Source organism: Microbacterium sp. str. 'China' (genome assembly GCF_002993305.1).
GTDB lineage: Bacteria > Actinomycetota > Actinomycetes > Actinomycetales > Microbacteriaceae > Microbacterium > Microbacterium paraoxydans.
Window position 1 is genome coordinate 338,021 of sequence record NZ_CP027434.1, and the last position, 56,960, is coordinate 394,980.

Here is a 56,960-nt window from a genome sequence, read left to right on the forward strand (position 1 = left end):
CATGACCTCCACGGTAGTCGCGCCGATGTCAACCCCATCGCCCTTCTCGCGCCCAGCAGGCTGAATGGAGGCACACGAACGACGAACAAGTGAGGAGCATCCCCATGGTGCAGATCATCGAGACCATCGACGTCGACGTTCCCGTCCGCACGGCGTACAACCAGTGGACGCAGTTCGAGAGCTTCCCGAAGTTCCTCGACGAGGTCGTCTCCATCACGCAGATCGACGAGACCCACACGCACTGGAAGGTGAACGTGGGGGGCGCGGAGCGTGAGTTCGACGCCGAGATCACCGAGCAGCACCCGGATGAGCGCGTCGCGTGGAACAGCGTCGGCGGCGAGACCGAGCACGCGGGCGTCGTGACGTTCCACAAGCTCGACGACGACACCACGCGGGTGACCGTCCAGCTCGACTGGGCGCCGGAGGGGCTGCTGGAGAAGGTCGGCGCTCTGGTCGGCGCGGGATCCCACGCGGTGAAGAAGGACCTGAAGAACTTCAAGGAGTTCATCGAGGGCCGTGGCGTCGAGACCGGCGCCTGGCGGGGTGACGTGGACGCCTGACGCATCCTCTTCGAGGCCCGGGACCGCTGTCTGCGGCCCCGGGCCTCGTCGCGTGCGGGGCTGCGGACGTCGGACGGGCGTGCTTGCATGGGCGCATGGACACGACGGAGCGTCTCCGGGGCGAAGCTCGAGCCGTGCTGGCGACCGTGATCTGCTTCGTCGGTGGAGGTCTCGCCGGGGCGCTGCTCCTCGCCGGTCCGCCGCGGCCCCTGACAGGGGAGGGAGGCCTCGCGCTGCCCGCCGCGGGAGTCGCCGGCGGCGTGGCGGCGCTGGCCTTCGTCGTCAGCACGCTCCTGCACCGTCGCGATGAGGCAGCCGCGATGCCGCGCTGGCAACGGGTCGTGTCGCGCCTCTCGGCCGCCGCCCTCACCGTCGCGTTCGGGGCCGTGACGGCGATGGGCGTGCTGCTCACCGCGGAGGTGCTCGCGGCGGGCCTGCGCGGTCTCGCGCTCGGAGCGATCGGCGGCGGGCTGCTCACGGGGGTCGCGGCGGCGGTCGGCGGACGACTCGCGTTCGGTGCGGGGATCGGTCTCCGGACCGCCGACCTCGCCGGACTCCTGTTCGGGTTCCTCGTGATCGGCACGCTGTTCGCGATGGTGACCGCCGTCGACCCTCGGTGGTGGGAGGAGAACTTCTCGCAGCTCGGGGTGGGCTGGGCGTTCAACGGCACCCTCGTCGTGGCCGGGCTGCTGGTCGCCACCGTCGGCGCGTACATCGGACGCGACCTGCATCGGCTGCTCGGCGACGACGCGCTGTCCCGGATCGCGACCGTGGTGGTGCTGTGGGCCGCGGCCGGACTCGCGCTCGCCGCGGTGGGTCTCGTCCCGCTCTCCCGGGCGCCCGTGCCGCACGACATCGCCGCCGTCGCGGCGCTGCTCCTGTTCCTCGGGGCGGCCGGGGTGACGACCGCCGCCGTCCCCGGACGGCCCCTGGCCCTCGTCGTGACCTCCGTCGCTGTGGGGATCCTCGTGATCGCGGCGGTGCTGCTGTGGTGGCCCATCGGCTTCTTCCCGGTGACCGCGGTGGAGGCGGTGGTGGTGGGGCTCGGGCTGCTGTGGATGACGACGCTCGTGCGGGTGCTGGCGATCCTCGCGCCGGAGGAGGCGCGTCCCTCCGCGCGGCGCTCGCTCTGGCAGGGCAGGCGGTCGCGCGAGCTCAGGCAGATGCGCGCGCCAAGCGCCTGACGTGGCGCGGAGGCCTGCGTCGGCGTGGGGCGTCGGGAGGGAAAGGGTGCGGAAAATAGGGCATCCGTCCGATGTCGAGGAGCCACCTCAGAGCGGAGTGTAGGGATACACCGAACCGCGAGGAGACATCATGTTCGAGCACCCCTACCTCACCCAGCAGGTCACGGCTTTCGAGCAGGAGCAGATCGAGCGCGCGGTCGCGCGGCGCCGGATGCTCATCGAGCATGCGGACCAGATCGTCCCGCGCCCCGCAGGCCCGCTGCGCCGCCTGCTGCGCCGCCTCGGACGCGGCAGCGGAGCCGCGGCGAACCGGGCGCCGCGCGCGGGAGCGTGCGACCCGGCCGTCGCCCGATGACCGACGTCGGCGTGCTGTCCTTCCCGCTCGGCCATCCGGATGTCCGGGGGGAGTGGCACGATGGGTCCATGGCCCCAGCCCCCGCCGCCGCGATGGTCGGGCGTGACGCCGAGCTCGCCCAATTGCGCCGCCTGTTCGACGGCGTGCGCGAGGGCGTTCCCGCCGCGCTGCTCGTCGAGGGCGAGGCGGGGATCGGCAAGTCACGGCTGGTCCGGGAGTTCGGCGCCGACGTCGCGAACGCCGCCGACGTGCACGTGGGATGGTGCCTCGACCTCGGCTCCTCCCGCGCCCCATTCGGACCGCTCGCCGGCATCCTTCGTTCGATCGTCGAGCGGCTGGGTGAAGAGCGGGCACGAGAGGCGGTCGGCGTGGGCGTCGAGGCGCTCGGCATGCTGCTGCCGGAGCTCGTCGACACCCCTGCCGCCCGTGACCGCACGAGCCCCGAGCGCTTGCGCGACGCGATCGCCTCGCTCATCGAAGCGGCCACGGAACTGGCGCCGCAGGTCATCCTCGTCGAAGACCTGCACTGGGCCGACGACTCGACCCTCGCGATCCTCTCCTTCCTGCTCCGCACGCTCGACCGCGGACGGCTCCTCCTGCTCATCACGTGCCGCACCGACGACGTGCGTCGCGGAGACGCGGTGAGCCGGTTCATCGGCGAGGCCTCGCGAGCCCGGCTGCTCGAACGGATGACCGTGCCGCGCCTCGACGACCATGCGGTCGGCGAGCTCGTCGAGCAGATCACAGGACGCGCGCCCAGCGTGACGGCGCTGGAGCGGCTGCAGGTGCGTGCCGAGGGCGTGCCTTTCTTCGTGGAGGAGATCGCCGGATGCGCCAAAGGTCCGCTGCCGGAGAGTCTGCGCGACCTCCTGCTCGCCCGCTTCGACCGTCTCGGCGACGACGCGCGCCGCGTGGTGCAGGTCCTGTCCGGCGCCGAGCGGCCGATCGCGGACCCGCTCCTCCAGCGCCTCGCCGAGCTTCCGGAGGCGCGGCTCGAGGAGGCGGTCCGTGAAGCGGTGCGCAGCAGCATCATCGTCGTCGATGAGGACGACTACCGATTCCGTCACGCCCTCCTGCGCGAGGCCGTGCACGACGACCTGCTGCCCGGCGAGAGGGCGCGCCTGCACCGGTCCTATGCCGAGGCGCTGGAGCAGGGAGAGGCTGACGACCCGGCGGCGCTGGCCTACCACTGGCAGCTCGCACAGGACGACCGTCGCGCCATCGCCGCCGCCGCGGAGGCCATGCGGCAGGCCAAGGCCCAGTACGCCTTCGCCAGTGCGGCGCGGTTCGGCGAACTCGTCCTCGAGCTCTGGCCGCTCGTGCCGGACGCGGAGGAGGCCACCGGATTCGCGAGGCTCGCGCTCCTCCACGTGCTCGGGTCGGTCCTCCGTAACGCCGGTGACGGCGAGCGGGCGCTGGCGGTCGCCAATGTCGCCCTGAGCGAGGTCGACCCGGCGACGGTCGACCCGCGGCTGCACGCGCGCCTGCTCCGCAACAAGGCGCTGTATCTCGTGAACCTCGGGCGGCTGGGGGCGATCCCGCTGCTGCAGGAGGCTCTCGAACTGGCCGAGCGGGTCGACGACGACGTGTTCCGTGCGGAGCTGCTCAATCAGCTCGCGAGTCGGCGAATGATCGCGGGCGACCGCGAGGACGCGATCCGGCTCGCCGACGAGGCCGAACGTCGGGCGAAGGGCGCCGCGACCACCGATCAGCTCTCGATCGCCGCGAATGTCCGCGGCGCGTCGCTGGCCCACCTCGGCCGGATTGCGGAGGGCGTGCGCGAGTACGAACGGGCGCGTGAGCTGGCCGCCGGATCGACCGCCGAGATGCGGTACCGCGTCAACTACTCCGATCTGCTGACGCTGCTCGGTCGCTATCGGGAGGCGGTCGCCGTTGCGGAGGAGGGCCTGCGCCGGGCCCGCGAGTTGCGCGTCGAGCGGACGTCGGGCTCGATCATGGCGCAGAACATGATCGTGTCCTTGCTCGAACTCGGGGAGATCGGCACGGTCGAGGACATGTTGGCCCGAGACTTCCTGCAGGGCACGCTGCGAGTCTTCCGGATGTACGTCAGCATGACCAGGGTGCGGGTGCTCGCCTGGCGGGGCCGGGCCGCGGAGGCCGCCGAGACCCTGCAGGAGTGGCTGCCGGCGTTCGAGGAGACGGGGGTCTCGGAGCGGCAGATCTGGTACGACCGGATCACGATGACGGTCGCGGTGGCGGAGAGCCGTGGCGACATCCGCGAGGCGCTGGACGCGGTGCGGGAGATGCTGACGGACAAGGGTCCGGTGCTGCTGCACGAGCGCCGACTGCTCCTCGAGGCCGGCGCCCTCGTGTCGGAGCTGCGGGCGAGCGGTGGGGACGACGAGGCGGCGGTCGCGGCGATCAAGACGGCGTGGGCGGCACAGCCGCAGGAACTGCAGGGCGACGCGTGGTCGACGGTGCTCGGCGCACTCCTCGACCCCTCGGCCGCTGCTGTCGACGAGGCTTTGCTCCGCGCGGACGGCGATGACGTGCCGGTGACGTTCCGGGTGGTGCTGCGCCTCGAACGGGCCCGGCTGCACGTGGCGGCGGGTGAGCGCGCGGAGGCGGCGGCCGTGCTCGCCGCGGCGACGGCGATCGCGGAGGATCTCGGTCACGTCCCGCTGCGGAAGGCTCTGGCGCGGTTCGGCGATGCGGCAGGGCTGCGTCCGACCGGGCCCCGCGAGGCCACCGACACGGAGCAGCTGACGGCCCGAGAACGGCAGGTGCTCGCCCTCATCGCGGAGGGCCTGAGCAACCGCCAGATCGGTGAGCGCCTGTTCATCAGCGTGAAGACCGTCAGCGTCCACGTCTCGGCGGTGCTGCGGAAGCTCGGCGTGAGCACGCGCACCGAAGCGGCGCTCGCCCATCGCACGGCCGAAGAAGGGGAGACCCGTCAGTCCGCCGTGGTAGCGTGACCGAGCATGCATGTCGGATCATCGGCATGATGCAGGCCGCGTGAGCGGCCGGTCAACAGAAAGTAGAAAACACATGGCCACTGGCACTGTGAAATGGTTCAACGCAGAGAAGGGCTTCGGCTTCATCGCTCCCGATGACGGCACCGAAGACCTCTTCGCCCACTACTCGGCTATCGCCGGCTCCGGTTTCAAGGAGCTCCGCGAGAACCAGAAGGTCGAATTCGACGCTGAGCGTGGCCCCAAGGGCATGCAGGCGGCGAACATCCGCGCTCTCTGAGCGTGCGCTGACTTCCTGAAGCCGGCCGGATCCGTACGGGTCCGGCCGGCTTTTCGCTGCCCCGGCACTTTCGAATCGCCCACTTTGCGGCATCCGGGCGCCGGATGGGACAAGGTGAGCGATTCGAAACGGGAGTGAGGGCGCCCTAACCTCCGTGTTAGATTAGGCGAGGCTTACCAAAGGCCGGACGCTCTCGCGTCGACACCCCACCTCCCATCCCGAAGGGAACGCCTGTGCGCACCTCTCGACTCCTCGCCCTCGGCGCGGCCGCCGCGCTCGCCGTGACGCTTTCCGCCTGCTCGTCCTCCGCGCCGGAGTCGACCGCGACCACCGGCGGCAACCCGGCCTCCGACGACGCGTTCCCCGTCACCGTCGAGCACGTCTACGGCGAGACGACCATCGACGAGAAGCCCGAGCGCGTGGCGACGATCGCGTGGGCGAACCACGAGGTGCCGCTGGCCCTCGGCATCGTCCCGGTCGGCATGAGCAAGGCCACCTGGGGCGACGACGACGACAACGGCATCCTCCCCTGGGTCGAGGAGAAGCTCGACGAGCTCGGCGGCGAGACCCCGGTGCTCTTCGACGAGACCGACGGCATCGACTACGAGGCCGTGGCCGACACCGCTCCCGACGTGATCCTCGCCGCCTACTCCGGGCTCACGCAGGAGGAGTACGACACGCTCTCCAAGATCGCCCCGGTCGTCGCCTACCCCGATGTCGCGTGGGGCACGTCCGTCGACGACATGGTCGAGATGAACGCCAAGGCCCTGGGGCTCGAGGCCGAGGGCGAGGCCCTGATCGAGGACCTGCACGCCGACGCGGACGCCGCCCTCGCGGCCAACAGCGCGCTGGAGGGCAAGAAGGTGCTCTTCGCCTACTTCGACCCGAGCGACCTGAGCCAGATCGGCTACTACACCGCGGCCGACACGCGCCCCGGCTACCTGCACGACCTCGGCCTGCCGCTCCCCGCCATCGTGGAGGAGAACGAGGACAGCGACCAGTTCTACCTGCAGGTGAGCGCCGAGGAGGCGCAGAAGTTCGACGACGTGGACGTGCTGGTGACCTACGGCGACGACTCCACCCTGGCCACGCTGCAGGCCGACCCGCTGCTGTCGAAGATCCCCGCCATCGCGGAGGGCCGCGTCGCGATCCTCCCGGACGCCACGCCCATCGCCGCATCGGCGAACCCGTCGGCGCTATCGATCCCGTGGGGTCTCGAGGACTACCTGGCCATCCTCGCCGCGCCGCTCGCGAAGTAAGCTCCGCGTCCGCCCCCCAGCGGAGAGTCGTCGTGATCTCAGCACCCGTCCTCGCGTCGGACGCCGCCACCCTGCGGCGTCCGACGGTGGTGCGCACCCTCTGGCTGCTCGCCGGGGTCGGAGTGATCCTCGTGCTCGTCGTGCTCTCGGTGTCGTTCGGGGTGCGCGCGGTCACGCTCGACGACATCCTCGCGGCGCTCTCCGGCCAGACCGACACGATCGCCCAGGCCGCGGTCGTCAAGCGCATCCCGCGCACGGTGCTCGCGCTCCTCGTGGGGGCGGCCCTCGCGCTCGCCGGGGCGACCATGCAGGCCGTCACCCGCAACCCCGTCGCCGACCCCGGCATCCTGGGGGTCTCGAACGGCGCCTCCTTCGCGGTCGTCCTCGGCATCGCGTTCTTCGGGCTGAGCAACCCCTACGGGCAGATGGCCTTCGCGATCGTCGGCGCCGCCGCGGCGGCCGTCTTCGTGTACACCGTCGGGTCGCTCGGCCGCGGCGGAGCCACGCCGCTCAAGCTGGCCCTCGCGGGAGCGGCGACCTCCGCCGCGTTCGCCTCGCTCATCAGCGCGGTCATGCTGCCGCGGGTCGACCTGCTGCAGACGTTCCAGTCGTGGCAGATCGGCGGCGTCGGCGGGGCGGAGTGGCCCCGGATCGCGATCACCGCGCCCGTCCTCGCGGTCGGCGCCCTCATCTGCTTCCTGTGCGCGCGAGGGATGAACTCCCTCGCCCTCGGCGACGACATGGCCAAGGGCCTCGGCGAGCACGTGCTGCGCACCCGGATGCTGTCGGCCCTCGGTGCGGTCATCCTCGCCGGCGCGGCCACGGCGATCGCGGGACCGATCGGGTTCGTCGGGCTCATCGTCCCGCACATGTGCCGGATGCTCGTGGGGACCGACCACCGGTGGCTGCTGCCCTTCTCGGCCCTCGCCGGCGCGGCGCTGCTCACCGCGAGCGACATCGTCGGCCGCGTGATCTCGCCGTCGTCCGAGGAGATCCAGGTCGGCATCATCACCGCGATCATCGGGGCGCCGTTCTTCATCTGGATCGTCCGCCGACAGAAGGTGCGGGAGCTGTGAGCACGACCGAGCACACCCTCGTCCGCGGCGACGAGACCGCCGCCGCCCGCACCGCGCGCATCATCGCCGGCCGCCGGGCACGTCACCGCCGTCATGCCGTGGTCACCCTCGCGCTCGGGGTCGTCGTGATCGTGCTGTTCGTCGTGGCACTCATGGTCGGCAACACGTTCTACCCGCTCGACGAGGTCATCCGCGTGATCCTCGGCGAGACGGTGCCCGGTGCGTCGTTCACCGTCGGCGATCTGCGCCTGCCGCGCGCCGTCCTCGCGATCCTCACGGGCCTCGCGTTCGGCATGGCGGGCGTCACCTTCCAGACCATGCTGCGCAACCCGCTCGCCTCGCCGGACATCATCGGCATCTCGAACGGGGCCGGCGCCGCCGCGGTGTTCGGCATCGTCGTGCTCTCGCTCAACGGCCCTGCCGTCTCGCTCCTCGCTCTCGTCGGTGCGCTCGTGACGGCGCTGGCGATCTACCTCCTCGCCATCAAGGGCGGCTTCGCGGGCACCCGCCTCATCCTCATCGGGATCGGCGTGGCGGCCATGCTGCAGAGCGTCATCTCCTACCTGCTGTCCCGGGCCGCGAACTGGGACATCCAGACCGCGATGCAGTGGCTCACCGGCAGCCTCAACAACGCGTCGTGGGAGCGGGTGCTGCCGATGGCGATCGCCGCCGCGATCCTCGTGCCGCTGCTGCTCTCGCAGGGGCGGGCGCTGGGCACGCTCCAGCTCGGCGACGACTCCGCCGCGGGGCTCGGCGTGCGGGTCACCGCCACGCGCCTCGTCTTCATCCTCGGCGCCGTGGCCCTCCTGGCCTTCGCGACCGCCGCCACCGGGCCGATCGCGTTCGTCGCGTTCATGGCCGGACCCATCGCCGCGCGGCTCACCGGTCCCGGCGCCACGCTGCTGCTGCCCAGCGGTCTCGTCGGCGCGGTGCTCGTGCTCGGCGGCGACCTCATCGCCCAGTTCGCGCTCGGTGCGCGCTACCCGGTCGGCGTCGTCACCGGCGTCGTCGGCGCGCCCTACCTGATCTATCTGCTCATCCGCACCAACCGCACCGGAGGCTCGCTGTGACCGCCGCCCACCGCCTGTCCGCCGAGGGGGTCACCCTCTCCTACGGCGACCGCACCGTGGTCGAGGGCCTCGACCTGCAGATCGCGCCGGGGAAGATCACCACGATCGTCGGCGCCAACGGCTGCGGCAAGTCGACGCTGCTGCGCGCCCTCGCCCGTCTGCTGTCCCCCGGGGACGGAGAGGTCGTGCTCGACGGGAAGTCGATCCACGCCCGGCCCACGAAGGAGGTCGCGCGCATCCTCGGCCTCCTGCCGCAGTCGCCCGTGGCCCCCGAGGGCATCGCCGTCGCGGACCTCGTCGGTCGCGGGCGTCATCCCCATCAGCGGGCGCTGTCGCGGTGGAGCGCGCACGACTACGAGGTCGTCGCCGACGCCCTGGACGCGACCGGCATCAGCGACCTCGCCGACCGCAGCGTGGACGAGCTCTCCGGCGGCCAGCGGCAGCGCGTCTGGATCGCGATGGCCCTCGCGCAGGAGACCGACATCCTGCTGCTGGACGAGCCGACGACGTTCCTCGACGTCGCCCACCAGGTCGAGGTGCTCGACCTCCTCACCGACCTCAGCGTCGCGCGCGGCACCACGATCGTCATGGTGCTGCACGACCTCAACCTCGCGGCGCGCTACGCCGACGAGCTGGTCGCCATGAAGGACGGCCGCGTGCACGCGATCGGCGCCCCCCAGGACGTCGTCACCGCCGAGCTCGTGCAGGAGGTCTTCGGCCTCCCCAATCAGATCACCATCGACCCGGTCTCCGGCAAGCCGATGGTCACCCCCATCGGAAGGCATCATGTCCGCTGAATCCACCACGACCGAGCGCCCGACCTACATCCTCACCCGCGCCGAGGTGCGCTCCGTCGCCCGCGTCTCCCCGTCGTTCGTTCGGGTGACGCTCGGCGGCGAGGAGCTCAGCGAGCTGGGGACGCCGGGGGAGGTGTACGACAGCCGGGTGAAGCTCGTCTTCCCACCCGCGTCCGGCGTGCTCGCGGAGATCGACCGGTCGACGCACGACTGGTGGGGTTCGTACCTGGCCGTCCCGGAGGAGGAGCGCGGCTCGATGCGCACCTACTCCGTCCGGGACCTGCGGGTCGACGGCGACGGCCAGACCGAGGTCGACATCGACTTCGTGCTGCACCTGGAGCCCGGGCTCACCGGTCCGGCCTCTCGGTGGGCGAGCACGGCCGCGGTGGGTCAGGAGCTGTGGCTGGTCGGCCCGCGTCGGGGGGTCGTCGCACACGGCGGCGCGGAGTACGCCCCGGGGGCGGCGACCTCGGTGGTCCTGGTCGGGGATGAGACCGCGGCCCCCGCCATCGCCCGCATCCTGGAGGACGCCCCGCGCGACCTCCGCGGCACGGCGTTCATCGAGGTGCCGTCGCCCGCGGACGTGCTCGCGATCGACGTGCCGGCCGGGGTGGACGTGCACTGGCTGCCGCGCGACGCCGGAGAGCCGCACGGGCTCCGCCTCATCCCCGCGGTGCTCGAGCACCTGGGCGACGACGATGCCGGGGACGAGATCCGCGTCACCGACATCGAGGGGGAGGACCTCCTCTGGGAGACCCCCGAGTACTCGAGCCTGGGGGAGGAGATCGCGCCCGACGCCGCCGCCGGCCGCTACTTCTGGATCGCGGGGGAGAGCGGTGTCGTGACGACGCTGCGTCGGCACCTCGTGAAGGACCTCGGGATCGACCGCGCGCAGGTCGCGTTCATGGGCTACTGGCGCCGCGGCGTCGCGATGCGGGGCTGAGATGACCGAGGCCATCGATCACCGCAGCCTGGCGGGAGAATCCCTCGTCCTCGGCTACGGCCGCACGCGGGTCGTGCACGACGTCTCCCTGCGCCTCGCGCCGGGACGGGTGACCGCGCTCATCGGACCGAACGGCAGCGGCAAGTCGACCGTCCTCCGCGCTCTCGCACGGCTGCACCGCATCGAGGCCGGAACCGTGCGCGTGGGCGGTGCGGAGCCGCGTGACGCCGCCGCCCTCTCCGCCAAGGAGTTCGCGAAGACCGTCGCGATGCTGTCGCAGTCCCGGCCGCACCCCTCCGGGATCGAGGTCTCCGACGTCGTCGCCTACGGCCGGCACCCGCACCGCGGACGGTTCTCCGGCGTGAGCGACGCCGACCGCGCCGCCGTGGCGCGCGCCCTCTCCCTCACCGGCCTGTCCGCGATGGCCGCCCGTCCGGTCGACCAGCTCTCCGGCGGCGAGCTGCAGCGCGTCTGGCTGGCGACCGCGCTCGCCCAGGACACCGGGGTGCTGCTGCTCGACGAGCCGACCAACCACCTCGACCTGCGCTACCAGGTGGAGACCCTCGACCTGGTGCGGGAGCTCGCCGACGACCACGGCACCGCGCTCGGCGTCGTGCTGCACGACCTCGACCACGCCGCCTCGGTCGCCGACGACGTCGTGCTGATGCACCGAGGGCGGGTGCACGCGGCGGGGGCTCCCGCCGAGGTCCTCACCGGCGAGAACCTGTCGCACGTGTACGGCCTGCGCATCGACACCGCCCTCGACGAGGAGACCGGCCTGGTGCGGGTTCGTCCGCGCGGTCGCCACCACGGTCGCCTCCGCGCCCCCTCCGCCCCCTGATCCCGACCCCCTGAAGGAACCACCGATGAAGAAGACCCCCCTCGCCGTGCTCGCCCTCGGCGGCGCCCTCACCCTCGCGCTCGCCGGCTGCGGCACCACGCAGACGCCGTCCGCCGAGGGGTCCGACGCCCCGACCTCGACGAGCGCGGGCTGCACGGACGACACCACGAGCACCTCGACCGGGGCGGTCTCCGTCACCGACGACCTCGGCCGCACGGTGGAGCTCGACAAGCCGGCCGAGCGCATCGCGGTGCTCGAGTGGCAGCAGATCGAGGACGCCCTGTCGCTGTGCGTGACGCCGGTCGCGGTGGCCGACGCCGAGGGCTACAGCACCTGGGTCACCGCCGAGGAGCTGCCGGAGGGCGTCGTGGACGTGGGCACCCGCCAGGAGCCGAATCTGGAGACGCTGTTCGGCACCGATCCCGACCTCGTGATCGTCGAGGTGAGGGCCGCGGACGACCCCATCGTCGCGCAGCTCGAGGCCTACGACGTGCCCGTGCTCGCGACGATCGGCGCCGATGCGAAGGACCCGATCGCCAAGATGCTGAACACCTTCGACCTCATCGCCCAGGTCACCGGCCGCGAGGAGCGGGCCGACGTCGTCACCGAGGAGTTCCAGGAGCACCTCGAGACCGCGAAGGCCGAGCTCGCCGACCGCGACCTCGCGACCACCGACTTCGTGTTCTTCGACGGCTGGGTCGACGGCGGCAACGTGGCGCTGCGTCCGTTCGGCCAGGGCTCGCTCGTCGGCGAGGTGGGCGAGGAACTCGGGCTGACGAACGCCTGGACCGGCGAGGTCGACCCCGTGTACGGCCTCGGTCAGACGGATGTCGAGGGCATGACGACGGTCGGCGACGCGAACCTGTTCTACACCGGCACCGCGGACCCGGACTCGGAGAGCTTCGTCGACGCCCTCGCCGACAACCCCGCCTGGACCTCGCTCCCCGCGGTGGCGGAGGACCGCCTGACCGCGTTCCCGGCCGGTATCTGGACCTTCGGCGGCCCGCGTTCGACCTCGCAGATCATCGACGGTTACCTCGAGGTGCTCTCGAAGTGACCGAGACCCTCCGCCTCGACGACACGACGGCGACCGCGGAGCCCGACGCCCCGTCCGCCGTCTCCGTGGGGGCGGAGGGTCGCACGCCCGGGGTGTGGACGGGCGTCGGCGTGCTCGTCGCTCTCGCCGTCGTGCTGGTCGCGGTCGCCTGCTGGCACCTCACCCAGGGCACGAGCGGCGCGGTGTTCGCCGACGCCGACGTCCTCTGGGGGTCGCGGGTGCCGCGGCTCGCCGCCGGCGTCGCGGTGGGCATCGCCCTCGGGGTCGCCGGCATGCTGCTGCAGTCCCTCGCCCGCAACGCCCTCGCGTCGCCGGACACGCTCGGCGTGACAGCCGGGGCCTACCTCGCCGTGACGGCGCTCGCCGCGTTCGGGATCGCCGTGCCGGTGTGGGCCTCCGGGGCGGTGGCGTTCGCGGGCGGCATCGTCGCCGCGGGCATCGTGCTCGGGCTGGCCGGAGGGGCGGGGTCGTCCACGACGCGCCTCATCCTCGCCGGCACCGCGCTCGCGCTCGCCTTCCAAGCCGCGACCTCGACGCTGCTCATCCTGTTCGACGAGGAGACCAAGGGACTGCTCGCCTGGGGAAGCGGGAGCCTGTCGCAGCTCGGACTCACCGCGTTCCTCCAGGCGGCACCGGTCGTCGTGGTCGTCACGGTGCTCGCGCTCCTGCTCGCACGGCGCCTCGACATCCTGTCGCTGGGGGACGACACCGCCTCGTCGCTCGGCGTGCCGATCCGGTCGACGAGGACCATCGGGATCCTCCTCGCGGTCACTCTCACGGCGGTCGCGGTGACCCTCGCGGGGCCGATGGGCTTCGTCGGGCTGTGTGCGCCGGTGCTCGCGCGGCTGCTGACGCGGGTGGTGCCGAGCCTGAACCGCCATGTGCTGCTGATCCCCGCGGCGGGGCTCCTCGGCGCCCTCGTCGTCATCCTGTCCGACGCCCTCCTGCGCGCGGTGATCGGCGCGGAGGCCGCGATCCTCATCCCGACCGGCGTCGCGACGACGCTGCTCGGTGCGATCGTGCTCGTGCTCATGGCCCGACGCCTCCGCGACGCCGGGCCCACGCGCGAGCCTCCGCGGGTGCGCTTCGGCGTCCGCAGCCGCCTGCGCTTCCGGATCACCCTCGCCCTCGTCGCCCTCGGCGTGGTCGGGGTGCTGCTGCTCGGACTGCTCGCCGGGCACACCTGGCTGCTCACCGGCGACATCGCGCTGTGGCTGCAGGGGCAGGCTCCCGCTCCCATCGCCTTCGCCCTCGACGAGCGGGCGCCGCGGATCGTGGCCGCTGTGGTCGCCGGCGCCGCGCTCGCGCTCTCCGGCGCCGTGATCCAGGGGGTGAGCCGCAACCCGCTCGCCGACCCGGGCATCCTCGGCGTCACCGGCGGCGGCGGGCTCGGCGCGGTGCTGGTGATCACGAGCATCACGTCGTCGACGGGCGGGATGATCGTCGGGGCCGTCGCGGGCTCGCTGCTCGCCTTCGCCCTCGTCTACCTGCTGTCGTGGCGGGGCGGCCTGAACGCGGACCGTTTCCTGCTGATCGGCATCGGGGTGTCGTACTTCACGGTCTCGCTCACGACCGTCCTCCTGCTGCGGTCGAACCCGTGGGACACCCCCAAGATCTACACCTGGCTCTCCGGGACGACCTACGGACGGGTGTGGGAGCAGGTCATCCCGCTGGCGATCGTCCTCGTGATCGCGGTGCCGTTCGTGGTGATGGGTCGCCGGGAGCTCGACGTGCTGTCGCTCGACGAGGACACGCCGCGACTGGTCGGCATCCGGCTGGAGCCCGTCCGGTTGACGCTGCTGCTGGTGGCGGCGATCCTCGCGGCGCTGAGCGTGACGGCGATCGGGGTCATCGGCTTCGTGGGGCTCGTGGCGCCGCACGCCGCGCGGGCGCTGGTGGGCGCACGGCACTCGCGGGTGATCCCGACGGCGGTGCTCCTCGGCGGGCTGCTCGTCGGCATCGCGGACACGATCGGCCGGACGGTGATCGCCCCCGCGCAGCTTCCGGCGGGTCTCGTGGTCGCGCTGATCGGCGCCCCGTACTTCGTCTGGCTGCTCTGGCGCTCCCGCTGACCCGCTTCGAATCGCCCGAATGGCCCCATCTCCGGAGGAAATGGGGCCATTCAGGCGATTCGAACGGGGTTACCGGGCCAGGAACCGCGTCAGCGCGGCGTTGACCTCGTCGGCGTGGGTCCAGAGGAGGCCGTGCGGGGCGCCCTCGACCTCGACGTACTCGGCCTCGGGCACGGCCTGGCGGAAGCGGCGGGCGGTCGCGTCGATCGGCAGGATGTTGTCCTTCGTGCCGTGCAGGATCAGCGTGGGCTTGCCGGCGGCGGCCACGGCCTTCACGTCGTCGCGGAAGTCCTCGATCCAGGTCGGCACCACGGCGTACGCGGCGACCGGGGCGCTGGTGACGGAGAGGTTCCAGTTCGCGTCGACGACCTGCTGGCTGATGCGCGTGCCGAGGTTCTCGTCGAGGTTGTAGAAGTCCGTGTAGAACTGGGTGAACCAGGCGTAGCGGTCGCCCTTGGCGGCGGCCTCGATCCCGTCGAAGACCTCCTGCGGCACGCCCTCGGGGTTGTCGTCGCGCTGCACGAGGAAGGGCTCGAGCGACGCGAGGAAGGCGAGCTTCGCGACGCGCTCGTGACCGTAGCGGCCGACGTAGCGGGCGAGCTCCCCGGTGCCCATGGAGAACCCGACGAGCACGACGTCGCGGAGGTCGAGGGTCTCGAGCACCGTGTTCAGGTCGGCGGCGAAGGTGTCGTAGTCGTAACCGGAGCCGACCTTGGAGGACTGCCCGAAGCCGCGGCGGTCGTAGGTGATGACGCGGTACCCCTGGGCGAGGAGCTCGCGGGTCTGGCGCTCCCAGCTGTGGCCGTTGAGCGGATAGCCGTGGATCAGGACGACGGGCTGGCCGCTGCCCTGGTCTTCGTAGTAGAGCTCGATCGGGGTGGTGTTCTCGGTGCCGACGGTGATGTAACCCATGATGTGTTCCTTTCGGTGCCGGTGAGAACGATCGTTCTCGCCTGATGTGATCAATCTAGAGAACGTTCGTTCTCGTGTCAAGTAGACTTCTGGACATGACCGAAGACGAGGCCCGCGAACGCATCCTCTCCGCCGCGGAGGAGCTGTACTACCGCAAGGGCTACGCGGCGGTCGGCATGGACGAGCTGCGGGCTTCCGCCGGCGTGTCGTTGCGGCGCGTGTACTCGCTGTTCCCGGCGAAGACCGACATCGTCGCGGCGGTGCTCACCCGGAAGCACGCCGAATGGGAGCAGGGGCTCACGGCGGCGGTGGCACAGAGCGGCGACGACCCGCGCGCCCGCCTCCTCGCGGTCTACGGCTACCTCGAGGACTGGTTCTGCAGCGACGGGTTCCGGGGCTGCGCCTTCATCAACGCGTTCGGCGAGCTCGGGGGGACGAGCCCCGAGGTGGCCGCGATCGTCCGCGCGCACAAGGCCTCGTTCCAGCAGTACATGGCGGAGCTCGTCGCGGCCACCGGTGCCCCGGTGGGTCTGGCCGCCCAGCTCTCTCTCCTCGCGGAGGGTGCGCAGAGTACCGCGGCGATCGGCGCCGACCCGGAGGCCGCCGTGCACGCACGCCGCGCCGCCGAGGTCCTGATCGACGCTGCCCTCGCTCCGGCCTGACGCCTCCACTCGCTAACCTGGTTAGCGAAACCGCGAGTCCCTGTCAAGGCCACTGCCTTCTGCTCCCGCCCCGCGTAGGGTTCCGGCATGGAGACCTCGACGAAGGGCATCGCCCGCCAGAGCCTCGTGATCGCCGCGGCCGTGTTCATGCTGATCGCCGCGGCCGTCGGCGCCGGCGCGTTCGGCGGTGACTCCGTCGACGAGCTGCAGAACGGCGCGCTCTCGGCCCAGGGGTCGTACCTCGCCCCCGCCGGACCGGCGTTCTCGATCTGGTCGCTCATCTACCTCGGACTCCTCGCCTACACCGTGTGGCAGGCCCTCCCCGCGCAGCGCCAGGACGAGCGTCAGCAGGCGGTCGGCGGCTGGATCGCCCTCTCCATGGTCCTCAACGGCCTCTGGCTGGTGACCGCGCGGTACCTGACGCTGTGGCTCACCGTGCTCGTGATCGCGCTGCTGCTCGCGACACTCGCGCGCATCATCGTGCTCCTCGGCCGGTTCCCCGCCCGCTCCCTCGCCGACCGCCTGCTCACGGACGGGGCGAACGGTCTGCACTTCGGCTGGGTCACGATCGCGACCGTCGCCAACACCGCCGCCTGGCTCACGCAGACCGTCCCGGAGGTCGGCTCGGATGCCCCCGACGCCTGGGCCGTCGCCGTGCTCGTCGTCGTGCTCGTGATCGGTGCCGCGTCGGCCTGGTTCACGGGCCGCCTCGCTCCGGCGCTCGCAACGGCCTGGGGACTGAGCTGGCTCGCGGTCGGGCGGCTCACCGATGAGCCGGAGAGCGCGGCCACCGCCGTCACCGCGATCATCGTCGCGGTCCTGCTCGTCATCGTCGGCGTCGTGGCGGTCCTCCGGCGGCGTCGCCTCGCCGGCACGCGCGACCGCGCCCCGCTCGGTCGTTAGAGGACCAGCCGGTACCCCATCCCCGACTCGGTGAGCAGGTGGACCGGCGCCGACGGCTCCTGCTCCAGCTTCTTGCGGAGCTGCGACATGTACAGCCGGAGGTAGCCGGAGTCGGACACCTGCGCGCTGCCCCAGATCTCCTTGAGGAGGTCCTGCCGGGTCACCAGCGCGCCCGGGTGCCGCGCGAGGTGCTCCAGCATCCGCCACTCGGTCGGCGTGAGGTGCACACGGGTGCCGGCACGGGTCACGGTCTTCGTCGCGAGGTCGACGACGACATCCCCGAACGCGACCACGGACTCCCCGTTCGCGGCGACCGCGCGGCGGGAGAGCGCCCGGAGCCGGGCCAGCAGTTCATCCACCTGGAAGGGCTTCGTGACGAAGTCGTCCGCCCCCGCGTCCAGCGCCTCGACCTTGTCGGCCGAGCCCGTCCGCCCCGACACGACGATGATGGGCACGCTCGTCCAGCCGCGGAGGGCCTGGATCACCTCGATGCCGTCGAGCCGGGGCATGCCGAGGTCGAGCATGATGAGGTCGGGGTGGGTCTGCGCCGCGGCGGCGACCGCGGCGGCGCCATCGGCGGCCACGACGACCTCGTACCCGTGGGCCGCGAGGGTGATCCGCAGCGCCCGCACCATCTGGGGGTCGTCGTCGGCGATGAGGAGCTTCACTCCGTGCCCTCCGTGTCGGCGGTCCCTGCGGCGAGCGGCAGGGAGATGACCATGGTGAGTCCGCCCCCGGGGGTGTCCTCCGGTGTCAGGCTACCGCCCATGCCCTCGGTGAATCCGCGGGAGAGGGCGAGCCCGAGCCCCAGCCCGGTCGTATTGTCGGTGTCGCCGAAGCGCTGGAACGGCTGGAAGATCGCATCGCGCCGCTCGGGGGCGATCCCCTCGCCGCGGTCGACGATCCGGATCTCCGCCCGATCGCCCAGCCGGCTGCTCGACACGAGCACACGGCTGCCCGCCGGCGCGTGCCGGTGGGCGTTGGCGAGCACGTTCACGAGCACGCGCTGGAGCAGCACCGGGTCGGCGTGCAGCGGCGGGAGGTCGGGATCGAGCGCGAGCTCGACGTCGGCGGGGCCGAGGCCGAGCTCGTCCACCGCGGCGAGCACGGGGCCGGCTGCGTCGATCCGCTGCGCCGAGACGGCGAGCACCCCCGCCTCCACCCGGCTCACGTCGAGGAGGTCGGTGACGAGGGTGGAGAGCGTCGCGAGGCTCTCGTCCGCGGTCTCCAGCAGCTCCGCGCGGTCTTCGGCGGACAGGCCGTGCGCGCCGCGGAGGCCGCCGATCGCCGCGACGGCCGAGGCGAGCGGCCGCCGCAGATCGTGACTGACGGCGGAGAGGAGGGCGCTGCGCACCTGATCGGTCTCGGCGAGAGCCTCCGCCTCCCGTGCCGTGGCTCGCAGATCGGTGTGCTCGATGGCGGCGGCGAGCTGGGCGACGATCGCGTCGAGCAGGCGGCGCTCCGGACCGGCGATCGGCTCGCCGTTGAGCTCCAGCACGGCCCGCGGTCCCCCACCGGACGCGACCCCGACCGGGATGGTCGTGGCGCGGCCGTCCGGCACGGGCTCGCCGTCGCTCGCCAGCACCTCCCCGGACGGGGTGAGCAGCCGCACCCCGCTCAGCCCGAACGCCTCCCGCGTGCGGCTGACGAGGGCGAGCACGGCGTTGTCGCCGCGGAGGACATTCCCGGCGACGGCCGCGAGGAGCTCCGCCTCGGCGGTCGCCCGCTGCGCAGTCCGCGCCCGGCGGGCGGCCTGGTCGACGATGAGGCTCACGAGGATCGCGATGATGACGTAGAGGGTGAGCGCGAGCACGTGCAGGGGGTGCGCGATCGTGATCGTGAACAGCGGGGCGACGAAGAGGAAGTCGAGGGTGATGCCGGAGAGGACCGCCGCGAACACCGCGGGGCGGATGCCGCCGATGAGGGCGACCACCACGACGAGGAGCTGGTAGGCGAGCACCTCGGCCGTGATCGACTCCGGGCTGCGGACCGTGAACATGAGCCAGGAGAGCAGCGGGCCGAACACCAGGGCCACGCCGAACCCCAGCGCCTGACGCCGCCAGCCGAGCGCACCGCCGGTGATGCGGGGGAGGGCGAGCCGGCCGCCCGCCGCGGCGTGGGTCACGATGTGCACGTCGATATCGCCCGAGCGGCGGATGACCTCGGCGCCGATGCCCGGCCCGGTGAGCGCGGCGGCGAGGCGGCCGCGCCGACTGACCCCGATCACGAGCTGCGTGGCGTCGGCACCCTGGGCGAACTCCACCAGCGTCGCGGGGATGTCGTCGCCGACCACCTGATGGTAGCTCCCGCCGAGCGACTCGACGAGGGAGCGCTGCGCGGCCAGGGCGCCGGGGGTCTCGTCGCGCAGCCCGTCCTGGGCGGTCACGTGCACGGCGAGCAGCTCCCCGCCGGCGGACCGGGCGGCGATGCGGGCCCCGCGGCGCAGCAGCGTCTCACCCTCCGGGCCGCCGGTGAGGGCGACGACCACCCGCTCGCGTGCCTGCCACGCTCCGGCGATGCCCTGTTCGGCGCGATAACTGCGGAGCGCGCTGTCGACCTCGTCGGCGAGCCACAGCAGCGCGAGCTCCCGCAGCGCGGTGAGGTTGCCGAGGCGGAAGTAGTGCGAGAGCGCGGCGTCGATGCGCTCCGCGGGGTAGACGAGGCCCGCGGCGAGGCGGTCGCGGAGCGTCTGCGGCGCGAGGTCGACGACCTCGATCTCGTCGGCGGCGCGGACCACCGCGTCCGGGATGGTCTCGCGCTGGGCGATCCCGGTGATCTTCTCCACGACCGCGTTCAGCGACTCGATGTGCTGCACGTTCACGGTGGTGACGACGTCGATACCCGCGTCCAGCAGCTCCTCGACGTCCTGCCAGCGCTTGGGGTTCCGCGAGCCGGGGGCGTTCGTGTGCGCGAACTCGTCCACGAGCGCGATCTCCGGGCCGAGGGCGAGCACCGCGTCGAGGTCGAGCTCGGAGAGGACGACCCCGCGGTGGGCGTCCTCCCGGCGCGGCACCTCGGGCAGCCCGGACGTGAGGGCGGCCGTGGCCGCACGGCCATGGGTCTCGACGATCGCGATGACGACGTCGCGACCCTCGTCACGGAGCCTCCGGCCCTCGACGAGCATCTCGAAGGTCTTCCCGACGCCCGGCGCGGCGCCGAGGAGGACGCGCAGTCGCCCGCGGCGGTTCCGGTCCGTCGCGGGGCGCAGCGGCCGCTCTGCGCTCATGCACCCTCCCGGTCGTCGAGTGCGAGATTCAGCTCCGCGACGTTGATGCGCTCCTCGCCGAGGAACCCCAGGTCCCGCCCTTGAATCCTAGACTCCACCAGCGCCCGGACGTCGTCCTCCGGCAGGTCGCGGGCGGCGGCCACCCGCGGCACCTGGAGCATTGCGTACGCGACGCTGATGTGCGGGTCGAGACCGGAGCCGGACGCGGTCACGGCATCCGCGGGCACCGCGGACGGATCGACCCCCTCCCTCGCGGCGATCTCGGCCTTCCGCGCGGCGATCTCGGCGACGAGGTCGGGATTCTCCGGCCCGAGGTTGCTGCCGCCCGACGAGGCCCCGTCGTACCCGTCGCCGGCCGCGGAGGGGCGGGACTGGAAGTACTCCGGCAGGGCCTCGCCCTCGGCATCCGTGAAGGACTGGCCGATGAGCGCGCTGCCCCGGTCGCCGGGGAGCATCGAGCCGTTCGCCTGTGCGGGGAGGAGGAGCTGGCCGATGCCGGTGACGAGCAGCGTGTACCCGACGCCGAGGACGAGGGTGAGGACGAGCATCGCGCGGACGGCGACACCGGCGGTGCGCATCGTGGTGCGGGTGGTGGACGACATGGCGTTCCTTTCGAGCCCGGTCAGAAGCCGGGGAGGAGGCTGACGAGGAGGTCGATGAGCTTGATGCCCACGAACGGGGCGATGACCCCGCCGAGGCCGTAGACGAGCAGGTTCCGCTGCAGGATCTGGGAGGCGCTCGCCGGCCGGTAGGTCACGCCACGGAGCGCGAGCGGGATGAGGAACACGATCACGATGGCGTTGAAGATGATCGCGCTCGTGACCGCCGAGGCCGGCGAGTGCAGCTGCATGATGTTCAGCGCCGCGAGTCCGGGGAACACGCCCATGAACATCGCCGGGATGATCGCGAAGTACTTCGCGATGTCGTTCGCGAGCGAGAACGTCGTCAGCGCGCCGCGGGTGATGAGCAGCTGCTTGCCGATGCGGACGATGTCGATGAGCTTGGTCGGGTCGGAATCGAGGTCGACCATGTTGCCCGCCTCCTTGGCCGCCGAGGTGCCCGTGTTCATCGCGACGCCGACGTCGGCCTGGGCGAGTGCCGGGGCGTCGTTCGTGCCGTCCCCGGTCATCGCGACGAGGCGCCCGCCCTCCTGCTCGCGGCGGATGAGGTCGAGCTTGTCCTCCGGGGTGGCCTCGGCGATGTAGTCGTCGACGCCGGCCTCGGCCGCGATGGCCTTCGCGGTGAGCGGGTTGTCTCCGGTGATCATGACCGTGCGGATGCCCATGCCGCGCAGTTCGTCGAACCGCTCTCGGAGGCCGTCCTTGACGATGTCCTTGAGGTGCACGACCCCGAGGATCCGATGGGTCCCTGAGCTTGTCGAAGGGCCTGAGTCCGGCTGGGTCCCTGAGCCTGTCGAAGGGCCTGAGCCGGACTGGGTCCCTGAGCTTGTCGAAGGGCCCTGCACCGCCACGACGAGGGGCGTGCCGCCGCCCGAGGCGACGTCGTCGGTGAGGGTCGTGAGCTCGTCATCGGGGGTCTGCCCCAGCCAGGCCGCCACGGCCGAGGCCGCGCCCTTGCGGATCTGCGTGCCGTCGGCGAGGTCGAGACCGCTCATGCGCGTCTGCGCCGTGAACGGGACGACGACGGCGTCCGCCGGGGCCTGGACCCGGATCCCGCGGGCGGCGGCGAGCTCGACGATCGATGCGCCCTCCGGCGTCGGATCGGCGAGGGAGGAGAGGGCGGCGGTGCGCAGCACCTCCGCGGCGTCCGCCCCGGTGAGCGGCAGCACGGCGTGGGCGCGGCGGTTGCCGTGGGTGATGGTGCCGGTCTTGTCGAGGAGCAGCGTGGTCACGTCGCCCGCGGCCTCCACCGCCCGCCCCGACATCGCCAGCACGTTGCGCTGCACGAGCCGGTCCATGCCCGCGATGCCGATGGCGGAGAGGAGCGCGCCGATCGTGGTCGGGATGAGGCAGACGAGCAGGGCGATGAGGACGGGGATGCTCACCGGCGACGCCGCGTACGAGGCGATCGGGTTCAGCGCGAGGACCACGACGACGAACACGATCGACAGGCTCGCGAGGAGGATGTTCAGGGCGATCTCGTTCGGGGTGCGCTGTCGGCTCGCCCCTTCGACGAGGGCGATCATGCGGTCGACGAACGTCTCGCCGGGCTTCGACGTGATGCGCACGACGATCCGGTCCGACAGCACCCGCGTGCCGCCGGTGACGGCACTGCGGTCGCCGCCGGACTCGCGGACGACGGGGGCGCTCTCGCCGGTGATGGCTGACTCGTCGACCGTCGCGATGCCCGCGACGATGTCGCCGTCGCCCGGGATGAGCTCGCCCGCGCTGACGATCACGAGGTCGTCGCGCTGCAGCTCCGCCGACGACACCGTCTCCGTCGGCGCTTCGACAAGCTCAGCGACCCACTCCGCGCCCCCCTGGGTCCGCGAGCCGAGGCCTTGGGTCCCTGAGCCGAGGCCCCGGGTCCCCGAGCCGAGGCCCCGGGTCCCTGAGCCGAGGCCCCGGGTCCCTGAGCTTGTCGAAGGGCCCACCACCCGTCGCGCCATCGTTTGGGTGCGGGTGTTCCGCAGGCTCGCGGCCTGAGCCTTGCCGCGCCCCTCGGCCACCGACTCCGCGACGTTCGCGAAGAACACGGTCAGCCAGAGCCAGATCGCGATGCCCCAGGTGAACGCCGCCGGGACGGGGGTGCCGCCGGACGGGGCGGGCCCGCCGAGGAAGGGCTCCGCGATCGCGAGGACGGTCGTGAACGCGGCGCCGACCCACACGAGGAGCATCACCGGATTGCGCACGAGCGTCGCGGGGTTGAGCTTCCGGAGGGCGCCGGGGAGCGCCTGCGCGAGCTGCGCCCCGCCGAAGGAGCGCGGCGGGCGGGCCGCGACGGCGGGGGCGTCCTGCTGTTCGGGAGGGGTGGTCAGGAGGGTCATGGTCAGAGTCCTTCGGCGAGCGGTCCCAGTGCGAGCACGGGGAAGTAGGTGAGGGCCGTCACGACGACGGTCACGGTGAGGAGCAGGCCGACGAACTGCGGCCGGTGGGTGGGGAGCGTGCCGGTCGTGGCCGGCACCCGCTCCTGTGCGGCGAACGATCCCGCGAGGGCCAGCACGAGCACGATCGGGAGGAAGCGCCCGAGCAGCATCGCGGCGCCCAGGGCGGTGTTGAACCACGGGGTGTTCGCCGTGAGGCCGGCGAACGCGGAGCCGTTGTTGTTCGCGGCGGAGGTGAACGCGTAGAGCACCTCGCTCATGCCGTGCACGCCCGGGTTGAGGATGCTCGTGGACTCCACGTCCTCGCGGATACCGGGGATCGCGAAGCTCAGGGCCGTGCCGCCGAGGACGAGCACCGGGACCACGAGGATGTAGAGGCTCGCGACGGTCATCTCCCGCGGTCCGATGCGCTTCCCGAGCCACTCCGGGGTGCGGCCGACGAGCAGCCCGCCGACGAAGACCGCGACGATCGCGAGCACGAGCATCCCGTACAGACCGGAGCCGACGCCGCCCGGAGCGACCTCGCCGAGCATCATGTTCAGCATCGGCATCATGCCGCCGAGCGCGGTGTACGAGTCGTGCATCGAGTTCACGGCCCCGGTCGAGGTGAGGGTGCTCGCGCTGCCGAAGAGGGTCGAGCCGAGGATGCCGAAGCGCTGCTCCTTGCCTTCCATCGCCGCCCCGGCGAGTTCGGGCGCGGCGCCGCGTCCCGCCAGCTCCAGGGCCGAGAGTGCGGCGAGCGAGGCGAGGAACAGGGTGCCCATGACCGCGACGATCGCGTACCCCTGCCGGTGGTCGCCGACCATTCGGCCGAACGTGCGGGGGAGGGCGAACGGGATCACCAGGATCAGCAGCACCTCGAGGAGGTTGGTCCACCCGGTGGGGTTCTCGAAGGGGTGGGCGGAGTTGGCGTTGAAGAACCCGCCGCCGTTGGTGCCGAGCAGCTTGATGGCCTCCTGTGACGCGACCGGACCGCCGGGGATCGTCTGCGTGCCGCCCGAGACCGTGGCGACATCGGTGAAGCCGTTCACGTTCTGGATCACGCCGCCCGCGAGCAGGGCCACTGCGCCGATCAGGGCGAGCGGGAGGAGCAGCCGCCCCAGACCACGGGTGAGGTCGACCCAGAAGTTGCCGATCGTCGCGGAGCCACGGCGCGCGAGCCCGCGGATGAGGGCGATGGCGATGGTGAGGCCGACGGCGGCGGAGACGAAGTTCTGCACCGTGAGGCCCGCGAGCTGCACCGTGTAGCCCACGGTCTGCTCGGGCGAGTACGACTGCCAGTTGGTGTTCGCGACGAAGGACGCGGCGGTGTTGAACGCGAGTCCCTCCGGCACGGCGGGCAGGCCGAGCGACGCGGGGAGGAAGGCCTGGAGCCGCTGCAGCCCGTAGACGAGCAGGAGGCCGACGAGCGAGAACAGCAGCACGCTGCGGGCGTAGGCGCGCCAGGTCTGCTCGGAGCGGGGGTCGACGCCGATCACCCGGTAGAGCCCGCGCTCGATGCGCAGGTCGCGTCCGGAGGTGTAGACGTGCGCGATGTAGTCGCCGAGGGGGCGGTAGAGGAGCACGAGCACGACCACGACGGCCGTGATCTGGAGGACGCCGTACAGGACCGTCGCGTCCATCAGAAGCGCTCCGGGGCGACGAGCGCCACGACCAGGTAGACGACCGCGGCGACGGCGAGGACCGCGGCGAGGATCTCGAAGACGATCATGCGCGGTCCACCGCCTTGGCGATGAGGGACACGAGGGCGAACAGCGCCAGGGTCAGCGCGAGGTAGATGATGTCGAGCACGTCCTCGATCCAACTGCGCCGCCCGGCCGCATCCGTCGATCCTCACGTTTCCCCTACGCCCGTCCCCTCGGATGCATGCGGGTTGCTCACGGAGACGGCCTTCGAATCGCGCACCTGGTCCCAAACCCGCCGCCGATGCAGCCAGGTGCGCGATTCGAAAGGGGGCGCCGGCCCTATGCTCACGAGGTGGGGATCAGAAGGATGCGGATCGGGACGGGGACGGGGATCGTCGCCGGGCTCGTGGTGGCCGCGCTCGGGTGCGTGCTCACGGGGTTCCTGCCGCGCACGGACGCCGGTGCGCTCGGGGAACGGATCGCGCCCGTGCTGGGGTTCGTCGTCGCGATCACGATCGTCGCCGAGCTCGCCCGTGACGCGGCGGTGTTCGACGTCGTCTCGCAGCGCCTCGCGCGCTGGGGTCGCGGCCGCGTGGTGGTGCTGTGGGCGCTGGTGGTCGTGCTCGCCGTGGTGAGCACCGTGTTCCTCTCGCTCGACACGACCGCCGTGATCGTCACACCGGTCGTCGTCGTGCTGGCGCAGAGCATCGGCGTCTCCCCGCTGCCGTTCGCCCTGGCCACCGTCTGGCTCGCCAACACCGCGTCCCTCGCGCTCCCGGTCTCGAACCTCACGAACCTGCTCGCCGCGCCCGCGATGGGGGAAGGGCCCGGGGCGTTCATCGCGCTGAGCTGGGCGCCCACGCTCGTGGGGATCCTGGTGCCGGTCGCGATCCTCACGGTCCTGCATCGGCGCACGGTCTTCGGTACGTATGAGATGCCCGAGCCCCGACGCCCCGCCGACCCGACGCTGTTCTGGAGCGCCACCGGCGTCCTCGTCGTGCTGATGCCGCTGCTCGCGCTCACCCACGACGTGTGGATCCCCGCTACGGTCGCGGCTCTCGCGTTGATCGCGCTGTTCGCCGTCCGTCGTCGCCACGCCCTGCGATTGTCCCTCGTCCCGTGGCAGGCGCTCGCGCTCGCCGCGTCGCTGTTCGTCCTGGTCGAGTCCGCGCACGCGCAGGGGCTGCTCGACTTCCTGACCTCACCGACCGCGAGGGGCGACTCTCTCGGCGACCTGTTCCCGCCGCGCGGCGCTGGGAGCCGTGAGCGCGAACGCGATCAACAACCTCCCGGCCTACCTCGTGCTCGAACCCGCTGCAGGGGACCCGGTCGCCTTGATGGCCCTGCTGATCGGTGTGAACCTCGGTCCGCTCATCACGCCGTGGGCCTCGCTGGCGACGCTCCTCTGGCACCATCGCGTGACGGCGCTCGGGGTCGAGATCCGCTGGGGCCGCTTCGCGCTCTGGGGGGCCGTCGCCGCGGTGCCCACCGTCGTCCTGGCCACGCTCGTCCTCTGACCCCGTTTCGAATCGCGCGCTTTGCTGCAAATCCGGCCGAGATGGAGCAAAGTGCGCGATTCGAACGGGGGTCAGACGCGACGCATCTCGGCGGCCAGGGCGGGGTGGACCGCGTCGAACCGGGCGGCGATGCGCTCGCGCACCTCGGGGGCCTTGTTCTGGCTGAGCTTGGCACGCGCATCGAACCGGGTGACCCGGAGCCGCAGGCCCACCGTGCCCTTCGCGGCTCGTCGGGTGCCCGCCTCGTCCTCCGCGAGGCTCCGCCCGTGCGGCTGCCCACCCTCGAAGTGGTCGGTGAGCCGGGTGAGCATGGCGTAGTTCTCCTCCGCGGTGAGGATCTCGGGGGTGCCGGAGAGGTGCGCGGTGACATGGTTCCAGGTCGGCACGAGGTCCCCCGGCGCATAGAGGCTCGAGGACACGTAGTCGTGCGGCCCCTGGATGATCACCAGGATCTCGTGTCGACCGAGCTCGTGGAGCTCGTCGTCCGGACGCCCGAAGTGGCTCACGAGCACGATGTCGTCCTCGTCCTCCTCGAGCAGCACCGGGTAGTGCGAGGCGACGAGGCCGGCGGAGGCCGGTGAGACGAACGTCGCCCACGGGTGGGCGCGGATGAGGCGCTTCACCTCGTCGGGGTCGGTCATGAGGTAGCGGGGGGTGTGACGCATGGCGCCTCCTGTCGGGTGGGGGTGGGGGTGGGAGAAGAGCTGCGGGTGCGGACGGCGAGTCCGGCGCACAGGACGACGGCGAGCCCGCCGAGCACCGTGGCCCCACCGACGTCCTCATGGAAGAGGAAGGCGGCCCAGGTGATGCCCATGACGGGCTGGACGAGCTGGATCTGACTCACCTGCGCCATCGGGCCGATGGCGAGGCCGCGGTACCAGGCGAAGAATCCGAGGAACATGCTGACCGCGGCCAGGTAGGCGAACGCGAGCCACGCGGTCGGGGTGGCGATGGGCGTGGCGGCGACCCCGGCGGCCACGGCCACCGCGAGCATCACGGGGGCGGCGAGCACCAGCGCCCACGAGATCGTCTGCCAGGCGCCGAGCTCGCGGGCGAGCAGGCCGCCCTCCGCGTAGCCGACCGCCGCCGCGATGACGGCGCCGAACAGCTGGAGGTCGGCGGGGCGAAGGACGCCGGGGGTGCCGTTCTGCAGGGTCGCGAAGACGAGGGCCGCCGCGGACCCGAGGAGCGCGAAGACCCAGAACGAGGGGGACGGGCGCTCGCGGGTGCGCAGCACGACGGCCACGGCGGTCGCGGCGGGGAGGAGGCCGATCACGACCGCCCCGTGGCTCGCCGGCGTCGTGGTCATCGCGAACGAGGTCAACAGCGGGAAGCCTGCGACCACTCCGAGGGCGACGATCGCGAGTCGTGCCCACTGGACCGGGCTCGGCGGCTGCTGACGCGTGACGAGGAGGGCGACCGCGGCGAGCACGGCGGCGACGACCGCGCGCGCGGAGCCGATGAACAGCGGCGAGAGTCCGCCGCCGAGGGCGATCCGCGTGAACGGGAGCGTGAACGAGAAGGCGACGACGCCCAGCAGCCCCCAACCGGGACCGGCGGCGCGGGATAGCAGTGTTCCGTTCGGACGGATAACGCTACTGTGTTCTTTCATGAGTCAGGATAGCACCGCGCGGATCGTGGCGGGCCTGCGGGCGTGGATCGCCACGGCCGCTCCCGGGGCCCGCCTCCCCTCCAACCGCGCGCTGACGGCGGACTACGCCGCGAGCCCCGTGACCGTGCAGAAGGCGGTGCAGCAGCTCGTCCGCCTCGGGCTCGTCGACGCGCGACCCGGCGTCGGTACCTTCGTCCGCGCGGCGCGCACGGTCCTGCCGGCGAACTACGGCTGGCAGTCCGGAGCCCTGGGGGCGGCCGCCGTGCGCCTGGACGGTCTCTCCTCGGCGCAGCGCCCGACCTCGCCGGACGCGATCGGGTTGCACTCCGGTTATCCGGCTCCGGATCTCCTCCCCGAGCGGCTCGTCCGGCAGGCCCTCGTCCGCGCCTCCCGGACGCCGTCCGCTCTCACCCGCTCGCCCGCGGCCGGCGAGCCGGGGCTGCAGGAGTGGTTCGCGGCGGAGCTGGCAGCGGCGGCCCCGGCGGGGATCACGGTGCCGACCGCCCGCGACGCCGTCGTCATCTCCGGGAGCCAGAGCGGACTGAGCTCGATCTTCCGGGCGGTCGTCGGCGTCGGCCGGCCGCTGCTCATCGAGTCGCCGACCTACTGGGGCGCCCTGCTCGCGGCGGAGCAGGCGGGGGTCGTGCTCGTTCCCGTCCCCTCCGGCCCGCAGGGCCCGGATCCGGACGCGGTCGACAGGGCGCTCGCCGAGACCGGAGCCCGGGCGTTCTACGCGCAGCCCACGTTCGCGAACCCCACCGGAGCGCAGTGGCCGGCGGCGACCGGTGAGGCCGTGCTCGACGCGGTCCGTCGCCACGGAGCCTTCCTCATCGAGGACGACTGGGCGCACGACCTCGGCATCGACGCCGACCCCCGCCCCGTGGCCGCCTCCGACCACGACGGCCATGTGGTGTACCTGCGCTCGCTGACGAAGAGCGTGTCGCCGTCCCTGCGGGTGGCGGCGGTGATCGCCCGCGGTCCGGCCAGGGATCGCATCCTCGCCGATCGCGCGGCGGAGTCGATGTACGTCAGCGGTCTGCTGCAGGCCGCCGCCCTCGACGTGGTGACGCAGCCGGCGTGGCGCACACACCTCCGCGGCTTCCGGGAGCAGCTGCGCTCGCGGCGCGACCTGCTGCTGTCGTGCCTGGCTGCGCAGGCGCCGACCGCGCTGGTGGAGGCCGTGCCGGTCGGCGGGCTGAACCTCTGGCTGCGGCTGCCCGACGGCACCGACGCCGCAGCCGTCGTCCGGGAGTGCGCGGCGCGCGGCCTCGTCATCGCGCCGGGGAGCGAGTGGTTCCCCGCGGAGCCCTCCGGCTCCTACGTGCGGCTCAACTACGCGAGCGCCGACCCGTCCCGCTTCCCCGAGGCCGCGACGATCCTCGGTGCGGTCCTCGCCGGAACCTGACCGCCGCCATCAGGACTCGGACGGCGGCCCGGCGGGGCGGTGCGCCCGGCGTCCGGCCACGACGACCGGCCGCCCCGCCCGCTCCTGACCGGGCAGCGGACGGGAGCGCCGGCCGTAGATGAGTTCGGACGAGTCGAGCAGCCACGGCACCAGGGTGATGGACACCCCGTGCACGAGCATGAGCTGGTTCGCGAGGCGGCGGGCGCGCCGGTTGTGCAGGAAGTTCTCCCACCAGTGCCCCACGATGTACTGCGGCAGGTAGACCGTGACGACGGAGGAGCCGTGCTTCTCGCGGTACTGCCGGATGAACTGCGTCACGGGCTGCGCGAACGAGCGGTACGGCGACTCGACGATCACGAGCGGCACCGGCACGAGGTGGTCGGTCCACTCCTGCTGCAGGCGCGCGGCGTCGTCCTGCGACACGGCCACGTGCACGGCGAGGGTCTTGTCGTGCTTGGCGGCGATCGCGTAGTCGATGGCCTTCATGACCGGCTTCTGCAGGTGGTTCACGAGGACGATGGCGACGTCGCCGGAGGCGCCGAAGCGGGTGGTGTCGTCGATGGCGATCTCGTGCTCGACGTCCCGGTAGTACCGCTTGACGCCGATCATGAGGAACGCGAGCACCGGGATGGCGAAGAACACGAGGTAGGCGCCGTGCGTGAACTTCGTGATCGTCACGATCACGAGCACGAGGACGGTCAGCGTCGCCCCGGCGGAGTTGATGAGCAGCCCCACGCGTGCGGAACGCCGGTCCGCGGCGCCGTCGCCGTTCGGCGGGGCGGGTGCTCGGAGCAGCCGTCGCCAGTGCCGCACCATGCCGATCTGGCCGAGGGAGAACGACACGAACACGCCGATGATGTAGAGCTGGATCAGCGTCGTCAGCCGGGCCTGGAACACCACGAGCACGGCGATCGCGGCGATCCCGAGGAGGATCATGCCGTTGGAGAACACGAGCCGGTCGCCGCGGGTGTTCAGCGACTTCGGGGCGTAGCCGTCGCGGGCGAGCACGGCGCCGAGCAGGGGGAAGCCGTTGAAGGCGGTGTTCGCCGCGAGCAGCAGCACGCAGGCCGTGGCCGCCTGCACGATGAAGAACGGGATGCTGCCGCCGCCGAACGTCGCCGCGGCGATCTGCGCCATGAGGCTCGGCTGCGGGTTCGTGCAGTCGAACCCGATGAGGTCGCAGGGGTTCTCGGCGTAGTGCACGCCGGCGATGAGGGCGAGGGCGGTGAGTCCGGAGAACAGGCAGATCGCGATGGTCCCCATGAGCACGAGGGTCGACTGGGCGTTGCGCACCTTCGGGGCCCGGAACGCCGGGACGCCGTTCGACACGGCTTCGACCCCGGTCAGCGCGGAGCAGCCGCTGGAGAAGGCCCGGAGGATGAGCAGCAGCACGGCCGCCTGGCTGAGGCTCTCGGCCTGCACGGCGAACTCCGCGCTGGACGCGATCGGGGCGTCGCCGAGCGCCGTCCGGACGAGCCCGGTGACGATCATGACGCCGACCGAGCCGATGAACACGTACGTGGGGATCGCGAACACGAGCGACGCCTCCCGCACGCCGCGGAGGTTCACGATGATGATGAGCACGACGAAGCCGACCGCGAGCTCCACGCGGAGCGGGTCGAGCGCCGGCACCGCCGAGATGATGTTGTCCACCCCCGACGCGACCGACACGGCCACCGTGAGCACGTAGTCGACGAGGAGGGCCGCGGCCACGATCACCCCGGGGACCTCGCCGAGGTTCTTCGACGCGACCTCGTAGTCGCCGCCGCCGGAGGGGTACGCCTTGATGAGCTGCCGGTAGCTGAGCACCACCACGAGCAGCAGCACGACGACGGCCGCGGCGACGAGCGGGGTGAACGACAGGAACGTGAGGCCGCCGATGAGCAGGATCATCACGAGCTCCTGCGGGGCGTAGGCCACCGAGCTCAGCGCGTCCGAGGCGAAGATCGGCAGCGCCATGCGCTTGGGCAGGAGCTGCTCGTCGACCTGGGCGCTCGTCAGCGGGTCGCCGAGCAGGATGCGCTTGGCGCGCGGCGGCGCGTCCGGGGTCGGCCTCGTTTGTTCTGACACGTCCGGCGACACTACGCCGACCGGAGGTGCCCTCACGCGATCCTCACGGAATCCCTACGGCCCGGTGGCGCTCCCTCACGGAATCCTCACGGCCTCCCGGTATCCTTGCGTCGGTGGGGGATCAGGTGGTTCTGGGGGTCATCGCCGTGGCGATCGGCCTGGCCGCGGGCGTCGTCCTCTTCGTGCCCTTCGTCGCGATCAGCTACCGCCGCCGCGGACGCCTCTCGCTCGGCCGCACGCTGCTCTGGCTCGCGGCGCTCGTCTATTTCTGGGCCATCTGGACGTACACGCTGCTGCCGCTGCCCGATCCGGACGCCATCCGCTGCGTGGGGGCGATCACCGACCCGATGTCCGTGGTGCGCGATGTGCAGAAAGCGTTCGCGGCGCCGGGCAACCCGCTGCGCCAGCCCGCACTGCTCCAGCTCGTGTTCAACGTGCTGCTGTTCGTCCCGCTCGGGGCGTTCCTCCGCGTGCTGGGCGGCCGCGGCCTGCCGACCGCGCTCCTCGCCGGCTTCGGGCTCTCGCTGTTCGTGGAGACCACGCAGCTCACCGGGGTCTGGGGTCTGTACCCGTGCGCCTACCGCTTCTTCGACGTCGGTGACCTGATGACGAACACGACCGGAGCCGTGCTCGGCTCGGTGCTCGCGCTCGTCGTGCCCCGCTCGCTGCGCGGCCTGCAGGCCCGGGCGGATGCCGACGAGCCGCGCCCTGTCACCCGTGGTCGCCGCGCGCTGGCGATGCTGTGCGACGGACTCGCGAACGGCTTCGTCGTGCTCGCCGGGGGCGTCGCGGTGCAGCTCTGGCTCGAGTACGTCGTGCAGGACCGTCAGGCCGTGCTCGACGGCACCCTCGCCGGCACGGTGAGCACGGCGGCCGCCTGTGCGCTGTGGCTCGTGGTCATCCTCGTCACCGGCCGCTCGGTGGGAGACCTCGCCGTGCAGCTGCGCTACACCGGGTCGCGGCTGCCGGCGGCGCTCGCCCGGCTGCTGCGCTGGGCGGGTGGCATCGGCGGACTCACGGCTCTCGGGATGCTCGGCGGGGTGTTCGACGCGCTCTCCTCGGTGCTGATCCTCGTCGCGATCGTGCTGCTGTTCACCACCCGCCAGGGGCGCGGCCTCCCCGGTCTCCTCTCCGGCCAGCACCTCGAGGACGCCCGCGTCGCGCTCTCGAATCCACAGGGGTTTCCGATCACGGATCGATAACGTCGTCCTCATGAGCGTGATCCCCGTCGACGAGCACCTGATCTCCGAGGCGAAGGAGCTCCGCGACCAGCTGCAGCGCTTCCTCCGCGAGTACGAGTTCGGGATGCGCGAGGTGGAGACGAAGATCTCGATCCTCCGCGACGAGTTCACCCACGATCACGCGTACAACCCCATCGAGCACGTGAAGAGCCGGCTGAAGTCGCCGGACAGCATCGTCGAGAAGATCGCCCGGAAGGGCATCGACGACCCGGACTTCGACCGCATCCGTGCCGAGATCACCGACATCGCCGGAGTGCGCGTGACCTGCAGCTTCGTCGCCGACGTCTACCGGCTGTTCGATCTGCTGACCGCGCAGGACGACGTGACCGTCCGCACGGTGAAGGACTACATCGCGAACCCGAAGCCGAACGGGTACAAGAGCCTGCACGCCATCATCGAGGTCCCCGTCTTCCTCTCGACGGGCGCGCTGTCCGTGCCGGTCGAGGTGCAGTTCCGCACCATCGCGATGGACTTCTGGGCGAGCCTGGAGCACAAGATCTACTACAAGTTCTCCAACCAGGTGCCCGCGCACCTCGTCGACAGCCTCAGCGACGCCGCCGACGCCGCTGCCGAACTCGACACCCGCATGGAGCGGCTGCACCGCGAGGCCCATGGCGTGCCGCAGCGGCAGCTCGCGCCGCCGCCTCCGCCCGCGCCGGGGATCGTCGAGGTCTGAGCACCCCGAACCGGGTCAGGCCAGGAACTCGCGGGCTGCGGCGGACATCGCCGTGACCCCGACCTCGATCGTCGGATGGATCTCCGGCGCGAAGAACGGCGAGTGGTTCGTGGGGATGTCCTTCTCCACGGTGCCCGCCGCGACGGCCTCGGCGAACCGGGCGGGGTCGACGCCGCCCCAGAACCAGAACACGAGCGGCACCTCGGCGTCGCGGGCGAACCAGGAGACGTCCTCGCTGCCGGTGAACATGCCGGGGTCGACGACGGCCGAATCGCCGAGCGCCCGACGCAGCGCCGACGAGACCCGCGCCGTCGCCTCCTCGTCGTTGATCGTGGCGGGGAGCGTGTGCTGGGTGTGGATCTCCGGCTCGCGCTCTGCGCCGGAGGCCATCGCCTCGGCGCGCACGATCCGCTCGACGCTCGCCAGCACCTTCTCCCGCACGTCCTCATTCGGGTAGCGGAGGCTGAGCTCGAGCTTCGCCTCGGCCGGGATGATGTTGTTCTTGAGTCCGGCGTGGATCGAGCCGACCGTCACCACGGCCACGCCCTGCGGGTCGATCTCGCGCGAGGTGATCGTCTGCAGGCGCATCACGGTCGCGGCCGCCATCACGACCGGGTCGATCGTGGCGTGCGGGCGGGAGCCGTGGCCGCCGCGGCCGTGCAGGGTGACGGTGAGGCCGTCCGACGCGGCCATCTGGGTGCCGCTGCGCACGCCGATGATCCCGGCGGGGAGCGGGGTGACGTGCTGACCGAGCACCACGTCGGGCTTCGGATAGCGGTCGAGCAGACCGTCGTCGAGCATCGCCCTGGCCCCCGCGCCGTACTCCTCGGCAGGCTGGATGAGCACGACGAGAGTGCCCGACCACTCCGCGCGGGTCGCGACGAGCTTCTCCACCGCGCCGATCATGGCGGTGACGTGCATGTCGTGACCGCAGGCGTGCATGACGGGAACAGTCGTGCCTGCGGGGTCGACGCCTCTCGCGGTGCTCGCATATGCGAGGCCCGTCTGCTCCTCGACCGGGAGCGCGTCCATATCGGCGCGCACCCACACCACCGGCCGCGGGAACTCCTCATCCTGGGTCTCTGAGCCTGTCGAAGGGTTGCGGAGAACCCCGACCACGCCGGTCACCCCGACGCCTTCTTCGACCTCGAGGCCCAGGTCGCGCAGGTGCTGGGCGGCGATGCCCGCGGTCCTGGTCTCCTGGAACGACAGCTCGGGGTGCTGGTGCAGGTCGATGTAGAGCGCTTCGAGGTCGATCGTCATGGCCAGAGCCTAGCCGGGTGTGCGCCGAGACCCCGGCGTTCCGCCGAGACCCCGGCTTCGCCGCGCCGGGAGGGCGGGGTCTCGACGGGAACGTGGGGTCTCGGCAGGGTCAGTGCACGTAGGTCGGCAGTTCGGGTCCGGGACGCAGCACGGCGTTCACGATCGCCTGGATCGCGAACTCGCTCGTCTCGCCGAGTCCGATCACCTCGGGATGCAGGAGCCACTGGAGCTGCAGGCCGTCCATCACGGCGAGGATGGCGGCCGAAGCGGCGGCGATGGTCGCGGGTTCGGTCACACCCTCCTGGGCGCAGAGTTCCCCGAACGCCGCCGTCACCTCCCGGCGCAGGGTCGTATAGCGCTCCTCGAAGTATTCGCGACCGGGGTGGTCGTCGGTCACCGACTCGGAGGAGAGCACCGTGTAGGCCTGCACGATGTCCGGCCGCTTCTCGTTGGCGAACGCCGTGCGGACGAGGTGGAGGAACAGCTCCGGTCCGTCGGGGATGTGCTTCTCGGCGAGGTCGGCGACGTCGGCCTGATCGCGGTAGGCGAGCACCTCGAGGAGGAGCTTCTGCTTCGAGCCGAAGTGATGCAGCACGCCCGCATGGGTGATGCCGACCTGCTCGGCGACGTCGGCGAGCGTGCCGTTCGTGGAGCCCTTGTTGCCGAAGATCTCCACGGCCGCCTTGAGGATCTGCTCGCGCTTCTCCCGCGTCGCCGGGCGCACCCGCACCGCGTGCACGTCGTCCGTCATGAGCCCACCTCCCCTCATCCCGCTCTGCTTGCCAACCAACTTACTCCTCGGTAACCTCTCCACAGCTTACTTTCTCGACAGTAAGCAAAAGCGGCGGCCGGCGGTGATCCCTCGGCCGCGACGCCGCACAAGGACCCGTGCCCAAGGAGAAGCAATGAAGCTCACGAAAACCCTGATCGCTGCCAGCGCGGTCGCCGTCCTCGGCGTCTCGGCGCTCGCCGGATGCTCGGCGGGCGGTGGTTCCGGCGACGGCGCCGGTTCCGCCTCCCTCACCATCGCGAAGCCCGACGGCGCGATCAGCACCGAGTCGAACAACCCGTTCGTCGGCGACTCCGCGGCGTCGAAGTACGGCTACGCCAAGGTGGTGTTCGAGACTCTGGCCCTGGTGAACCAGACGGGTGACCGCGGTGTGACGCCGTGGCTCGCCGAGAGCCTCGAGTGGAACGACGACTACACGCAGCTCACCGTCGTCCCCCGCGCGGACGTGACCTGGAGCGACGGCGAGCCGTTCACGGCCGACGACATCGTCTTCTCCTTCGAGACCGCCTCGATCCCCGCCCTCGACACCGCCGGCCTCAAGTTCGAGGGTGCCGAGGTCGACGGCGACAAGGTCGTGCTGAGCTTCGGTGACTCCAAGTACGTGAACCAGGCCCGCGTGCTGCACGTGCCGATCGTCCCCAAGCACATCTGGGAGAACTTCGACGACCCCGCCACCGACCCCGTCAAGGGCGACGACCTCGTCGGCACCGGCCCCTACGCGATGGCGAACTGGTCGACCGAGTCGGTCACGCTCGACGCACGCGACGACTACTGGGGCGGCGACCTCGCCGTGCCGGAGCTGCACTACGTCTCGTACGGCGACAACACCGCCCTCACCACGGCCCTCGCGAACGGCGACGCCGACTGGGCGCAGGCGTTCATCCCGCAGATCGAGGAGCAGTTCCTCTCGGCCGACCCCGAGCACAACAAGTTCCTCGCCTCCCCGACCACCGGCTCCGCCACGCTGTTCATGAACCTGCAGCAGAAGCCGTTCGACGACCCCGCCTTCCGACAGGCGCTCGCCTGGGTGATCGACCGCGACGCCTATGTCGACATCGCGCGCGAGGGTGCCAGCGAGCCGGTCTGGTCGGTCACGGGGCTGTCGTCGATCCTCGAAGACGAGATCCAGCCGGAGTTCCAGGGCGTCGACTACACGGTCGACGCCGAGAAGGCGCGTGATCTGCTGGAGACCGCCGGGTACACCTGGAAGGACGACGCCCTGATCGACCCCGACGGCACGCCCGTCTCGTTCACGCTCTCCGTCCCCTCCGGCTGGAGCGACTGGAACACGGCGCAGGAGCTCATCGCCGAGGACGTGAAGGACGGCATCGGCGCCGAGGTCAAGATCGATATGCCGGACTGGGGCGGCTGGGCCGATCCCCGCGACAACGGCACGTTCTCCGCGATCATCCACTGGCTGGAGGACAGCGGCACGGCGTACGGCCTGTACACCTCGACCATGGATCCGCGCTGGATCTCGCCCGAGGGCAAGGCCGGCTTCAACTTCGGCCGCTTCGACGACCCGGAGGCGACTGCCGCGCTGAACACCTACGCCAACGCCTCGTCCGACGAGGAGCGCACCACCGCCATCGACACGCTGCAGACGATCTTCTCGGAGCAGGTGCCGGCCATCCCGCTGGGCGCCCACCCGCTGCTGGGCGAGTTCAACACGCGCAACTACGTCGGCTGGCCGTCGGAGACCGACACCTACGCGTCCGCCGACCCGACGCAGCCGAACATCGTGCAGATCCTCACGAAGCTGAAGCCCGCCGAGTAGGACTTCGACAGGCTCAGCCACCCACAGCCGGGACTTCGACAGGCTCAGCCACCCTTCTGGGTCCCTGAGCCTGTCGAAGGGCCTCCATTTCTGGGTCCCTGAGCCTGTCGAAGGGCCCGCCCCCCACAAAGGACACCCCATGCCAGATCCCCTGCTCACCGTGCGCGACTTCTCCGTCGTGTACGACGTCGATCCGCCCGTCGAGGCGGTGAAGAACGTGACCCTCGAACTGCAGCGCGGCGAGATCCTCGGTCTCGCCGGGGAGAGCGGATGCGGCAAGACCACGCTGGCCTACGGCGTGCAGCGCCTGCTGCGCGCTCCGGCCGTCATCACCGGCGGCAGCGTGACGTTCCACGATGCGACCGGCATCGACATCGACATCAATGCGCTCGACGTCGACGCGATGCAGCGGTTCCGCTGGGACAAGGTGTCGATGGTGTTCCAGGGCGCGATGAACGCCCTCAACCCCGTGGCGACGATCGGCTCGCAGCTGGAGGACGTGTTCGAGATCCACCGTCCCGACATGAACCGCAGGCTGCGGCGTGCCGAGGCCGAGGAGCTGCTCGAGATCGTCAAGGTCGGCCGTCAGCGGGTGCGCTCCTTCCCGCACGAGCTCTCCGGCGGCATGCGTCAGCGCGTCATGATCGCCATGGCCCTGGCGCTGCGTCCGCAGCTGATGGTCATGGACGAGCCGACGACCGCGCTCGACGTACTGGTGCAGCGGGAGATCCTCAAGCAGATCTCCCAGCTGCGCCACGAGTTCGGCTTCTCGGTGATCTTCATCACCCACGACCTGCCGCTCCTGCTGGAGATCAGCGACCGGATCGCGATCATGCGCGAAGGAGAGATCATCGAGCTCGATACGGCAGAGCGCATCTGGACGCAGCCGGAGCACGAGTACACGAAGACCCTGCTGTCGTCGTTCCCCCGGCTCACCGGGGAGAGAGGGGTGCTGGTGCGATGACCACCCTCGAGTTCCGCCACGTCACGAAGGCGTACAACGTCCGCGGCGCCGGGCAGATCAAAGCCCTCGACGATGTGAGCTTCACCCTGACGTCCGGCCAGACGATCGGCCTGGTCGGCCAGTCCGGCAGCGGCAAGTCCACGATCGCGAAGATCCTCACCCAGCTCGAGACCCCGACCAGCGGCGAGGTGCTGCTCGACGGCAAGCCCATCCCGCGCCGCGGCAGGGGCCTGCGGACCTACCGCCAGCAGCTGCGGATGGTGTTCCAGGACCCGTTCGCCTCGCTCAACCCGTACCACTCGATCCGCTACCACCTGGAGCGTCCCATCCGCCTCGACGACGTGGTGCCGAAGAAGGAGACCGAGAACGAGGTGCGTCGGCTCCTCGACCGGGTGCGCCTCGATGCGGACGCGGTGATCGACCGCCGCCCCCACGAGCTGTCGGGCGGACAACGGCAGCGTGTAGCCATCGCCCGCGCCCTGGCCTCGCGTCCCTCGCTCCTCGTCGCCGACGAGCCGGTGTCGATGCTCGACGTCTCCATCCGGCTCGGCGTGCTGAACCTGCTCGCCGACCTGCAGCGTGAAGAGGGACTCGGAGTGCTCTACATCACGCACGATCTGGCGACCGCCCGACACTTCAGCGACGAGATCATGGTCCTCAACCAGGGGCGCGTGGTCGAGTACGGCACCGCCGACGATGTGATCCTCAACCCGCAGGATCCGTACACCCGCGAGCTGCGCGCGGCCTCTCCCGATCCGGAGAAGCACTTCGCTGCGGCGGCATCGAACGGAGGCGCGCTGTGAGCACCGCATTCCCCCAACTCGACGACGACGACCTCGTCGCCCGCGATGCCCTCGAGGTCGGCACCACGGCGACCACGGCGGAGCGCACCAGGCGGCCGGTGCCGTGGCGCTTCTTCGCCGGTCGCGCGGCGTTCTACCTGTTCACACTGTGGGCGGCGATCACGATCAACTTCTTCCTGCCCCGCCTCATGAAGGGCGACGCGGTCAGCTCGTACCTCGCGCGCAACCGCACCGTGAGCCCCGAGGCGGCAGAGGCCCTGCGAGTGCTGCTCGGTATCGACACCGACAAGTCCATCTGGCAGCAGTACCTCGAATACTGGGGGATGCTGCTGCGCGGCGACCTCGGCATCTCGACCCTGCACGGTCTGCGGCCGGTCGCCGAGGTGCTCGCCGCCGCCCTGCCCTGGACGCTCGGGCTGGTCGGCATCGCGACCATCATCTCCTTCGCGATCGGCACGCTGCTCGGAGCCGTCGTGGGGTGGAAGCGCGGCAGCAAGCTCGACGCGATCATCCCGGTGACGACCTTCTTCAACACGATCCCGTACTTCTGGCTCGGGCTCATCGCGATCGCGATCTTCTCCTCGACCCTGAAGTGGTTCCCGTCCTCGCATGCCTACGACAAGGGGCAGTCGCCGGAATGGAGTCTCGACTTCATCGGTCAGGTCATCATGCACGGCACGCTCCCGGCACTGACCATCGTGGTCGCCTCGCTCGGCGGGTGGGTGCTCGGCATGCGCAACATGATGCTGACGGTGCTCGACGACGACTACATCACGGTCGCGCAGGCGAAGGGCATGCCCAACAAGCGGGTGCTCTGGGGCTATGCCGCCCGCAACGCGGTGCTGCCGCAGATCCAGAGCTTCGCGCTGTCGATCGGCTTCATCGTCGGCGGCACGATCGTGATGGAGATGGTCTTCAGCTATCCGGGTGTCGGCAAGCTGCTGCTCGACGCGACCAACGCCAAGGACTTCGCCCTCATGCAGGGCGTGTTCCTCGTGATCACGCTGTCGGTGCTCGTGGCCAACATCCTCGCCGATGTCGTCTACGCCTACCTCGACCCGCGCACGCGCCAGATGGAGTCCTGACATGACCGTTCCCACCACCGCAGCGAACACGGCGCCGGACGGATCGGCCGTCGTCTCCGGCATGCCCGAGACCGCCACGCTGCGCACCCCGCCGGCGGGAGCGCCGCCGCGCACGACCTTCTGGTCGCAGCTCGCGCAGGCGTTCGCGATGTTCCGCAACCCCAAGTCGATCGCCGGGCTCCTCATCCTCGGTGCGTTCGTGCTCATCGCGATCTTCGCCCCGTGGATCGCCCCGTACGGGCCGACCCAGAAGGACCGCACGGCGCTGCGTCAGCCGCCCTCCTGGGAGCACTGGCTGGGCACGACGCACATGGGCGAAGACGTGCTGAGCCAGATCATCTACGGCACCCGCGGCGTGATCGTCGTCGGCTTCCTCGCGGCGTTCATCGCCACGATCATCGCGATCACGATCGGTGTGATCGCCGGCTACGTGCGCGGCTGGAAGAGCGAGTCGCTGTCGGCGCTGACCAACGTGTTCCTGGTGATCCCCGGCATCCCGCTGATCATCATCATCGCCTCGCAGTTCGAGAACCCACCGCTGATCGTGATCGCCGCGGTGCTCGGGATCACCGGGTGGGCGTGGGGCGCCCGCGTGCTCCGAGCGCAGACCATGTCGCTGCGCAACCGCGACTTCATCCAGGCCGCCCGAGCGAACGGCGAGCCGCTGCGCCGCATCATCACGGTCGAGATGCTCCCGAACCTCATGGCGCTCATCGCGTCGAGCTTCGTCGGCACCGTGACCGCGGCCATCCTCGGCCTCACGACCCTGGCCTTCATCGGCGTGATCCCGGTCAGCAACCTCAACTGGGGGACGATCCTGTTCTGGGCGCAGCAGAACGGCGCCTTCCCGCGGCTGTGGTGGTGGTACGTGCCGGCAGGGCTGTGCATCGCGATCATCGGCGTCGCGCTCTCGCTCATCAACTTCGGCATCGACGAGTACGTCAACCCGCGACTGCGCTCGGCCGGTGAGCGGGCCAGGGCGATGAAGAAGAAGGGGCTGAACGTGAACGACGCCGTCACGGTCGTCCGCAGCGTGCCCCTGCCGGAGAAGAGCCCCGATCCCGTATCGTCGGCGACCTCGCCTGCCGCTTCCGGCGCCACCGACCCCACGAACACCGCGACACCGCACACGAACCAGAACACGAAGTGATGACCTCTCAGACTCTGACCACGCAGCTCCCGTACCAGGACCCCGCTCTCTCGATCCGCGAACGCGTGGCCGACCTCCTCAGCCGGATGACGGTGGACGAGAAGGTCGGGCAGATGCTCCAGCTCGACGCCCGCGACGACATCGACGACCACGTCCTCCGGCGGCACGCGGGATCGATCCTGCACGCCTCGGACGAGCGTCTGCGGCGGGCCGCCGCCCTGGTCGCGCAGACCCGGCTCGGCATCCCGCTGCTCGTGGGCGAGGACTGCATCCACGGCCACTCGTTCTGGCCCGGAGGCACGATCTACCCCACGCAGCTCGGCATGGCGGCGTCCTGGGACCCGGCGCTCGTCGAGCGCGTGGCGCGGGCGACGGCCGAGGAGGTCGCCGTGACCGGCATCCACTGGACGTTCTCGCCGGTGCTGTGCATCGCCCGCGACCTGCGCTGGGGGCGGGTCGGGGAGACGTTCGGCGAGGACCCGTTCCTCATCGGGGAGCTGGCTTCGGCCATGGTGCGCGGCTATCAGGGCGACGGCCTCGACGACCCGACCGCGATCCTCGCGACGGCCAAGCACTTCGCCGGCTACTCGGAGACGCAGGGCGGCCGCGACGCCAGCGAGGCGGACATCTCCCCGCGCAAGCTGCGCTCCTGGTTCCTGCCGCCGTTCGAGCGGGTCGCCCGCGAGGGCTGCCGGACGTTCATGCTCGGCTACCAGACGACCGACGGGGTGCCGATCACGCTGAACGAGTGGCTGCTCAGCGACGTGCTCCGCGGCGAGTGGGGCTACACCGGCACGCTCATCACCGACTGGGACAACGTGGGCCGGATGGTGTGGGAGCAGCAGGTGCAGCCCGACCTCACCCATGCCGCGGCCGCGGCCGTGCGCGCCGGGAACGACATGGTGATGACCACGCCAGGATTCTTCGAGGGGGCGCTGGACGCGGTCGCCCGGGGGCTGCTGCCGGAGGACGCCTTCGACGACGCGGTCTCCCGCATCCTCACGCTGAAGTTCGAGCTCGGACTCTTCGAAGACCCGCGGCTGCCCCGCGACGACGTGTCCGCCGTGGTCGGCAGCGCCGCGCACGCGGACCTCAACCTCGAGATCGCGCGCCGTTCCCTCGTGCTGCTCGAGAACGACGGCGTGCTGCCGCTGGATGCCGCGGCACCCCTGCGGGTGGCGGTGACCGGGCCGCTCGCGGACGACGCGCAGACGCAGCTCGGCGACTGGGCCGGCGGTTCGGGCCAGGCGGGCTGGCTCGACGGACAGCCCCGCGAGATGATCACGACCGTGCTCGACGGCCTCCGTGCAGTGGACGCGTGGACGGTCACGCATGCGCACGGCGCCGACATCCTCACGCTCGCCGACGACCCCCGCGGCACGCATTTCCCGGACAACCAGCCGCGTCCTCCCGTGGTGCAGCCGTGCCCGCCGGATCCTGCGCTCATCGCGGAGGCGGTGGCCGCCGCCGAGGCCGCCGACGTCGTGGTCGCGGTGGTCGGCGATCGCATCGAGCTCGTGGGCGAGGGGCGGTCCACGGCCACGCTGGAGCTCATCGGCGGCCAGAACGCCCTGCTCGACGCCCTCATCGAGACCGGGAAGCCCGTCGTCGTGGTGCTGCTGGCGTCCAAGCCCCTCGTGCTCCCGCCCTCGGTGCAGCGGGCGGCGGCGGTGGTCTGGGCCGCCAACCCGGGCATGCAGGGCGGGCGGGCGCTCGCCGACATCGTCACGGGTGCCGTGGAGCCCTCGGGACGGCTGCCGATCTCGTTCGCGCGGCACGTCGGGCAGCAGCCGACCTACTACAACCAGATCCGCGGTCAGCACGGCGACCGCTACGCCGACCTCACCCAGGCGCCGGCGTGGGCCTTCGGCGAGGGCCGGTCGTACACGACCGTGGCGTACGCGGAGCTGGAGCTGGAGCAGACGGAGCTGCGCCTCGGCGACACCGTGGTGGGGCACGTGACCGTGACGAACACGGGGGACCGGCCCGTCCGCGAGACCGTGCAGGCGTACGTGCGGGACGAGGTGACGAGCGTGAGCTGGACCGACCGCGAGCTCAAGGCCTTCCGGCAGGTCGACCTCGCGCCGGGGGAGAGCACGCGCGTGCGGATCGAGGTCCCCGTCGCCGACTGCACGATCGTGACCGCCGCCGGAGTCCGGACCGTGGAGCCGGGCGCCTTCACCCTCCTCGTCGGCCCCAGCTCCCGCGAGGAGCACCTCCTCCCCGCCTCCTTCGAGATCTCCCCGTCCTGATTCGCCGAGACCCCGCTTCCCCGCCGAGACCCCGTCGTGTCCGCGCAGCGGAGGCGGGGTCTCGGCGCGGAAGCGGGGTCTCGGCCTCGATTTGACCTCAAGTGCGCTTGAGGTTTTACGGTGGAGGGCGTGAGTGGGACAGAGAAGAAGTCGCGATGACGTACGTGATCGCACTGCCATGCGTCGATCTCAAGGACAAGGCCTGCATCGACGAATGCCCGGTCGACTGCATCTATGAGGGGGAGCGGTCGCTCTACATCCACCCGGATGAGTGCGTGGACTGCGGAGCGTGCGAGCCGGTGTGCCCCGTCGAGGCGATCTACTACGAGGACGACCTCCCAGACGAGTGGCAGGACTACTACAAGGCCAACGTCGAGTTCTTCGACGAGATCGGCTCGCCCGGCGGCGCCGCCCGCACCGGACTCATCCGGCACGACCACCCCCTCATCGCCGCGCTCCCGCCGCAGGAGGTGCACGAGTGACCCCGCGCATCGCGATCGTCGGCGCGGGACCCGCAGGCATCTACGCCGCCGACCTCCTCCGGGCGCAGGTGCCGGAGGCGGCCATCGACCTGTACGAGAAGCTCCCCGCTCCGTACGGGCTCGTCCGCTACGGCGTCGCCCCCGACCACCCGCGCATCCGCAAGATCATCGATGCGCTGCACGACGTGCTCCTCCAGCCCGGCATCGGGCTGCGCGCCAACGTCGAGGTCGGCGTCGATGTGACGGTCGACGAGCTCCGCCGGGCGTGCGACGGCGTCGTGATCGCGACCGGAGCCGACCGTGACGTGGCGTTCGACGTGCCGGGAGCCGACCTTCCCGGATCGTTCGGCGCCGCGGATTTCGTGGCCTGGTACGACGCGCACCCCGACGTCGCGCGGGGCTGGGGCCTGGAGGCGGAGGCCGTGGCCGTGCTCGGGGCGGGCAACGTCGCCCTCGACGTCACGCGCATCCTCGCGAAGCACGCCGCGGCGCTGGAGTCGACCGACACCCCCGACCACATCCTCGACGCGCTCGCCGCGAGCCGGGTCCGCGACGTGCACCTGTTCGCCCGTCGCGGTCCGGCCGATGTGCGTTTCTCCGCTCTGGAGCTGCGCGAGCTCGGGGAGCAGCACGACGTGGAGGTGATCGTCGATCCCGCCGACCTCGAGCTCGACGACCACGCCGCCCGCATGCTGGAGCAGTTCTCGCAGCGCCGCATCATCGTGCGCACCCTCACGGAATGGGCGCAGCGTCCGTCCACCGAAGCCTCCCGGCGCATCCACCTGCACTTCCGGCATCGACCCGTCCGCGTCCTCGGCACGGACCGTGTGGAGGGCATCGAGTTCGAGCGCACGGCCTCCGATCCGCTCGGCCGCATGATCGGCACCGGCGAGCTCGTGCGGTACGAGGTCGGCGCCGTCTACCGGGCGATCGGCTACCTCTCCTCGCCCGTGCCCGGCGTGCCGTTCGACGCGGCGCGGGGCATCGTTCCGAACGCGGAGGGACGGGTGCTCGATGCCGACGGCACGCCCGTCCCGGGCCTCTACGCGACCGGCTGGATCAAGCGCGGGCCGATCGGGCTCATCGGCTCGACCAAGTCCGACGCCGCGCAGACCGTGCAGCATCTCGTGGAGGACCTCGCCGCGACGCCGTCCGCCCGCATCGACCGGGACCCGCCCCTGGACCTCCCCGGCGTGGTGGACTGGGAGGGTTGGTTGCGCATCGACGAGGCCGAGCGCCGCGCCGGAGCCGTCCGCGGCCGGGAGCGCACGAAGCTCGTCGACCGCGCGGCCATGCGCGCCCACGCGACCCCCACCCCCATCCCTCTCGAGGAGAGCACCCGATGACCCCCGACCCGCACACCACCCCGCACCCCGCCGCTCCGGTGCCCACGCCGGTCGGGGAGGGACTCAAGGCGGCGTTCCGCACCCATCCCGCCGGTGTCGCCATCATCACGGCGCAGGGTCCGGACGGCCCCGTCGGCCTCACGGCGTCGAGCGTGTCGTCGGTCGCGGTCGACCCGGCGGCGATCGTGTTCTCGGTGACCAGGGCGACCGGAAGCGCCGGGGCCATCCTCGGCGCCGAGACCTTCGTCGTGCACCTCATCGACGACGAGCACTCCGCGCTCGCCCAGAGCTTCGCGGTGAGCGGTTCCGAGCGCTTCACGCCCGAGCAGGGCTGGACGACGCTGCCGACCGGCGAGCCGCACCTGGCCGAGGCCCGTGTGGCCCTGCGCTGCCGGGCGATCCAGACCGTGCCCGTCGGCTCGTCGACCGTGGTGATCGCCGAGGTGCTCGAGGTGCTCACCGGCCGCCCCGCCCGCCCGCTCGTCTACATCGACCGCCGATTCCACGCCCTGTCCCACGACACCGCCCTCTGACCCCGTCACGAAAGGAACCACCATGTCCACTCCGTACACGCTCCCCGAGCTGCCCTACGACTACTCGGCGCTGGAGCCGCACATCTCCGGCAAGATCATGGAGCTGCACCACTCCAAGCACCACCAGGCCTACGTGACCGGCGCGAACACGGCGCTGGAGCAGCTCGCGGCGGCCCGCGACAGCGGCGACCTCGGAGCGGTGAACAAGCTCGAGAAGGACCTCGCGTTCAACCTCGGCGGCCACATCAACCACTCCGTGTTCTGGCAGAACCTCTCGCCCGAGGGCGGCGGGGCTCCGGAGGGCGAGCTCTCGGCGGCTCTCGCGGACTCGTTCGGGTCGATCGACGGCTTCCGCGCGCACTTCACCGCGACGGCCCTCGGCGTGCAGGGCTCCGGCTGGGCCGTGCTGGCCTGGGACTCGGTGGGCGCTCGCCCCGTGATCTTCCAGCTCTTCGACCAGCAGGGGAACGCGCCGCTCGGCGTCATCCCGCTGCTGCAGCTCGACGTGTGGGAGCACGCCTACTACCTCGACTACCTCAACGTGCGGGCGGACTACGTCAAGGCGTTCTGGAACCTCGTGAACTGGCCCGACGTGCAGCGCCGCTTCGAGACGGCGCGCACCGCGACCGCGGGTCTCCTCGTCCCCTGACCGCACCCCACCCTCGCCGACCCGGCCCCTTGCGTGCGCCCCGGCCCGTTGCGATCGTCCGCAACGGGCCGGGGTGGCCGCAAGGGGCCGGGTCGCGTTCAGGCGAGGGTGAGGAAGAGCTTCTCCAGGTCGGGGAGCGGGACGGCGTCGTCCTGCGCGGGGTCCTCCAGGCAGGTCTTCATGGCGGAGGCGATGATCTGGAACCCGGCCTTGTCCAACGCGGAGGTCACGGCGGCCAGCTGCGTGACGACGGCCCGGCAGTCGCCGCCGCTCTCGACCGCGGTGATCACGGCGCCGAGCTGTCCCTGTGCGCGCTTGAGGCGGTTGGCGATCTTGCGCTGCGTGTCGGTGTCGACGGTGGTCATGGTCTCTCCCTGAAGGCCGGCTGTGCGCTCCACTATACCCCCGGGGGTATAGTGTCTGCATACCCACCGGGGTATCGAGTGAGGAGAGAACACATGTGTCGAGCAGTCCGTTGCCGTACCTGCGGGAAGACCACCTGGGCGGGGTGCGGCCAGCACGTCGATGCCGTCCGCCGCACCGTGCCGGCGTCGGACTGGTGTACGGGCCACCCGAAGGACGAGGCCAAGGGCGGTCTCCTGTCCCGGTTGTTCGGCCGATGAGCGCGCCGCTCCGCGTCGTCATCGTCGGTGGCGTCGCCGGCGGCATGTCGGCGGCGACCCGGCTCCGGCGGCTCGATGAGTCCGCGCAGATCGTCGTCTTCGAGCGCGGGCCCGAGGTCTCCTACGCCAACTGCGGCCTGCCCTACTACGTGGGCGGCGTGATCGAGGAGCGCGACGCCCTCCTGCTGCAGACCCCGGAGTCGCTGCACCGCCGCTTCCGGCTCGACGTCCGCGTCCGTCACGACGTCGTCGGCATCGACACCGCGCGCAAGAGGGTCGAGGTCGTCGATCTCGACAGCGGCCGTCGGAGCGCCCACCCGTACGACCGCCTCGTGCTCGCCACCGGTGCCCGGCCCCGCGGCGACGAGCCGACCGGAGCCCTCCCCGCGCGGAGCCTGCGGACCGTGGCCGATGCCGATGCGATCGACGCAGCCCTCCGCCCCGGGCTGCCGGTGGTCGTGGTGGGCGGCGGATACACGGGGCTCGAAGCGGTGGAGAACCTCGTCGCCCGAGGCGCCGCGGTCACCCTGGTGCAACGCGGTGCCCAGCTGCTCGCCCCGCTGGATCCGGAGATGGCCTCCCCCCTGGCGGCCGAGGTCCGGCGCCGCGGAGTTGACGTGCGACTCGGCGTCGAGGTCGTGGCCACGGCCGCGGATTCCGTGACCCTGAGCGACGGTGCCACCCTCGCTGCGGAGTTCCTCGTCGATGCCTCCGGGGTCGTGCCCGAGGTCGGACTCGCCCGCGCCGCCGGGATCCGTCTTGGCGAGACCGGCGGCATCGCGGTCGACGAGGCCTGCCGCACCAGTGCCCCGGACGTCTTCGCGGTCGGCGACGGCGTCGAGAAGGCCGACCTCATCGGCGGCGGTGCGGCGCTGGTGACCATGGCCGGTCTCGCCAACCGCCACGGCCGCATGGTGGCCGACGTCATCGCGGGTCGGGAGGCGTCGGCGCGCCCCGCCCTCGGCACCGGCATCGTGCAGGTGTTCGGCCTCGCCGCCGCGAAGACCGGCTGGAGCGAGAAGCAGCTCCGTGCCGCGGGCCGCGAGTTCTTCGCCGTGCACGTGCACCCGGCGTCGCACGCCGGCTACTACCCGGGCGCGGAGACCCTGTCGATGAAGCTCCTCGCCGACCCCGCCACCGACCGCATCCTCGGGGTGCAGATCGTGGGTCGTGACGGCGTGGACAAGCGGATCGACGTCATCGCGACGGCGCTGCAGGCGGGCGTCACCGCCTCCGGTCTCGCGCACCTGGAGCTCGCGTACGCTCCGCAGTTCGGCTCCGCGAAGGACGCCGTGAACATCCTCGGCTATGTGGCCGAGAACACCCGCAACGGCACCACGCCGACCGTCCAGTGGCACGAGCTCGACGACGCCCTGCAGGCGGGATCGACCCTCATCGACGTCCGCTCCGCGGCCGAGCATGCGAACGGCGCCATCCCCGGCGCGCGGAACATCCCGCTGGACGAGTTGCGCGACCGTCTCGACGAACTGCCGGACGGCCCCCTCGTGGTGCACTGCCAGGTCGGCCTGCGGGGGCACATCGCCACCCGGCTGCTGCGGCAGCACGGGCGCGAGGTGCGCAATCTCGACGGCGGCTACCGCACCTGGCGGGACGCGACCGCAGGCTCCTGAGCTCGACGCGTTCACAACTCAGGAGAACCGGCGCACCTGCGCCCGTCAGGGCCGGAACCGCGGTCTCCGCGCGCCGTACTCCTGAGTTGTGAACGCCGCCCGGCTCAGATGAGCCGGGCGGTCGTGCCGCGGACGTTGAGCTCGTACGGAAGGGCGGCGGGCGGGCGCACGGCTTCCGGGTCGGTGAGCTTCGCGAGGACCGCATCGGCCGCCCGCTCGCCCTGCCCGAGCGGGAACTGGTCGACCGTGGTGAGGCGGAAGAAATCGCCGAGCTCATGGCCGTCGATGCCCACGATGGACAGATCGCCCGGCACCGCGAAGCCGAGGTCGCGGGCGGCGAGGAGCGCCCCGATCGCCATCTCGTCCGAGGCGGCGAACACCGCGGTGGGACGCGGCCCCGGGCGCCCGAGGAGCTGCTTCGCGGCGCGGTAGCCGCCCTCGACCGTGAAGTCGGCCGGCTCCAGGAACGCGGGGTTCAGGGGGACGCCGGCCCTCGCCAGTGCCCTCTCGAAGCCGAGCCGGCGGTTCGTGGGGATGTGGAAGTCGATGTCGAACTCGGGATTCGCGCCGATGTGGGCGATCTCCGTGTGTCCGAGCCCGAGCAGGTGCTCCGTCGCGAGCTGGGCCACGGCGACGTCGTCGACCGTGAGGGTGTCGAGCTTCGGGTTCGGGCCCCCGATCGCGATCACGGGGAGCCCGAGGTCGAGGAGCTGCTGGGTCTCGTCCTCGTCCAGCTCGATGGACACGGCGATCACGGCGTCCACGCGCTGGCGGCGCAGGAACGTGTCGAAGACGTGGCGGCGCACGTCCTTGTCGGCGGTGATGTTGTAGAGCGTGATGTCGTACCCGGCGCGCATGAGCGCGGCGGACACCCCGGACAGCACGGTGCTGAAGAACCAGCGGTCGAGGAACGGCACGACGACCCCGATGTTGCGCGTGCGCCCCGACGCCAGGCTCGAGGCGCGGGAGGACACCACGTACCCGAGGGACGCGGCGGCCGCCTGCACGCGCTCGCGCGCCGACTCGGACACGTGCCCGCGGCCGCTCAGCGCGCGGGAGACCGTCGCGGTGGAGACGCCGGCGAGCCGGGCGACCTCGTCGATGCTCGCCATCGTCTGTCCTTCGGATCGGAGACGCCCGTGCCACGCCCCGGGTGGAGCGCGTCACGGGCGCAGCGGGTGTCAGGCCTTGGTGTACCAGACGGCGGTGTCGACGGGGACCTCGGGGCCGTCGAACGGCTGGCTGCGGAGCAAGACGACCGCGCCTTCCGGGAAGTCGAGCGGAGCCGTGCCGAGGTTCGCCAGCACGTGCACCTCGCCGCGACGGAAGGCGACGGCATCGGGACCGGCGTCCTCCCACACCAGCGACCCGGTGCCGAATCCGAACTCGCGACGGCCGGCGAGCAGACGCTTGTACAGGGCCAGGGTCGACGCCGGGTCGACCTCCTCGACGTCCCGGGCGTAGGCCGCCCAGTCCGCGGGCTGCGGGAGCCACGAGAGGCCGGTGTCGTTGAAGCCGAAGGCGGGAGCCTCCGCCTCCCACGGCAGCGGCACGCGGCAGCCGTCGCGGCCGTAGCGCTCGCCGTTCGTGCGGAACCACGTCGGGTCCTGACGGTACTCGTCCGGGATCTCCATGGCCTCGGGCAGCCCGAGCTCCTCGCCCTGGTACAGGTAGGCCGAGCCGGGCAGCGCGAGCATCAGCGTGGTGGCGGCGCGGGCGCGGGCGAGGCCGATGGCGGTGTCGGGCTTGTCCGGGGTGTTCGGGCCGATGCCCTCGCCCTGCGGGTTGTCGATCGTGAGGGCCAGGCGCGTGGCGTGCCGGACGACGTCGTGGTTGGACAGCACCCAGGTGCTGGGGGCGCCGACCGCGCCGAACGCGTCCAGCGACTCGCGGATCACGTCGCCGAGCGCCTTCGCGTCCCACGCCGTCATCAGGTACGGGAAGTTGAAGGTCTGGTGCATCTCGTCCGGACGCACCCAGAGCGCGGTCTCCTTCAGTGTCGGCATCCAGGCCTCGCCGCACAGGGCGCGGTCGCCGTCGTACTCGGCGAGCACCTTGTGCCAGTCCCGGTAGATCTCGTGCACGCCGTCCTGACCCCAGTACGGCACGTTCGACTCGCCGCCGCCCATGGAGTCGGCGTCGGTCGGCGGCGTGTAATCAGGCAGCCCTTCGGTCTTGATCATGCCGTGGGCGACGTCGACCCGGAAGCCGTCGACGCCGCGGTCGAGCCAGAAGCGCAGGATCGAGCGGAACTCCTCCTGCACCTCCTCGTTGTTCCAGTCGAAGTCCGGCTGCGTCGCGTCGAAGATGTGCAGGTACCACTGGCCGGGGGTGCCGTCGGCCTCCGTGACGCGCTGCCACATGCCGCCGCCGAACACCGACTCCCAGTTGTTCGGGGGCAGCTCGCCGTTCTCGCCGCGGCCGTCGCGGAAGATGTAGCGCGCGCGCTCCGGGCTGCCGGGCGCCGCCTTGAGCGCCTCCTGGAACCACGGGTGCTGGTCGGAGGAGTGGTTGGGGACGAGGTCGACGATCACCCGGATGCCGCGGGCGTGGGCGGATGCCAGCATCTCGTCGAAGTCGGCCAGCGTGCCGAACAACGGGTCGACGTCGCGGTAGTCGGCCACGTCGTAGCCGGCGTCGCGCTGCGGGCTCGTCATGAACGGGCTGAGCCAGATCGCGTCGACGCCGAGCTCCTGCAGGGCGTCGAGGCGGCTCGTGATGCCCGGCAGGTCGCCGATGCCGTCGCCCGACGCGTCCGCGAAGGAGCGGGGGTAGATCTGGTAGATGACGGCGCTGCGCCACCACTCGGAACCGGGGGCTGCGATCTGTTCGAGCTGTGCCATGCGATCAGGCTACTGCAAACGCTTACAGTCCCGCCACCACAGGTATCGAAACGGTTCGGAGCCCTCTCTCCCCCTCTCCGCCGACCCACCCCTTTCCGTCCGACCCACCCCCTTGTGGACGACCGGAACGGGCAGGGAGGAACGGAAGGGGGTGGGTCGACGGGGGATGAGGGGACGAGGGTCAGGGCGTGGGCATGCCGCCGTTGACGTTCAGGGTCTCGCCGAGCACGTAGCTCGACTCCGGGGAGGCGAGGAAGACGTAGGCGGGGGCGAGTTCGGCGGGCTGACCCATCCGGCCGAGCGGAGTGTCCTGGCCGAACTGCGCGATCTTCTCCTGCGGCTGCCCGTCGCTCGGCTGCAGCGGGGTCCAGATCGGTCCCGGAGCCACGGCGTTCACGCGGATGCCCTTCGGCGCGAGCTGCTGGGCGAGGCCCTTCGTGAACGCGTTGATGGTCGACTTCGTCGAGGCGTAGTCGACGAGGATGTCCGACGGCGAGTAGGCCTGGATCGACGTCGTGTTGATGATCGTCGACCCTGCGGGGAGGTGCGGCAGGGCGGCCTTCGTGATCCAGAACATCGCGTACACGTTGGTCTTGAACGTGTCGTCGAACTGCTCGTCGGTCACATCGGTGAGGGACTCCTGGAAGACCTGCTTGCCGCCGTTGTTGACGAGGATGTCGAGTCCGCCGAGCGCCGCGACGGCCTCGGCCACCAGGGTGCGGCAGTACTCCGGGTCGCGCAGGTCGCCGGGGATCGTGGCGACGGTCGCTCCCGCGTCGCGGAGGATGCCGGCGATGCGGCTCGCGTCCTCCTCCTCTTCCGGGAGGTAGGAGATCGCGACATCGGCGCCCTCGCGGGCGAACGCGATCGCGGTGGCCGCGCCGATGCCCGAGTCGCCGCCGGTGATGAGTGCCTTGCGCCCGGTCAGCCGTCCGGTGCCGCGGTACGACTCCTCGCCGAGGTCGGCCTTCGGAGTGAGGTCGGCGTCGAGACCGGGCTCGCGCATGTGCTGCTTCTGCGGCTGGATGTCGGCGTAGAGCTCGACCGGGTTGGTGAAGGTGTACTGGTCGCGGGACATGGGGTGTCCTTTCCGGGAGGTCGGGGACGGGATGACCATCGTGCGCGCCGTGCTCCGGGTGCGGCAAACGCCTTGCACGCATCCGGTCGCTTTGGTACACGCGCATGTGGCCGAAAGACACTTCCCCTGGTGCCTCTTGTCATGACAGGGTGACGAGCATCCCCCGTGTCGCTCGCGGCATGTCCCCCGGGGGTCCTGCCGTCGAGAGGTCGTGATGTCCGCTTCCGCCCGCCGATCCGCGCCCTGGGCGGTCGTGGCCGCGCTCGTCGTCGGCGCCGTGCTCGTCGGCGCCGCCCCCGCCGTGTCCGACGCGTTCGGTGCCCGCGCGCAGCCCCCGGCCGACCCGGTGAACGACCCCGCGGCTTCGGTCGCGCTCGCGTACGAGTTCCTCGACGCGCGGGTCGACGAGTTCTGCGACGGCGAGGGCCGCTGCCTGCCGCGCAGCTACGAGGGCGGGTTCTTCACCACGCCGTCGTGGGACTTCACCCCCTCCTTCGTGTACGACGACGCCCTCGTCGTGATCGCCTACACGGCCCGCGGCCTGCCGGAGGACCTGCGCCGCGCGCGGGTCGTCGCGGACACCCTCCTCTTCGTGCAGGAGAACGACCCCGTCGGCGACGGCCGCGTCCGCACCTCGTACGAGCCGCACGGCATCCGTCAGGGCCGGATGGAGATCACCGGGCCCGGCACCTTCACCGGCAATCAGGCCTGGGTGGGCATGGCGCTCGCCCGCCTCTTCCACGCCACGGGGGAGGCACGGTATCTCGACGGCGCGGTGCGCATCGCGGAGTGGATCCAGGACAACACCGCCGACATGACGCGGGCACCCTACGGTTACACCGGCGGGCAGACCGATGCCGGGGTGCCGCTGGAGTGGAAATCCACCGAGCACAACAGCGACATCGCGGGGTTCTTCACGCAGCTCGCCCAGCTCACGGACGACGGGGTGTGGGCGGAGCGCGCGGCGGTGGCGGCCGGATTCGTCGCGGCGATGCAGAGCGCCGATGGGCACGTGGACACCGGGACGCTGCTCGACGGCAGCACGATCAACACCCGTCCCATCCCGCTCGACGCGCAGACGTGGAGCCTGCTCGGCACCGGGGACGCCCGATACGGCTCGGCCGTGGACTGGACGCTCGCGCACCTCGTGGCCCAGGACGGACCGTACCGGGGCCCGTCGATCAGTGACGTGGACGTGTCGAAGGTCTGGTTCGAGGGCAGCGGGCACCTCGCCCTCGCGCTGCAGGAGCGAGGAGCCGCCGGCGACCAGAAGCGCGCGGAGGAGCTGCTGGCCGACATCCGGCTGGTGCAGCGCGACGCACCCAACGGCGACGGCAAGGGCATCGTGGCGACCTCGACGGACGGACTCGACTCCGGGTTCGGCGACCTCTACTACGCGAGCCTGCACACCGGCACGACGGCCTGGTACCTGCTCGCGGCCGTCGGCGACAACCCGTTCCGTCTCCCCTGACCTCGCCTGTCGACCCGGCCCCTTACGGTCGCCCCGGCCCGTTCCGCCCGCCCACAACGGGGTGGGAGGCGCGCAGAGGGGTGGGTCGAGGGAGGTGTCAGGCGGCGACGCGGGCGACGGCGGCGATCGCGCTCGTGAAGAAGTCGAGGCCGTCCACGCCGCTGCGCATCGCGACAGCGGTGTCCGGACCGAATCCGGGCTCCGTGGCGTGCTCGGGGTGCGGCATGAGCCCCACGACGTTGCCCGCCTCATTCGTCAGCCCCGCGATGTCGCGCAGCGAGCCGTTCGGGTTCACGCCGGCGTAGCGGAACGCCACGAGACCCTCGCCCTCGATGCGGTCGAGCGTCTGCTCGTCGGCGATGTAGCCGCCGTCCGCGTTCTTCAGCGGGATCACGATCTCCTGGCCGGTGCGGAAGGCGTTGGTCCAGGCGGTGTCGGAGTTCTCGACCGTGAGCTTCTGGTCGCGGCGCACGAAGTGCTGGTGGTTGTTGCGGATCAGTCCGCCGGGCAGCAGGTGCGCCTCGACGAGCATCTGGAAGCCGTTGCAGATGCCGAGGACGGGCATGCCCTTCGCGGCGGCGTCCTTGACCTCGTTCATGATGGGCGAGAGGGCCGCGATGGCTCCGGCGCGGAGGTAGTCGCCGTAGCTGAACCCGCCGGGGAGGACGAGGGCGTCGACACCCTCGAGGTCGTGCGAGCCGTGCCACAGGGCGACCGGCTCGGCTCCCGCGATGCGGACGGCGCGCTGCGCGTCGACGTCGTCCAGCGAGCCGGGGAAGGTGACGACGCCGATGCGGACGGTCACTCCGCCACCTCGACGCCCACGACGTCCTCGATCACGGCGTTCGACAGGACCTCGTCGGCGATGCGGCGGGCCTCGGCGAGGACCTCGTCGGTGACCTCGCCCTCGACCGTGAGCTCGAAGCGCTTGCCGATGCGGACGTCGGTGAAGCCTTCGACGCCCAGGCGGGCGAAGGCGCCGGAGACGGCCTTCCCCTGCGGGTCGAGCAGTTCGGGCTTGGGCATGACGTCGACGACGATGGTGGGCATGACGGCTCCAAGAGTCGCGGGCGGACGGGCGGGTTCAGTCTACCGCTCGTCGATGCTCCGCTGAGACCCCGGGCACTCGCCCACACCCCGTCCTGCGCGCGCCGCTATCCCGGGGTGTCGGCGAGAAACCGGGGTCTCGGGTCAGGAGTGGAAGACGGTGTGGAGGTCGCCGACCGTGTCGCGGCCGCCGAGGCCGTCGATCTCGAAGAGCACCGAGATGCCGGCGACGTGGCTGCCGAGACGCTCCACGAGCTGCCGACCGGCGGCCAGGGTGCCCCCGGTGGCGAGCACGTCGTCGATGAGGAGGACGCGGGAGCCCACGGGCAGGTCGTCGTGCATCTCGATGGTCGCCGTGCCGTACTCGAGGGCGTAGTCGACGGAGGCGGCGGGGCGGGGGAGCTTGCCGGCCTTGCGGATCGGGATCAGCCCGACGCCCGCGGCGATGGCGGCGGCCCCGGCGAGGATGAAGCCCCGCGCCTCGATGCCGGCCACCACGTCGAACTGCCCCGCGAAGGGCTCGATGATCGCCTCGGTCGTCACGCGGAGGGCCTCGGCGTCGGCGAGGAGCGGCGTGATGTCGCGGAAGATGATGCCGGGCTCCGGGTAGTCCGGGATGCTGCGGATCAGGGATTCGGCGCGGGCGAGGGCAGGGGAGAGGGTGGCTTCGGGCACCGGACAAGGGTACGCCGGTTCACAACTCCGGAGAATTCGCGGGCTCCGGGCCGGCGGCGCTCGAACGGCGGCATCGGATCCCAGTTCTCCTGAGTTGTGAACGGGGACCGGCGGCCATCCCGCACCCTTGACATCGTGGGAGCGCTCCCATAGAGTTCACGACAACCTTGTGGGAGCGCTCCCACAAGCCCCCACGCACCACCACCCGCACGAACCCACAAAGGAGTGAACCGTGAACTCACGTGCCCGCACCCGGATCCTGGCGACAGCCGCCGTGGCATCCGTCTCCGCCCTCGCCCTCGCCGGCTGCTCCGGCAGCACCGGCGGCGACGGCGACTCCGGCGCCAGCGCCGACGAGAAGGTCACACTGACCGTCACCACCTTCGGTACCTTCGGCTACGACGACCTCTACAAGGAGTACGAGAAGGCGCACCCGAACGTGACGATCGAGGCGACCAACATCGACACCGGTGGCAACGCCCGCACCGACGCCTTCACCAAGATCGCCGCCGGCTCCGGACTCAGCGACATCGTCGCGATCGAGGAGGGCTGGCTCGGCGCCATCATGGACGTCTCGGACACCTTCGTCGACCTGCGCGACTACGGCATCGAGGACCGCAAGGACGACTGGGTCGACTGGAAGTACGGCCAGGCGACCGACGCCGAGGGCCGCGTCATCGGCTACGGCACCGACATCGGCCCGAGCGGCATCTGCTACAACGGCGCGGCGTTCGAGGCCGCCGGCCTGCCCAGCGACCGCGAGTCGGTCGCTGAGCTGCTGAACGGGGACTGGGAGAACTACTTCCAGGTCGGCGCCGACTACACGGCCAAGACCGGCAAGGCCTGGTACGACCACTCCGGCTTCGTCTGGAACGCCATGGTCAACCAGCTCGACGAGGGCTACTACACCGCCGACGGCGAGCTGAACGTCGAGGGCAACGACGAGCTCCAGGAGCGCTTCGAGCTCCTCGGCGCCGCGACCGAGGGCGGCCAGTCCGCGGCGCAGACCGCGTGGGACTGGAACGGCGGCAAGTCGTTCGTCGACGGCACCTTCGCCACCTTCGTCTGCCCCGGCTGGATGCTCGGCGTCGTGCAGGGCCAGGTCGAGGCCGGTGGCGGCGACGCGTCGACCGGCTGGGACTTCGCCGACGTCTTCCCCGGCGGCGCGGCCAACTGGGGCGGCGCGTTCCTCTCGATCCCGGAGTCGTCGGAGCACAA

General features: G+C 71.4%; 51 protein-coding genes and 1 pseudogene (2 of these 52 running past the window's edge). 32 read left to right on the top strand and 20 right to left on the bottom strand.

Annotated features, from left to right (window positions below; translation table 11 throughout):
* On the bottom strand, window positions 1–3 hold the 5' end (the start) of the coding sequence (locus tag C6C15_RS01620) for an FUSC family protein (RefSeq protein WP_060923400.1). It extends 1,035 nt beyond the left edge of the window; the window shows 3 of its 1,038 coding nt (coding positions 1–3); it begins with the start codon at window positions 1–3; the stop codon falls past the left edge of the window.
* A 101-nt stretch (window positions 4–104) separates the two neighbouring features.
* Between C6C15_RS01620 and C6C15_RS01625 the strand changes: the two genes are divergently transcribed.
* From C6C15_RS01625 to C6C15_RS01685, 13 genes are all read left to right on the top strand, one after another.
* The gene (locus tag C6C15_RS01625) at window positions 105–560 is read left to right on the top strand and encodes an SRPBCC family protein (protein ID WP_105949107.1); all 456 of its coding nucleotides are present in this window, start codon (window positions 105–107) and stop codon (window positions 558–560) included.
* 95 nt (window positions 561–655) lie between these two features.
* Window positions 656–1,744 (top strand): DUF998 domain-containing protein, encoded by a 1,089-nt coding sequence (locus tag C6C15_RS01630; protein ID WP_105949108.1) that lies wholly within the window; start codon window positions 656–658, stop codon window positions 1,742–1,744.
* Between the two features lie 130 nt (window positions 1,745–1,874).
* Window positions 1,875–2,099: a hypothetical protein gene (locus tag C6C15_RS01635; protein WP_105949109.1), complete on the top strand. Its 225-nt coding sequence runs from the start codon at window positions 1,875–1,877 to the stop codon at window positions 2,097–2,099.
* Window positions 2,100–2,167: 68 nt separating this feature from the next.
* Window positions 2,168–5,035, top strand: a complete 2,868-nt coding sequence (locus tag C6C15_RS01640) for a helix-turn-helix transcriptional regulator (protein ID WP_158698504.1) — start codon at window positions 2,168–2,170, stop codon at window positions 5,033–5,035.
* 73 nt (window positions 5,036–5,108) lie between these two features.
* Window positions 5,109–5,312 (top strand): cold-shock protein, encoded by a 204-nt coding sequence (locus C6C15_RS01645; RefSeq protein ID WP_025104028.1) that lies wholly within the window; start codon window positions 5,109–5,111, stop codon window positions 5,310–5,312.
* Between the two features lie 233 nt (window positions 5,313–5,545).
* Window positions 5,546–6,571 carry an iron-siderophore ABC transporter substrate-binding protein gene (locus C6C15_RS01650; RefSeq protein ID WP_105949111.1) on the top strand — a complete coding sequence of 342 codons (1,026 nt, stop codon included), beginning with the start codon at window positions 5,546–5,548 and terminating at the stop codon, window positions 6,569–6,571.
* A gap of 32 nt (window positions 6,572–6,603) precedes the next feature.
* Window positions 6,604–7,647 (top strand): FecCD family ABC transporter permease, encoded by a 1,044-nt coding sequence (locus C6C15_RS01655; RefSeq protein ID WP_060922837.1) that lies wholly within the window; start codon window positions 6,604–6,606, stop codon window positions 7,645–7,647.
* The gene (locus C6C15_RS01660) at window positions 7,644–8,717 is read left to right on the top strand and encodes a FecCD family ABC transporter permease (protein ID WP_186326338.1); all 1,074 of its coding nucleotides are present in this window, start codon (window positions 7,644–7,646) and stop codon (window positions 8,715–8,717) included. Before C6C15_RS01655 ends, C6C15_RS01660 begins: the two co-directional genes overlap by 4 nt.
* Window positions 8,714–9,514: an ABC transporter ATP-binding protein gene (locus C6C15_RS01665; protein ID WP_025104024.1), complete on the top strand. Its 801-nt coding sequence runs from the start codon at window positions 8,714–8,716 to the stop codon at window positions 9,512–9,514. The genes C6C15_RS01660 and C6C15_RS01665 overlap by 4 nt, the downstream gene beginning before the upstream one ends.
* A complete protein-coding gene (locus tag C6C15_RS01670; protein ID WP_105949112.1) occupies window positions 9,504–10,457 on the top strand; it encodes a siderophore-interacting protein in 954 nt (317 codons plus the stop codon). The genes C6C15_RS01665 and C6C15_RS01670 overlap by 11 nt, the downstream gene beginning before the upstream one ends.
* Window position 10,458: 1 nt before the next feature.
* Complete coding sequence (locus C6C15_RS01675) at window positions 10,459–11,298, top strand: ABC transporter ATP-binding protein (protein WP_105949113.1); 840 nt, start codon at window positions 10,459–10,461, stop codon at window positions 11,296–11,298.
* A 25-nt stretch (window positions 11,299–11,323) separates the two neighbouring features.
* Entirely contained in the window at window positions 11,324–12,355 is a 1,032-nt protein-coding gene (locus C6C15_RS01680) for an ABC transporter substrate-binding protein (protein WP_105949114.1), read from the top strand.
* Window positions 12,352–14,427 carry an iron ABC transporter permease gene (locus tag C6C15_RS01685; protein ID WP_105949115.1) on the top strand — a complete coding sequence of 692 codons (2,076 nt, stop codon included), beginning with the start codon at window positions 12,352–12,354 and terminating at the stop codon, window positions 14,425–14,427. The genes C6C15_RS01680 and C6C15_RS01685 overlap by 4 nt, the downstream gene beginning before the upstream one ends.
* A 69-nt stretch (window positions 14,428–14,496) precedes the next feature.
* On the opposite strand, the gene C6C15_RS01690 is transcribed toward C6C15_RS01685, so the two are convergent.
* Window positions 14,497–15,339: an alpha/beta fold hydrolase gene (locus C6C15_RS01690; RefSeq protein WP_105949116.1), complete on the bottom strand. Its 843-nt coding sequence runs from the start codon at window positions 15,337–15,339 to the stop codon at window positions 14,497–14,499.
* Window positions 15,340–15,434: 95 nt separating this feature from the next.
* Between C6C15_RS01690 and C6C15_RS01695 the strand changes: the two genes are divergently transcribed.
* Both C6C15_RS01695 and C6C15_RS01700 read left to right on the top strand, forming a co-directional pair.
* Complete coding sequence (locus C6C15_RS01695; RefSeq protein ID WP_105949117.1) at window positions 15,435–16,001, top strand: TetR/AcrR family transcriptional regulator; 567 nt, start codon at window positions 15,435–15,437, stop codon at window positions 15,999–16,001.
* An 87-nt stretch (window positions 16,002–16,088) separates the two neighbouring features.
* Complete coding sequence (locus C6C15_RS01700) at window positions 16,089–16,904, top strand: TspO/MBR family protein (protein ID WP_105949118.1); 816 nt, start codon at window positions 16,089–16,091, stop codon at window positions 16,902–16,904.
* Here C6C15_RS01700 and C6C15_RS01705 read toward each other — a convergent pair.
* The 6 genes from C6C15_RS01705 to C6C15_RS01730 are packed head-to-tail and all read right to left on the bottom strand — an operon-like array spanning window position 16,901 to window position 24,845.
* Window positions 16,901–17,572: a response regulator gene (locus C6C15_RS01705; protein ID WP_105949119.1), complete on the bottom strand. Its 672-nt coding sequence runs from the start codon at window positions 17,570–17,572 to the stop codon at window positions 16,901–16,903. The two genes, C6C15_RS01700 and C6C15_RS01705, sit on opposite strands and share 4 nt — an antisense overlap.
* Complete coding sequence (locus C6C15_RS01710) at window positions 17,569–20,130, bottom strand: ATP-binding protein (RefSeq protein ID WP_105949120.1); 2,562 nt, start codon at window positions 20,128–20,130, stop codon at window positions 17,569–17,571. Before C6C15_RS01710 ends, C6C15_RS01705 begins: the two co-directional genes overlap by 4 nt.
* Window positions 20,127–20,732 (bottom strand): potassium-transporting ATPase subunit KdpC, encoded by a 606-nt coding sequence (gene kdpC, locus C6C15_RS01715; protein ID WP_105949121.1) that lies wholly within the window; start codon window positions 20,730–20,732, stop codon window positions 20,127–20,129. Before kdpC ends, C6C15_RS01710 begins: the two co-directional genes overlap by 4 nt.
* A gap of 20 nt (window positions 20,733–20,752) precedes the next feature.
* Entirely contained in the window at window positions 20,753–23,077 is a 2,325-nt protein-coding gene (kdpB, locus tag C6C15_RS01720; protein ID WP_105949122.1) for a potassium-transporting ATPase subunit KdpB, read from the bottom strand.
* Window positions 23,078–23,079: 2 nt separating this feature from the next.
* Window positions 23,080–24,756, bottom strand: a complete 1,677-nt coding sequence (gene kdpA / locus C6C15_RS01725; protein ID WP_105949123.1) for a potassium-transporting ATPase subunit KdpA — start codon at window positions 24,754–24,756, stop codon at window positions 23,080–23,082.
* Window positions 24,756–24,845 carry a potassium-transporting ATPase subunit F gene (locus C6C15_RS01730; protein ID WP_036292752.1) on the bottom strand — a complete coding sequence of 30 codons (90 nt, stop codon included), beginning with the start codon at window positions 24,843–24,845 and terminating at the stop codon, window positions 24,756–24,758. The genes kdpA and C6C15_RS01730 overlap by 1 nt, the downstream gene beginning before the upstream one ends.
* A 281-nt stretch (window positions 24,846–25,126) precedes the next feature.
* Here C6C15_RS01730 and C6C15_RS01735 point away from each other — a divergent pair.
* Window positions 25,127–26,276 (top strand): annotated as a pseudogene (locus tag C6C15_RS01735) (SLC13 family permease).
* A gap of 71 nt (window positions 26,277–26,347) precedes the next feature.
* Here the strand turns inward: C6C15_RS01735 and C6C15_RS01740 are convergent.
* Window positions 26,348–26,941 carry an FMN-binding negative transcriptional regulator gene (locus tag C6C15_RS01740; protein ID WP_105949124.1) on the bottom strand — a complete coding sequence of 198 codons (594 nt, stop codon included), beginning with the start codon at window positions 26,939–26,941 and terminating at the stop codon, window positions 26,348–26,350.
* Window positions 26,914–27,888, bottom strand: coding sequence for a DMT family transporter (locus tag C6C15_RS01745; RefSeq protein WP_105949125.1), 975 nt, complete (start codon window positions 27,886–27,888; stop codon window positions 26,914–26,916). The genes C6C15_RS01740 and C6C15_RS01745 overlap by 28 nt, the downstream gene beginning before the upstream one ends.
* Here C6C15_RS01745 and C6C15_RS01750 point away from each other — a divergent pair.
* Window positions 27,887–29,293 carry an aminotransferase-like domain-containing protein gene (locus tag C6C15_RS01750; protein WP_105949126.1) on the top strand — a complete coding sequence of 469 codons (1,407 nt, stop codon included), beginning with the start codon at window positions 27,887–27,889 and terminating at the stop codon, window positions 29,291–29,293. The genes C6C15_RS01745 and C6C15_RS01750 overlap by 2 nt on opposite strands.
* 9 nt (window positions 29,294–29,302) lie before the next feature.
* On the opposite strand, the gene C6C15_RS01755 is transcribed toward C6C15_RS01750, so the two are convergent.
* Window positions 29,303–31,252, bottom strand: coding sequence for an APC family permease (locus tag C6C15_RS01755; protein WP_276550785.1), 1,950 nt, complete (start codon window positions 31,250–31,252; stop codon window positions 29,303–29,305).
* Window positions 31,253–31,476: 224 nt separating this feature from the next.
* On the opposite strand from C6C15_RS01755, the gene C6C15_RS01760 reads away from it, so the two are divergent.
* Window positions 31,477–32,565, top strand: a complete 1,089-nt coding sequence (locus tag C6C15_RS01760; protein ID WP_105949128.1) for a VanZ family protein — start codon at window positions 31,477–31,479, stop codon at window positions 32,563–32,565.
* A 10-nt stretch (window positions 32,566–32,575) separates the two neighbouring features.
* Window positions 32,576–33,280, top strand: a complete 705-nt coding sequence (locus tag C6C15_RS01765; protein ID WP_025104005.1) for a GTP pyrophosphokinase — start codon at window positions 32,576–32,578, stop codon at window positions 33,278–33,280.
* A 15-nt stretch (window positions 33,281–33,295) separates the two neighbouring features.
* Here C6C15_RS01765 and C6C15_RS01770 read toward each other — a convergent pair whose 3' ends face one another.
* The gene (locus C6C15_RS01770; RefSeq protein ID WP_060923335.1) at window positions 33,296–34,543 is read right to left on the bottom strand and encodes an amidohydrolase; all 1,248 of its coding nucleotides are present in this window, start codon (window positions 34,541–34,543) and stop codon (window positions 33,296–33,298) included.
* Between the two features lie 109 nt (window positions 34,544–34,652).
* On the bottom strand, window positions 34,653–35,294 hold the full coding sequence (locus C6C15_RS01775; RefSeq protein WP_105949129.1) for a TetR/AcrR family transcriptional regulator: 642 nt from the start codon (window positions 35,292–35,294) through the stop codon (window positions 34,653–34,655).
* A gap of 154 nt (window positions 35,295–35,448) precedes the next feature.
* On the opposite strand from C6C15_RS01775, the gene C6C15_RS01780 reads away from it, so the two are divergent.
* The 10 genes from C6C15_RS01780 to C6C15_RS01825 all read left to right on the top strand — a co-directional run bounded on the left by C6C15_RS01780 (window position 35,449) and on the right by C6C15_RS01825 (window position 46,374).
* On the top strand, window positions 35,449–37,110 hold the full coding sequence (locus C6C15_RS01780; protein ID WP_060923336.1) for an ABC transporter substrate-binding protein: 1,662 nt from the start codon (window positions 35,449–35,451) through the stop codon (window positions 37,108–37,110).
* Window positions 37,111–37,249: 139 nt separating this feature from the next.
* A complete protein-coding gene (locus C6C15_RS01785; protein WP_105949130.1) occupies window positions 37,250–38,074 on the top strand; it encodes an ABC transporter ATP-binding protein in 825 nt (274 codons plus the stop codon).
* A complete protein-coding gene (locus C6C15_RS01790) occupies window positions 38,071–38,877 on the top strand; it encodes an ABC transporter ATP-binding protein (RefSeq protein ID WP_105949131.1) in 807 nt (268 codons plus the stop codon). The genes C6C15_RS01785 and C6C15_RS01790 overlap by 4 nt, the downstream gene beginning before the upstream one ends.
* Window positions 38,874–39,962, top strand: coding sequence for an ABC transporter permease (locus C6C15_RS01795; RefSeq protein ID WP_060923414.1), 1,089 nt, complete (start codon window positions 38,874–38,876; stop codon window positions 39,960–39,962). The genes C6C15_RS01790 and C6C15_RS01795 overlap by 4 nt, the downstream gene beginning before the upstream one ends.
* 1 nt (window position 39,963) lies before the next feature.
* Window positions 39,964–41,112, top strand: a complete 1,149-nt coding sequence (locus C6C15_RS01800) for an ABC transporter permease (RefSeq protein ID WP_105949132.1) — start codon at window positions 39,964–39,966, stop codon at window positions 41,110–41,112.
* Entirely contained in the window at window positions 41,112–43,364 is a 2,253-nt protein-coding gene (locus C6C15_RS01805) for a glycoside hydrolase family 3 N-terminal domain-containing protein (protein ID WP_105949133.1), read from the top strand. The genes C6C15_RS01800 and C6C15_RS01805 overlap by 1 nt, the downstream gene beginning before the upstream one ends.
* A 155-nt stretch (window positions 43,365–43,519) precedes the next feature.
* Window positions 43,520–43,846: a ferredoxin gene (gene fdxA, locus C6C15_RS01810; protein ID WP_025103996.1), complete on the top strand. Its 327-nt coding sequence runs from the start codon at window positions 43,520–43,522 to the stop codon at window positions 43,844–43,846.
* Window positions 43,843–45,192: an FAD-dependent oxidoreductase gene (locus C6C15_RS01815; protein WP_199787681.1), complete on the top strand. Its 1,350-nt coding sequence runs from the start codon at window positions 43,843–43,845 to the stop codon at window positions 45,190–45,192. The genes fdxA and C6C15_RS01815 overlap by 4 nt, the downstream gene beginning before the upstream one ends.
* Window positions 45,189–45,725 (top strand): flavin reductase family protein, encoded by a 537-nt coding sequence (locus C6C15_RS01820; protein ID WP_174521465.1) that lies wholly within the window; start codon window positions 45,189–45,191, stop codon window positions 45,723–45,725. Before C6C15_RS01815 ends, C6C15_RS01820 begins: the two co-directional genes overlap by 4 nt.
* Before the next feature lie 22 nt (window positions 45,726–45,747).
* Window positions 45,748–46,374 (top strand): superoxide dismutase, encoded by a 627-nt coding sequence (locus tag C6C15_RS01825; RefSeq protein ID WP_025103993.1) that lies wholly within the window; start codon window positions 45,748–45,750, stop codon window positions 46,372–46,374.
* A gap of 98 nt (window positions 46,375–46,472) precedes the next feature.
* Here C6C15_RS01825 and C6C15_RS01830 read toward each other — a convergent pair whose 3' ends face one another.
* A complete protein-coding gene (locus C6C15_RS01830) occupies window positions 46,473–46,739 on the bottom strand; it encodes a metal-sensitive transcriptional regulator (protein WP_105949134.1) in 267 nt (88 codons plus the stop codon).
* A gap of 254 nt (window positions 46,740–46,993) precedes the next feature.
* On the opposite strand from C6C15_RS01830, the gene C6C15_RS01835 reads away from it, so the two are divergent.
* Window positions 46,994–48,628, top strand: coding sequence for an FAD-dependent oxidoreductase (locus tag C6C15_RS01835; RefSeq protein ID WP_105949135.1), 1,635 nt, complete (start codon window positions 46,994–46,996; stop codon window positions 48,626–48,628).
* A gap of 104 nt (window positions 48,629–48,732) precedes the next feature.
* On the opposite strand, the gene C6C15_RS01840 is transcribed toward C6C15_RS01835, so the two are convergent.
* The 3 genes from C6C15_RS01840 to C6C15_RS01850 all read right to left on the bottom strand — a co-directional run bounded on the left by C6C15_RS01840 (window position 48,733) and on the right by C6C15_RS01850 (window position 52,549).
* On the bottom strand, window positions 48,733–49,740 hold the full coding sequence (locus tag C6C15_RS01840; RefSeq protein WP_105949136.1) for a LacI family DNA-binding transcriptional regulator: 1,008 nt from the start codon (window positions 49,738–49,740) through the stop codon (window positions 48,733–48,735).
* A 69-nt stretch (window positions 49,741–49,809) separates the two neighbouring features.
* Entirely contained in the window at window positions 49,810–51,471 is a 1,662-nt protein-coding gene (locus C6C15_RS01845; protein WP_105949137.1) for a glycoside hydrolase family 13 protein, read from the bottom strand.
* A 181-nt stretch (window positions 51,472–51,652) separates the two neighbouring features.
* Window positions 51,653–52,549, bottom strand: coding sequence for an SDR family oxidoreductase (locus C6C15_RS01850; RefSeq protein ID WP_105949138.1), 897 nt, complete (start codon window positions 52,547–52,549; stop codon window positions 51,653–51,655).
* A 214-nt stretch (window positions 52,550–52,763) separates the two neighbouring features.
* On the opposite strand from C6C15_RS01850, the gene C6C15_RS01855 reads away from it, so the two are divergent.
* Window positions 52,764–54,020, top strand: coding sequence for a hypothetical protein (locus C6C15_RS01855; RefSeq protein WP_105949139.1), 1,257 nt, complete (start codon window positions 52,764–52,766; stop codon window positions 54,018–54,020).
* A 97-nt stretch (window positions 54,021–54,117) separates the two neighbouring features.
* On the opposite strand, the gene purQ is transcribed toward C6C15_RS01855, so the two are convergent.
* From purQ to C6C15_RS01870, 3 genes are all read right to left on the bottom strand, one after another.
* Window positions 54,118–54,825 (bottom strand): phosphoribosylformylglycinamidine synthase subunit PurQ, encoded by a 708-nt coding sequence (gene purQ, locus C6C15_RS01860; protein ID WP_060922862.1) that lies wholly within the window; start codon window positions 54,823–54,825, stop codon window positions 54,118–54,120.
* Entirely contained in the window at window positions 54,822–55,070 is a 249-nt protein-coding gene (gene purS, locus C6C15_RS01865) for a phosphoribosylformylglycinamidine synthase subunit PurS (protein WP_025103985.1), read from the bottom strand. The genes purQ and purS overlap by 4 nt, the downstream gene beginning before the upstream one ends.
* Window positions 55,071–55,211: 141 nt before the next feature.
* Window positions 55,212–55,742, bottom strand: coding sequence for an adenine phosphoribosyltransferase (locus C6C15_RS01870; protein ID WP_105949140.1), 531 nt, complete (start codon window positions 55,740–55,742; stop codon window positions 55,212–55,214).
* Between the two features lie 232 nt (window positions 55,743–55,974).
* On the opposite strand from C6C15_RS01870, the gene C6C15_RS01875 reads away from it, so the two are divergent.
* On the top strand, window positions 55,975–56,960 hold the 5' portion of the coding sequence (locus C6C15_RS01875; protein ID WP_060922864.1) for an ABC transporter substrate-binding protein. Its footprint extends 331 nt past the window's final position; the window shows 986 of its 1,317 coding nt (coding positions 1–986); it begins with the start codon at window positions 55,975–55,977; its stop codon lies beyond the right edge, outside the window.

Bases quoted from the DNA above. Each gene is read 5' to 3' on its own strand.
- C6C15_RS01790 (WP_105949131.1), top strand. From the start codon at position 38,071: ATGACCACCCTCGAGTTCCGCCACGTCACGAAGGCGTACAACGTCCGC.
- C6C15_RS01825 (WP_025103993.1), top strand. From the start codon at position 45,748: ATGTCCACTCCGTACACGCTCCCCGAGCTGCCCTACGACTACTCGGCG.
- C6C15_RS01740 (WP_105949124.1), bottom strand. From the start codon at position 26,941: ATGCGTCACACCCCCCGCTACCTCATGACCGACCCCGACGAGGTGAAG.
- C6C15_RS01745 (WP_105949125.1), bottom strand. From the start codon at position 27,888: ATGAAAGAACACAGTAGCGTTATCCGTCCGAACGGAACACTGCTATCC.
- C6C15_RS01765 (WP_025104005.1), top strand. From the start codon at position 32,576: ATGAGCGTGATCCCCGTCGACGAGCACCTGATCTCCGAGGCGAAGGAG.
- C6C15_RS01695 (WP_105949117.1), top strand. From the start codon at position 15,435: ATGACCGAAGACGAGGCCCGCGAACGCATCCTCTCCGCCGCGGAGGAG.
- C6C15_RS01680 (WP_105949114.1), top strand. From the start codon at position 11,324: ATGAAGAAGACCCCCCTCGCCGTGCTCGCCCTCGGCGGCGCCCTCACC.
- C6C15_RS01710 (WP_105949120.1), bottom strand. From the start codon at position 20,130: ATGAGCGCAGAGCGGCCGCTGCGCCCCGCGACGGACCGGAACCGCCGC.
- C6C15_RS01645 (WP_025104028.1), top strand. From the start codon at position 5,109: ATGGCCACTGGCACTGTGAAATGGTTCAACGCAGAGAAGGGCTTCGGC.
- C6C15_RS01840 (WP_105949136.1), bottom strand. From the start codon at position 49,740: ATGGCGAGCATCGACGAGGTCGCCCGGCTCGCCGGCGTCTCCACCGCG.
- C6C15_RS01640 (WP_158698504.1), top strand. From the start codon at position 2,168: ATGGCCCCAGCCCCCGCCGCCGCGATGGTCGGGCGTGACGCCGAGCTC.
- C6C15_RS01690 (WP_105949116.1), bottom strand. From the start codon at position 15,339: ATGGGTTACATCACCGTCGGCACCGAGAACACCACCCCGATCGAGCTC.
- purS (WP_025103985.1), bottom strand. From the start codon at position 55,070: ATGCCCACCATCGTCGTCGACGTCATGCCCAAGCCCGAACTGCTCGAC.
- C6C15_RS01770 (WP_060923335.1), bottom strand. From the start codon at position 34,543: ATGACGATCGACCTCGAAGCGCTCTACATCGACCTGCACCAGCACCCC.
- C6C15_RS01730 (WP_036292752.1), bottom strand. From the start codon at position 24,845: ATGATCGTCTTCGAGATCCTCGCCGCGGTCCTCGCCGTCGCCGCGGTC.
- C6C15_RS01630 (WP_105949108.1), top strand. From the start codon at position 656: ATGGACACGACGGAGCGTCTCCGGGGCGAAGCTCGAGCCGTGCTGGCG.
- C6C15_RS01700 (WP_105949118.1), top strand. From the start codon at position 16,089: ATGGAGACCTCGACGAAGGGCATCGCCCGCCAGAGCCTCGTGATCGCC.
- C6C15_RS01780 (WP_060923336.1), top strand. From the start codon at position 35,449: ATGAAGCTCACGAAAACCCTGATCGCTGCCAGCGCGGTCGCCGTCCTC.
- C6C15_RS01750 (WP_105949126.1), top strand. From the start codon at position 27,887: ATGAGTCAGGATAGCACCGCGCGGATCGTGGCGGGCCTGCGGGCGTGG.
- C6C15_RS01635 (WP_105949109.1), top strand. From the start codon at position 1,875: ATGTTCGAGCACCCCTACCTCACCCAGCAGGTCACGGCTTTCGAGCAG.
- C6C15_RS01805 (WP_105949133.1), top strand. From the start codon at position 41,112: ATGACCTCTCAGACTCTGACCACGCAGCTCCCGTACCAGGACCCCGCT.
- kdpB (WP_105949122.1), bottom strand. From the start codon at position 23,077: ATGACCCTCCTGACCACCCCTCCCGAACAGCAGGACGCCCCCGCCGTC.
- C6C15_RS01820 (WP_174521465.1), top strand. From the start codon at position 45,189: ATGACCCCCGACCCGCACACCACCCCGCACCCCGCCGCTCCGGTGCCC.
- C6C15_RS01845 (WP_105949137.1), bottom strand. From the start codon at position 51,471: ATGGCACAGCTCGAACAGATCGCAGCCCCCGGTTCCGAGTGGTGGCGC.
- C6C15_RS01775 (WP_105949129.1), bottom strand. From the start codon at position 35,294: ATGACGGACGACGTGCACGCGGTGCGGGTGCGCCCGGCGACGCGGGAG.
- C6C15_RS01835 (WP_105949135.1), top strand. From the start codon at position 46,994: ATGAGCGCGCCGCTCCGCGTCGTCATCGTCGGTGGCGTCGCCGGCGGC.
- C6C15_RS01625 (WP_105949107.1), top strand. From the start codon at position 105: ATGGTGCAGATCATCGAGACCATCGACGTCGACGTTCCCGTCCGCACG.
- kdpC (WP_105949121.1), bottom strand. From the start codon at position 20,732: ATGTCGTCCACCACCCGCACCACGATGCGCACCGCCGGTGTCGCCGTC.
- C6C15_RS01800 (WP_105949132.1), top strand. From the start codon at position 39,964: ATGACCGTTCCCACCACCGCAGCGAACACGGCGCCGGACGGATCGGCC.
- C6C15_RS01850 (WP_105949138.1), bottom strand. From the start codon at position 52,549: ATGTCCCGCGACCAGTACACCTTCACCAACCCGGTCGAGCTCTACGCC.
- C6C15_RS01830 (WP_105949134.1), bottom strand. From the start codon at position 46,739: ATGACCACCGTCGACACCGACACGCAGCGCAAGATCGCCAACCGCCTC.
- C6C15_RS01670 (WP_105949112.1), top strand. From the start codon at position 9,504: ATGTCCGCTGAATCCACCACGACCGAGCGCCCGACCTACATCCTCACC.
- kdpA (WP_105949123.1), bottom strand. From the start codon at position 24,756: ATGGACGCGACGGTCCTGTACGGCGTCCTCCAGATCACGGCCGTCGTG.
- C6C15_RS01855 (WP_105949139.1), top strand. From the start codon at position 52,764: ATGTCCGCTTCCGCCCGCCGATCCGCGCCCTGGGCGGTCGTGGCCGCG.
- fdxA (WP_025103996.1), top strand. From the start codon at position 43,520: ATGACGTACGTGATCGCACTGCCATGCGTCGATCTCAAGGACAAGGCC.
- C6C15_RS01785 (WP_105949130.1), top strand. From the start codon at position 37,250: ATGCCAGATCCCCTGCTCACCGTGCGCGACTTCTCCGTCGTGTACGAC.
- C6C15_RS01675 (WP_105949113.1), top strand. From the start codon at position 10,459: ATGACCGAGGCCATCGATCACCGCAGCCTGGCGGGAGAATCCCTCGTC.
- C6C15_RS01755 (WP_276550785.1), bottom strand. From the start codon at position 31,252: ATGGCGCTGCCGATCTTCGCCTCGGACGCGCTGAGCTCGGTGGCCTAC.